The sequence below is a fragment of the Methylomonas sp. DH-1 genome (assembly GCF_046097555.1).
In the GTDB taxonomy this organism is placed as follows: domain Bacteria; phylum Pseudomonadota; class Gammaproteobacteria; order Methylococcales; family Methylomonadaceae; genus Methylomonas; species Methylomonas koyamae.
The window spans coordinates 229,497-286,688 of record NZ_CP143089.1; the positions used below are offsets into that span (position 1 = coordinate 229,497).

Below are 57,192 nucleotides of genomic sequence, written 5' to 3' on the forward strand. Positions count from 1 at the left end.
AATGACCACATAACCGATGATTACAAACATGGTTGCCTCTACAACAAAAAGTTAAATCGAATTGGCCGGCGCCCAACGGCCGGCCGCGACCGGCTAAGTCTAGTCCAGCTTGGCCGGGCTTGCGCTTAGGCCAAGCGGTCGGCCTTTTTCAGCACTAATTTACTGATCGCCGGCAACACGATAAAGGTGCAGGTCATAATCCAGAAAATGCCGATCGTAATGACCAAACCCATGCTGGAAATCCCCTGGTGCGGCGAAAACGCCAGGCCGACGAAGCTGGAAATTGTAGTCAATGCGCCGTAAAACATGCCGCGTGCGGTGCTGGATTGGTAAATATTTTGTTCTTCCGACAAGGAGTGGTGCAGTTTTTCCACCATATGGATACCGTTATCGACACCCAGGCCCATTAATAAAGGCAGGGCGATGATATTGGCGAAATTGATCGGCGTACCGGTGAAGACCGTGGTCGCCATCGTAAACAAACCGGCCAGAACCAGCGGCGCCATCACCAACAGGGTATCGACCACGCTGCGGCGGATGAACATCAGCAACAGCGCAATTGCCACCAGCGCGATGATGATCGCTTCCTGGAAGGCGCCGATCACGGCCTTCATCGACTCCCAATACATTACCGGCAAATCGGTCGCGTTCGGCGCTACCGCCTGCACGTCGACGATGAAACGCTGCAAATTGCTCAGGTCGTTCAAATCCTGTTTCGGGAAAATCTGGATCCGGTACAGGCCGTCCTTGCTCAGCCAGCGTTCCCTGATCTCGTCCGGAATGCTTTCCGGTACGATTTCCGCGGCATGGAAACCGGTCAGCAATTCGTTCATCACGGTCGGCAGCGTGCCGAGCAACGAGGTTTGGATTTTCTCGATGAAGACGCCGCGGTCCGGCTGCATCCGCGCTTCCAGTTCCAGTTCCACGTCGAGCAACTCCTGCTTGAAGCGGGTCAGGGATTGGATGTCGGCCGGCTTGGTTTTCTTCGGCAGATTGGCGTCGATTGCCGCAATCATGCGCTTGATGGCCGGCAACGGATCGACGCCGCTTTTCAGTTGCGGAAACGACTGGCTCTGCGGCCCCAGCGCCAGCGCCATATCGTCGATCACGCCCAATTTTTCTTCCTGGTCTTCCGGGACGAAATCGAACAGGCTGACCGTCTTATCGACCGTCGGCAATGCCGCCAGTTTGCTTTGCATGGCCTTGGCTTCGGTCTCGCTCTTGACCAGTACCGTCAACGTCATCGGCGAGGTGTCCCGTTCCTTCATCAGTTCCTTGAAGGCGATGACCGATTCGGTATGCGGATCGCGCAGATTCAGCGGATTGAAATCGGTCTTGACCTGGAACACGAAGTAAATCGCCACGACCGCACCGACCAAGGTCAGAAACGAAATCGGCTTGGCGTAGTGCAACGTAAAGTGGGCCAGGGCCAGCGACAATTTCGAGGCGCCGGGCTGCTCGCCGTGCAGATTGTGGTAGGGCGGGTTCGGCAGCACTTTCAGCAGTACCGGCAGCACTGTCAGCGTGACGAACAGGCAGATGAATAAACTGGTACCGGCCAATAAACCCAGTTCGGAGATGCCTTGGTAATCGGTCGGGATGAATGCGTACAGGCCGATCGAGGTGGTGCCGGCGCATAAAATCAACGACGGGCTGGTGGCCAGCAGGGCCGAGCGGATCGCCTTACTTTTATCGCTGCCGTGCAAATCCAGATTGTCCCGGTAACGCAAGCAGAAATGGATCGCGTATTCGACGCCCAAACCGATGTTGGACACGGCGAAGGCGACCGAAATCAGGTTCAACTGTTTCACCGCCACCGAAGCGAATAGGCCGCAAAACACCATGCCCAGCGCCAGCGTCAGCAGCGTCGCCAACATCAGCAGCCAGGAGCGGTAGGCCACCAGCAAAATGCCGCAGACCAATATCACCGAGAAAATACTGGCGGTGAAGGTGCCTTCGCTCATGCCGGCCATTTCGTCGTGCTCCAAACCGACTTCGCCGGTTATCCAGACTTTGACGGCCGGCATGTTCGGGTCCTGAATTTTGTTGGCGGCGTGGCGGATCACGTTGATTGCCGGCTCGACCGGCAGGATTTGGCTGAAATCGAATTTAGGCGTGACGAAAATAAAGGCTTTGTCGGACTGCTCTTCGCTGATCTTGTTTTCGGCGATCAATTTTTGCCAGGACAGCAAATCGGTCTCGCCGTTCAGCGTCTTGTGCAGTGAATCGCTGACCTTGTCGATCAGCGACATCAAATCGATAGGCACTTCCTCGGTCTTGGTTTCGGCGTTCAGCGCGTCCTCGAAGATCGAGAAAAAACCGTTCAGGCTCGGGTCCTGCGAAATTCGGCCGATGAAAGGCTGGGCTTGCGCCAGCGTGATCGAAAAGTCCTGCAACTTATCGGCGTCCAAATAAAGCAGGCCGTTGCGTTGAAAGAATTCGTTTTCGTCGGGCCGGTAGACCTTGGTGAAATGTTCGGTATCGGCCCGTAACTCCCGGCTCAGGCGCCGCGCCGCGGCTTTGGTCAATTCCGGACTGGACGATTCGATCACCAGCAACAACGTGTGCACTTCCTGGCCGAACTGTTGCTCGAACTTGCGCCGGTTTTGTTGAAACGGCGCATCCGGCGCGATCAATTCGGCGGTATCGGTATTTACGGTCAAGTGGTTGCCGGTGTACTGCACCGCCCAATAGGCCAGCAGCACCGAAGCCAGCAACACCAGAGTCGGGGAGTACAATAACCAGTTGCCCCAGCGGTAGGCGAAATGCCCCAAACGGTTTTCCAAAGACATGTTTACGCGCTCACCACGGTGTTGATCAAATACAGTGTGTAAGCGGCGTAAACCGCCAACAGGATGCCGCCTTCGACCCGGTTGATCCGGCCTTGTTCGCGTTTGCCGGCGTAACCCAGCGCAAATAGAGAGGCGGTCAGCATGGCCATCAACGGCCAATCGCGGTTGACGATTTCCAGCGGAATCGACATCGGATGGATCGCGCCGGCCAAACCGACTACGGCCAGCGTATTGAACAAATTGGAACCGATGATGTTGCCCAGGGCCAGGTCGTGTTCGCCTTTGCGGGCCGCCGCTATCGACGAAGCCAATTCCGGCAGTGAGGTACCGATGGCGACGATGGTCAAACCGATGACCAAATCGCTGACGCCGAGGTTTTGCGCAATCGTCACCGCACCCCACACCAGCAGCCGGGAACTAATCATCAACAGCAACAAACCGCTGACCAGCCAGATCGTGGCCTGGGCAAACGACATGCGGTGTTCTTCCAATTCCTCTTCGACCTCTGCGGCCAACACGTCGGCCTTTTGTTTCAAGCCCTGGCGCACCATCCAGGTCATCACGCCGGCAAACACCGCCAGTTCCAGCAAGGCATCGGTTCTGGACAAACTGCCGTCGTACAACTGGCCGAAGGCGAACACGGTCACGCCCATCAATACCGGCAACTCCTTCTTGACGATTTGCGAGTGGACCACGATGGGGCTGATCAAGGCCACAGTACCTAGAATCAAGGCGATGTTGGTGATGTTGGAACCGTAGGCGTTACCCAAGGCGATACCGGGACTGCCTTGCCAGGCCGACAGCGCCGATACCGTCAATTCCGGCGCCGAGGTCCCGAAACCGATGACCACCATACCGATCAATAACGGCGACATGCCCAGGAAACGCGCAATCGCCGCGGCGCCTTCCACAAAAATATCGGCACTCCAAACCAATACCACCAGACCGATGACTATCATCAACAACGGCAACGCCATAAACTACCCTTTACTGTTAAAGATCAAAAAACCAAACCTGCCGAACCCGTGGCGGAAAACCTCAATCCACGGTCCACTGCACCACGCCGCTATAGGCCGTGGCCAGCACGACGACACCGAACACAATCCGGTACCAGGCGAAAATAATGAAATCGTGGTGGCTGATGTAACGCAGCAAGCCTTTCACCGCCACCAGCGCGCTGACGAAGGCGGCGGCCAGGCCGATCGCAAACGACAACGCGTCGTTATCGGCTTGCAGCAAATCGCGGTGTTTGTACAAATCGTAGGCGCTGGCTACCACCAGGGTCGGAATCGCCAGAAAGAACGAAAACTCGGTGGCCGCCTTGCGCGACAAGCCGAACAGCAAGCCGCCGATAATGGTCGAACCGGAACGCGACATGCCCGGAATCAGCGCGAAGGCCTGGGCAATCCCCAGTTTCAACGCATCCAGCGCCGACAAGTCGTCGACGTTTTCGACCCGGATTTTGTGCTCGCGCTTTTCGGCCCAAATAATAATGAAGGCGCCGACAATGAAGGCCAGCGCCACCGGCACCGGCTTGAACAGCGTCGCTTTCAGGATTTTGCCGAACAACAGTCCCAACGCCGCCAACGGCACGAAGGCGATGGCCAGATTCAACACGAACTTCTGTGCCTGGCGTTCGGTGGCCAGGCCGCTCAGCACCGAACCGATCTTGGCCCGGTATTCCCAGCAAATGGCCAGGATCGCGCCGACCTGAATCACGATGGTAAACAGCTTGGCCTTGTCGTCGTTAAAATTCAGTAAATCGCCGGCCAGAATCAAGTGGCCAGTGCTGGAAATGGGCAGGAATTCGGTCAAGCCTTCGACGATACCGAGGGTCAGGGATTTGACGAGTATTGAGATATCCATATTGAATCAGCGCTGAGTGCCAGCCGGCACGGGGGTTGGGGTCGGCAGACGATGCGGCACAACCAAGCCGTTGCAGCCGCAGCAAAAGCCACGTAAACGGGGCGGGATTATAGTCGAAAACTCAATAATCCCGTAACTTTAGCCGCTGTAGTTCAAGCAAATACGGCACAAGCCCGGCGGCGCAATCGGTTTTGCCCCGATTCCACCGATCTGGCAGAATCGGCCGTAACCCGCTGCAGCTCCCGGAGATATTCCGCAATGACCGCAACTTATCCGCCGCTAATCCAGGCCCTGCGCGATCCGGGCCGTTACCCGCACCCGGTGCGGCAGGTCGAAGTGCTGGAGACCCATATCTCCTGGGTGTTGCTGGCCGGCCGTTACGCTTACAAAATCAAGAAGCCGGTCGATCTCGGTTTCCTGGATTTCAGCGACCTGCAAAAACGGCGATTTTTTTGCGGCGAAGAACTGCGGCTGAACCGGCGCCTGGCACCGTCGCTGTACCTGGCAACGGTCGGCATCGGCGGCACGGCCGAACGGCCGGAAATCGGCGCCGAACCGGCCATCGAATATGCCGTGAAAATGCGCCGCTTCCCGGTCGCCAACACGCTGGACCACCTGTTCGGCCGCCACGGCCTGCAGCCGCGGCATATCGATCTGCTGGCGCAAACCGTCGCCGGCTTCCATGCCGGGCTGCCGGCGGCGGCAGCCGATGCGGTTTACGGTACGCCGGCCGCGGTGATGGCGCCGGCCAGGCAGAATTTCCGGCAATTGCGGACGCTGCTCGCAGCGGCCGATTTGCCGATGCTCGACCGGTTGGAAAGCGCCGGCGAGGCCGAATACGCCGCCTGCACCGCCCTGATCGCCGACCGCCGCCAACAAGGCCGTATCCGCGAATGCCACGGCGATCTGCACCTGGGCAATATCGTATTGTTGCGCGACCGGCCGGTCCCGTTCGACGCCATCGAGTTCGCGCCGGAACTGCGCTGGATCGACACGATCAACGATGCCGCCTTCCTGGTAATGGACCTGCTACAGCGCGGCCGCGGCGATTTGGCCTACCGCTTTCTGAATGGCTACTTGGAATCCAGCGGCGATTATGCCGGCCTGGGGCTGCTGCGGTTTTACCTCAGTTACCGGGCGGCGGTACGGGCCAAGGTCGCCGGCTTTCGCCTGGCGCAAACCGGCGACCCGGCGGCCAAGCGCGAGTGTTTGGCCTATCTGCAGCAAGCCGTGGCCGGTTTGGCGCAGCGCAAGCCGGTGCTGATTTTGATGCACGGCCTGCCCGGCTGCGGCAAAAGCCACGTCGCCCAATTGCTGCTGGAACGCTATGGCTGGATCCGGCTGCGCTCCGACGTCGAGCGCAAACGCCTGTTCGGCCTGAGTCCGCTGGCATCCAGCCGTTCCGCAACCGGCGGCGGCATCTACCAGGCGGACGCCAGCCGACAAACTTACGGCCGATTGTTGGAATTGAGCCGCGGCTTGCTGGCCGACGGCTTCGGCGTGATCGCCGATGCCGCGTTTCTGCAATACGACCAGCGCCGGCCGTTTCGGGAACTGGCGGCACAGCTCGGTGCCGGTTTCGCGCTGGTGGCGGTCCGGGCCGAGCCCGCGACCTTGCGCCGGCGGATAAGCGAGCGTCAGGCCGCCGGCAACGACGCGTCCGAAGCCGGCCTGGAGGTTCTGGAACACGCCAGCCGGAATCTGGAACCGTTGCAGGCCGACGAAATGTCGAGCTGTTTGCAATTCGATAACGATGCCGAGCCGGCGGCGACGGACGATAGCCGTCCGTTCTGGCGGCAATTGGCGGAATTGGCCGCGTTGGGAGCCTGACCATGAAAGCGATGATTCTGGACCGCGCCGGGGCGCCGTTGCGCCTGGCCGACTGCACCTTGCCGGCACCGGCGGCCAAGCAAGTGTTGTTGAAAGTCCGCGCTTGCGGCGTCTGCCGCACCGATTTGCACGTGGCCGACGGCGAGCTGGACCAAGCCAAATTGCCGCTGATACCCGGCCACGAAATCGTCGGCGAAGTGGTCGCCAAGGGCGGCCTGGCTCAGCGTTTCGCCATCGGCCAGCGCGTCGGCGTGCCGTGGCTGGGCCATACCTGCGGCAGATGCCGGTATTGCCTGAGCCAACGGGAAAACCTGTGCGAGGCGCCCGGTTTCACCGGCTACACGCTGGACGGCGGTTACGCCGAATACGCCGTTGCCGATCAGGATTACTGCTTCGCGCTGCCGGAGCGATACGGCGACGCCGAAGCCGCGCCGTTGCTCTGTGCCGGCCTGATCGGCTACCGCGCGTTAGTCGCCGCCGGCAGCGCCGAAACTCTCGGCGTCTACGGCTTCGGCGCCGCCGCCCACATCATTACCCAGGTTGCCGTCTGGCAAGGGCGGCGCATATTCGCCTTCACCAAACCCGGCGACAGCGCCGGCCAAGATTTTGCCCGCCAACTCGGCGCCGAGTGGGCCGGCGCTTCAAGCCAACCGCCGCCGCGGGCGATGGATGCGGCGATCCTGTTCGCCCCGGTCGGGGCATTGGTACCGCAAGCGCTGCGCCATGTCGCGAAAGGCGGTACTGTGGTTTGCGCCGGCATCCATATGAGCGAGATTCCGGCCTTTCCCTATTCGATCTTGTGGGGCGAGCGCAGCGTGCGTTCGGTTGCCAACCTGACCCGCCAGGACGGCGAAGCGTTTCTGGCGATTGCCGGGCAGGCGCCGCTCGAAACCCATGTCCGGACTTTCGCGTTGGCTGACGCCAACCTGGCCCTGGCCCAATTGAAAAACGGCCAAATCCAGGGGGCGGCGGTGTTGATCCCTTAAGTACGGCCGCATTTATCCGATTGACGCGAAAAGGAAATTCCTCCCGCTGCCGCTTGGACATCGGCCAAATCGAGGTAAATTAGTTTTCGCCGGCCGGAATTTCCTAGCCCAGGCGATCTTTGTTAGAATCGCTGCCGATCCAAAGAAAAAACACCCTATAAAACACCACCCTAAGCCATGAACAAAAAGAAAATTATAATATTCGCCGTCTGTCTGGCCGGTCTGCTTGCCATCCAAATCAAGTTCTTCCTGCCCTTCATGTACGACATCGCCGCATCCGACCTGTTTTTGGTGGAAAGCAAAGACGCTGCCAATCCGATGTCGATCAGCACCGACATGACCGCGATGGCCTTTGGTCATTGCAACAACTTCATCAAGAAAAATGCGGAAGAAGACCAAAATCTGGCGTTCGCCGCGCAGCCGACCAACGCCTGGAGCTTGGGTAATTACGAATACATCGTCAATGCCGACGTCGAAATTAGCGGCAAGGACAGCCCGGCGGTATTGCGCCACTACGCTTGCCGGATTCAGTACGAAAAAGGCGACGACACCTCAGGCGCCGCCGATTTCGAAAACTGGTCGGTGGAAGGCGTCGGCGGTTTGACCGACTGAACCGAATAACTAAAGTCGGACAACGCCAACAAAAAAGCCCGCCAGGTTCCGGAGCTTGGCGGGCTTTTTTATGGGGCTTTAAGCTCTTTCGCCACTTCCGTTAGGCCATTTGCGCTGTTACTTGGCTACACGCAATTCTTTATTCAGGGCTATCCTTAAACCTAAAAAGAGGGGGCGAAACTACCTCGCCCTCATTACCGCTAATAGCGAAAACCTCATATAGGGTCTAGCTTATATTTGGATAATACTAAGTTAAATTAAGGTTCACATAGAATACATTCATTGGAGTAGACAATGCCTAACCAAAAAGTCGAATTGATCGACACAGATCAGATCGATTTTGACCCTGAAAACCCGCGTTTTTACCGGCTGAACAATGCCCACTCTGTTTCGGCTGTCATTGAAGAGATGCTTGACGATGAAAGCGTTCAAGACCTTATGTTATCCATTGGGCAAAAGGGCTACTTCCCTGGAGAACCGTTACTGGTTATTAAAGAAGGAAACCGGTATACCGTGATCGAAGGTAACCGTAGGCTTGCGGCTGTCAAACTTCTAAACGGAGAAGTCTCGCCACCAAGCAGAAGAAAAAACAGTATTGTAACCATCCAATCTGAGGCCGCTGTAACACCTCCCAAACAACTCCCCTGCCTGATTAATGAAAACCGCCGCGATGTTCTTAGGTATCTTGGCTATAGGCATATCACTGGCATCAAAGAATGGGACTCGCTATCTAAAGCAAAATATCTAGCCCAGCTACGGGAGGAATTTTATGCAGATTTGGATGATGCGGCCCAAATGCGCTCTTTGTCCAAAGACATTGGTAGCCGACCAGATTACGTTGCTCAGTTATTAACAGCGTTAAAGCTATATATTCGAGCGGAAGATAAGAATTTTTTTGGCCTTCCAATCGAATCAAAAGATGTGGAATTTTCGTTAATAACAACAGCTCTTAGTTATAACGACATTTCAAATTGGCTTGGTTTGGAAAGCAGAAAGGACATTTCAATGCCTGCCCTTAAAGAGGAAAATTTAAAGCGCGCTTTTGCTTGGATGTTTTCCAAAGACCAACAAGGTAATACTATCCTTGGAGAATCTCGTAAGCTAAAAGATTTGGCAGCAGTCGTTCAAAGTACCGATGCAATTGAGGTGCTTGAGGAAACCGGAAGGCTTTCGGAAGCTTATCTTTATACTGACGGACCTCAAATGGCTTTGGAAAATGCGCTGGACCAAGCAATAAAGAACACGAGGATAGTGTGGAACATGCTGCCAAAAACAAAACCTTTAACTAGCGGGCATTTAGACAAAGCGATCGATCTCTTTGACGAGATAAAATCAATTCGTAACCATATCAGAGAGAAACTGGAGGATTAGGATTGTTAAAAAACCTAGACACGCCTCCGAAGGGCGCCGATCCCTTTATTTGGACAGACTTTATAGAATTACGAGCGATTCTTCATCCAGACAAATGTTTTTCTCGAGGAGAATTAAGTAGTATCGAAAAATGTAACCGTGATATGGGTGGAGGGTTTAATTTAGAGAATCGCTGGAGAGATATAATTAATTTTTCAGGGAATCGTAAAAAAGAATTTGAACATTTCTATCCATTCAATATTTCTGCCGATCTAGACACTATTGAATTTGATTATGCAGGCAGTCCGGCCCACATAGCTTATGTCGGTTTTCTAATTGCTTCTTGTATGAGAAATATTACAAATACCAGGAAATCAGAAGTCGCAAGAATCTTCGAAGAGACATGCTTTGAAATTTTTTCTTCCTTGATGCCTTCTGGCTCAGAAGTCAGGGCGACTTGGGCTAATGCGGGCAAAGCCGCTGTATATACCGGTACACTATATGAAAAAATGAAAGCACTTGCTAAAGATTTGCGCTGTGTTCCAACCTTCGAGGAACGAGATTTTAACAGGCGTGATACTGGAGACGGTGGTATCGACTTAATCGCTTGGCACCCGATGGCAGACGATAGACAAGGAATGCCCATTGCTTTTGCTCAATGTGGTTGTTCCAAAGACGACTGGGAATTTAAGCATTTAGAAGCATCTCCCGCAAAACATCGTAGACACTTTCCAGTAATGCATCTATGGGCGACTTACTATTTTTTGCCCCTTGATTTACGTTTTTCAGATGGCGACTGGGCTTATAAAAGCGACATAGGTGATGCGATTATTGTAGACAGGCTAAGGTTACTCAGAATTTCAGAGCAGAACAACCTGCTTCAAAAGCTATCGGACATGCCGTATGTCGATGAAGCATTGAAGTTTCAGTACCCCTAATAATCCCAAACAGATGGCAACGCCCGAGCCACAGCTTCAAATAATGGTGGCGGCACTGCGTTTCCGACAACCGTGTAACGATTGTTTAAACTGCCGGCCATAGTGTCCGGAAATACCATATCTCGCTTAAAACCTTGCAACCGAGCAGCCTCCCGGTAACTAAAGCGTCGGGCTCTGCCTTCGCTGGCAAAGCGCCAAACGTTGTGTTCCTGTTTAATAAGGTGGGGGCTCATTGGGTGTAACGGCATGTGGCGAGGGTTGGCCACAATGGTTTTTGACGGTTCGCCCCAGCCGCGCCAACGGTTGCGAGACAGGTAATACCAGTGGAAATCCAAGTCGTAGAATTCGCCTTCCGGCCAATCAGGCATGCCCTCAAGCGCACCGCCAATGGTTGCCGTTGGTTCGCTTCGCCCTTCGCCGTGAGTAGGTAGCGGAAATTCGTATTCCAACCCCAAATCGCTTCGCAGGCCCACAATAAAAATCCGTTTCCGGTCCTGCGGTACACCATAATCGGCTGCATTCAATACTTCGGCCTTCACGCTATAGCCAACTTCAGAGAAAACCTTAAATTGGTCTTCCAGCAGGTGCCGGAAATTAGCCCGAACCATACCGGAGACATTCTCGACAATAAATGCTTTTGGTTTGATTTGGTTTAGCGCCCTGGCAAATTCAAGGTAGAGGGTATTAATTTTTCGGGAAGGGTCGCGCACGCCGCCTTGGCTAAAGCCCTGGCAAGGGTAACAGCCTACAAGCAGTTCAGCATCTGGGAAGTGCTGGATTTTTCTGACGTCGCCCAACACATATTCAGTAGCAGGGTGGTTGGCAACGTAAACGTCTCTGGCATAAGGCAAAATATCGTTTGCCAGCAACACTTCAAACCCTGCAGCAAGTAACCCGGCGTCAGATCCGCCACAGCCGGAAAAAAGAGAAATCGCTTTAGGCATGAGGAACCTTGAGGTATTTAGGCATAGAACGCAGTGAGCCACAGTTAAAAATAGCCAGCATTTTAACGGCTTAACATAGTGTTTGATAGCCGGCCAGCCCAACCAGCTTGCGCTTCACGCTAAAAATCCGCGAAGTTTTTCCTCCAAAATATTCTGGGATTTTATTTCGCACTCCCATATAACAAGAACGCTCCATCCCATTTCGGCTAAAGCGGCAACGTTCGCAGCATCGCGTTCACGCCGGGCAGTTAATTTGGGTTCCCAATATTCCAACCGTGATTTTGGAATATGGCCGGTTTTACAATCGTGGTAATGCCAAAAGCATCCATTCACAAATATGGCTTTCTTACGGCCCGGAAACACTATATCTGGTTTACCTGGAAGGCTTTTGGCGTGTGAGCTATAACTGAATCTGGTGTTTGGTAGTTGAAGAGAAGCGGCGTATCTGGTTGATTATTTGTGACCAAACAAAACGATCAACTCCAAGGATACGCCACGATGAAGAAGAGTAATGTAATCGACCTGTCCAGTCGAGAAGAGAATGCCGATCCATTGACCAACCTGATCCGGCAAGGGGCTCGCAAGCTAATTGAGCAAGCCATCGAAGCTGAATTGGCAGCCTATATGGAAGCCTTCAGCGAACGGAAGCTGAGCGATGGTCGGGCTGCCGTCGTTCGTAACGGTTATCAACCGGAGCGCGAGATTCAGACAGGTATCGGGCCCGTGGCGGTGAAGGTTCCCAAGGTTCGGGCGAAAGACGGCCAAGGCGCCACCTTTCGTTCTGCATTGGTGCCACCCTATGTTCGGAAGACGCGTTCCTTGTCAGCCGCATTGCCCTGGTTGTACTTGAAAGGTATTTCCAGTGGTGAGATGGAAGCCGCACTGGAAGTCCTGGTTGGGCCGGATGCCAAGGGATTGTCGGCCAGCACCGTGGCCCGCTTGAAACGCGCATGGGCGGCGGAATATAACGATTGGCGGACCAGTCGCCTGGATCGTGATCAGTGGGTCTATATCTGGGCCGACGGCATTTACAGTGGCCTGCGGACGGAAGATGTCAAGCTGTGTGCCTTGGTTATCATCGGGGTCAATGAGCGCGGTGAAAAACGCTTTCTGGCGATTGAGGACGGCGTGCGTGAATCGACGCAGAGTTGGCGGGAAGTGCTGCTGGGCCTGAAAGCGCGCGGTATGAACAGCCCCAAACTCGCCATTGGCGACGGCGCGATGGGTTTCTGGGCGGCGCTGGATGAGGTTTACAGCAACGCTCGGCAACAACGCTGTTGGGTGCATAAAATGAACAACGTGCTCAATCGCGTTCCAAAAGCGGTGCAACCCAAGATGAAACAGTCGCTGTATGACATATGGCAGGCTGATACCCAGAAGAACGCCGAGCGCGCCTTCGACCAGTTCGCCACGCTCTATGACGCCAAATATCCCAAGGCGGTTGAATGTCTGTATCGCGACCGGCATGAACTGCTGGCCTTCTATGACTTTCCGGCTCAGCACTGGCAAAGCATTCGAACAACCAACCCCATCGAATCAACCTTCGCCACTATTCGCCATCGCACCAAGCGTGCCAAAGGCTGTCTCGCCCGCGATGGCATGTTGCACATGCTATTCAAACTGGGACAAACGGCTGAGAAAACCTGGCGACGCCAGCGAGGATTTGATTATCTCGCCAAAGTGATTACCGGGGTTCCGTTCAAGGACGGCATTGAGCTAGAAACCGGCAATCAGATCGCCGCTTGATCAAGGCCTGAACACCAGATTTGACAATAGCTCTTGGCGTGTAGCCGGTAGCGGTAACCTTGGGAGAACAACATTTTGCGCACGGCGAGTTCAGGGGATGTATTTTTTCCCCGGACCTTGCGCATGATTTCACCACGCTTCTCTTTAGAGACCCTATCCAACCAGTTACAGAAAATGTATTTTTAATAAAGCCAACATGCTAACAGGCAACACTTCAAAATTGAATTTCATTTAAAGCCACACAATCTGCATCCTTGCCAAAATCAGAAGAAGCTAAGGCTTCCACTAGCAAAATGAGAGAATTGGAACCTATATGCGTTTTTTCAGCACAAATGCGGTTTTTCCTGACTTGGTTAAAATTGGTATGAAATCTCCCCATACACCGTTCGCCCAGCTTGCAGGTAAAACGCCGAATATTCCCGGTCCAGTAGGTTGTTGACCGAAAACGATAGATCGATGTTTTTCGTGGCCTGGTAGGCGATACGGGTATCGACCAGGAAATACGGATCGTAACTGCCCGGCACGCCGGTAACCTGGTCCAGGTTCTGGTCGTTGAAGAACGGTTGGCTGACGTAACGGCCGATAATGCCGCCGCTCCATTGCTTGTATTTGATGTCCAAGCCGCCGCTGAACATGGTTTCCGGCAATTGCACCATTTGCTTGCCGACGATCCTCGGATTGGCGGTGTTTTCGGTGATGACCGAATCGTTCAGCGTGTAAGTGCCGTTAAAGTGCAGCCAATCCCAATACAGTTTTTGCCGCAACTTGACTTCCACGCCTTCCACTTCGGCCTTGCCGGCATTCTGGCGTTCGGTCAGGGTTTGCAGCGAGCCGGTCGGTATGCCGCTTTTCGCGTAAATCAGGTCGCTGATATAGTGGTGAAAATAGCTGGCCGCAATTGTGGTGCCGGCAATCGGCGTCGCTTCGCCGCCGACTTCCCAGGAATGCATGGTTTCCGGCGACAAACCCGGATTCGGCTCGGTAATTACGCTCGAGGTCTGGGTATTGCCGTACAACTCGAAGTTGGTCGGCGGCCGGAACGCCCAACCGGTCGATGCGAACAGCTTATAGCCGTCGGCCGGCAGCCAGGTCAGGCTGAACTTGGGGTTGAATTGGCCGACCGAACGCTCCTGGTAGATGCGGGTAAAGGACGGGCTGGTGCTCTGGTTCATGCCGGAGGTGGACCAGTCGTCGTAACGCACGCCCAGGTGGGCGATCAGATTTGGCAAGATCCATAATTCGTCCTGTAAATAGGCCGAATAAATGCTGGATTCGCCTTTACCCAGCGCGGTGCGGGCGGTCGTCGAATCCCAGTTGCGCCAGTTGCCGAGCGCATAACGCGATTGGCCTTCCAGCTCGCTGTGGTTGGCGCCGAAACCGACGGTCAGGAAGTTGCGTTGCTCCCACAGAAACGGAAAGCGCAAGGCGACGTTGGCGTCGATCCGGTTGCTCGGCGTCACCGTCAACTGGCCGGTACCGCCGGTCAGCGAATCCGAGGCGACGTTGGCGAACGGCGAATAGGTTTCGTGCTGCATGTATTGGAAGTCGACACTCAACTTCACGTCGTGGCCAAAATCGTGTTTCAGGTGGCCGAAATAACGGCGGGTGTCTTCGATCGACGGCAAAGAATGCAGAAACAACTGTTCGTAGACATTCAGCCGGGCGCCGCCCACATTCAGGTTATTGCCGACGTTGCCGGACGAGCCGACGCCGATGGCCAGCGGCGTGCCGTCGGTCCTGGTCAGATAGCTGTTGTAGCTGCCGGTATCGCTGACTTCGCTGCGGCTCCAGGCCATGCCGCCGTCGATTTGGGTTTGCGGCGTCAGGTCGTAGTACAAATGCAGCGAGGCATTGTTTTGTTCCCAGGGCCGGCGACCTTTGTCGCCGACGATGAAACGGCGTTCGCCCTGGTTGGTCGTGGTCGGGATCGCACCCAGGACCGGCGTCGTCGCCGCGCCGGACGCGGTCGCTACCGTCACGTAGTCGGACACCGCCCAGTTGTCGCTATCCATGTGGTTGAACGTCAACGAAATGCCCAGACCGTTTTCGAAGCGGTCGCGGTAACGGCCTTTGATGCCCCATTGCTCGACCGCCGCGCCGCCGGCGCCGATGCTGAGCCGGCCTTCGCGCTTGGTCGGCACCTTCGAAATCACGTTCAGCACGCCGCCCATCGCCCCGCTGCCGTATAAGGCCGAGAACGGCCCCGGCACGTACTCCACCTGCTGGGCGTCGTCCATGTTCATGATGTTCCAGTCGACGTTGCCGTTGCTGCCGGTGTTGACCGGCAGGCCGTCCACCAGATACAGCGAACGGTTGGCGCCGCTGACGCCGTGAAAACTGGACGAGGCGACGCTGGAGCCGGGAAAGCTGGTGCCGTAGGCGCTGCCGCGCAGGTAGACGCCGGGGATGTCCTTCAGCGCATCGCCGATGCGCTGCACCAAACGGTTTTCGGTGTTGTCGGCGGTAATCACGCTGACGTTGGCCGGCGCCAACGCCGCCTGCATTTCCGAGCGGGTAGCGGTCACCAGCGTTGCTCCCAGCGTTTCTTCGCTGTCCTTGGTTTTTTTGGTCTCCAGGGTTTCGGCGGCGCTCTCCGCCTCGGCATCCGCCGCCCAAGCAGCTTGGCCTTGGACCAACCCGGCCAACGCCAGAATAGCCAAACTATGTAAACGAGACAATTTCAGTTCCTCCTGTGTCCTTATCGCGTGGTTTGCGCGTATTTTGTCGGAATAATATTTAATTCTTCTTACATCGAATGCGGGTTTTGCCGTATTGATGCACCGATTTTCGAAAGTTTGTGCCGGCCCTGGCCGGCGCGACGGCGGCAAACTTTGCCTGCCGCCGTCGCGCTCAATTGACCATTACTCGCCGGCTTTGGCCTCGGCTTGCTTGCGCTCCAGGTAGCCGCGCCAGTAACCGGCCGCGAACAAGGCCAGCACGCTGAGCAACAGCCACCAGTTCTGTTCCGGGCTCAGCGCCTGTTGCTGTTCGCCTTTGTCGTTGGCGACTTTCTTCTCTTCCATCTCGTAGCCTTCCAGCGGCTGGTTGGCGTTCGGCGCGGCGGCTTTCGCGGCCTTGGCCGCATCCTGCTGCTCGGCCAGTTTGGTGATCTCCGGGCTGCTGCAAGTGTCCTTGTTGCAGGCCACGCCTGCCTTGGCGATCACTTCCTGATTGACCTGCTCCAGTTTGGCTTTCACGGCCGGATCGGCCTGCCAGTAACCCTTGTTGATCGCCACCAGCATCCGGTCCACCATGGCTTGGTAAGCCAGCAGGTTGTCGGCCTGCTCGAACTTTTTCTGGATGTCGAGCTGGTATTTGTCCTCGACGTAGGTCTCGTACATGGCCTGCCATTTCTCGGCGCCGACCGCTTCCGGCACCGTCACCTGCCAACCCCAGAGGTTTTCCGCCACCATGTTGATGAAGCGGGCGCCGGCGTAACCTTCCTTCAACATCGACTCGATCCACTTCGGGTTTAGGTAGCGTGCCTGCATTTCCCGGCCTTGATACCGCTCTAGGGTTTCTGTCTTGGCAGCGGTCGGATCGGATAAGTCGGCGACCAAAACTTCCGGAGTTTTGCCATTGACCTGCCGCGCCGCCAGCGCCGTGCCGCCCAGATATTGGAAGAAGTCGTCACCGTCCAGCGAGGCGTAGACGTTGCTGGAGCGACTGTGAATCACAGCGTCGGTGTCTTTCAACGACAGTTTGAACAGGTCCACCGCCAGCGTCGCGTCCTTGCTGGCAGCCTCGCCCCAATGGCCGCGGCCGTAGACGTGGTGCATGCGGTTGAAGAACACGTCGGCCAGTTGCTTTTCGTCGGTCCAGGTGTTGGACAGCGGAATCGCCCGGTCCAGATTGGTGCCGTAAGCACCGGACGGCACGCTGAACAAGCGGGCCGAAGCCATGTCCAGCGCTTCCTCGGGCTTCAAGCCGCGTTTGACCAATTCGGCCTGGGTTTCCTGGATATGCCGGCGCAGCGGATTATCCGGCTCGTCCTGTTCCTGGGCCTTGGTTTCGGCCTGATCCAACAATTTGATCACCGACGCGAACAAATCCCGGTACAAACCGGACGGAATGATGGTGACGTCGACCCGAGGCCGGCCCAGTTTGTCGCGAGCAATTACGTCCACGCCCTGAGTGCGGCCGCGTTCGTCCCAATGCGGTTTGACGCCGAGCAGATGCATGATTTGCGCTTCCATCACGCCTTCGTGGCGCGAGCTTTCCACGCCCCACAAATTGAACACCAGCCGCTCCGGATAATGGCCGTGCTGCTTTTTGAAATCGGCGACCACTTGCTCGGCCAGTCGCGCGCCTTCGTTGTACACCGCCTCGCTGGGAATCCGCGACGGATCGAAACCGTACAAATCCTTGCCGGTCGGCAACGCGTCCGGGTTGCGCAACGGGTCGCCGCCGCTGCCGGCCGGGATGTAGCGGCCGGCCAGTGCATCGATTAGCGCGTTCATTTCGGCGTTGGCGCTGTCGGCAATCAGTTTGGCCGTGGCCTGGACTTTTTGTTTCAACGCATCGCCTTTCAGCTTGGGATCGCGGGCGACGATGGCTTCGGCGAAACGCTGTCTGGCCGCTTCGTCCGGCGCCTTGCCGAAGGTGTGCAAACCCATCGGCACTTTCTTTTCGCGGATTTCCTTCAGGTAATGTTCCAGCTCTTCCAGTTGCTCGCCGGTTTCGGCCCGTTCCATTTTCAGGTCTTTCAATAAGCCGGCCTTGGCGGCGATCTGGTTGATCTCGTCCAGCCTGATCTTGGCCAGTTGCTCGCTTTTCTGCGCGGCGACGTTGTAGTCATCTAATAAGCCGGCCAATTTCGCCAATTCCGGATTCAAATCGGCTTTATCCAGCGGCGGTGTCATGTGCGAAATGATGGTCGCCATCGCCCGGCGCTTGGCCTGCAAGGCTTCGCCGACATCGTCCATGATGTAGGGGTAAATCTGCGGCACGTCGGCCATCAGAATCTCGCCGGGATCGGCGGCCGTAAAGCCCACTTCCTTGCCGGACAGCCATTCGTGGGTGGCGTGGGTGCCGAGATGAATTATCGCGTCGGCGCGGTAGCCTTTTTGCAGCCACAGATAAAACGCCACATATTGATGGTGCGGCGGCATGGTCACATCGTGATACAGCTTTTTGACGTCCTGCTCCCAGCCGCGCGACGGTTGCGGGGCTAAAAGCAGATTGCCGTATTGCAGCGCCGGCAGGATCAAAAAGTGTTTGCCTTTAGCGTCGGTCCAGGCGCCGATTTTGCTGTCTTCTGGTTTGCCCCAAGACTTGAGCATGGCGGCTTTAAAGGTTTCCGGCAACGTGGCGAACCATTTTTGGTAATCTTCGATCGGCAACAACACCGCCCGGCCACTGGCAGCAGCCTCGGCGATCGCGCCCGGTTCCCAGTTGCCCAGATTGATGCCGTGATTTTTCACGGCCGCTTTCAAGGCATCGCCATCTTGCGGCGCATTGCCCAATTGATAACCTTCTTTACGCAGCCGCTCCATGATCTGCAGCAATGACTCCGGCAGCACGTTCAAGTACGAGGCGCCGATATTTTCCTTGCCGGGCGGGTAGTTGTAATACAGCAGCGCGACTTTTTTGTCCGTGTTGGCGGTGCTGCGCAATTTAGCCCACTTATCTAACCGGTCGGCGTAGCGGGCGATGCGTTCCGGGATCGGTACTTCCCGGACGAAATCCTGGCCGGTGGCTTTATCGTGCACACTTTCCTTGCTGGCCACCACAGTTGGGGCGATTTCGCCAGCGAATTCCGGCAAGGCCACTTGCCAGGCCCGCTCCATCACGTCCAGGCCGGTTGCGGATTCGGTCCATTGCACCTGGCTTTGGCTGTTCAAGGCGATGCCGTTCAACACCGGCACGCCGAGATAGGTCAAGGCCGGCACGGTTTTGTCCGGGCTGGCGCCGATCTTCAAGGCCAGTGCAGCAATGGCTTCGACCCGGGATTTACCGTTGCCGTCGAGCAGCATTTTTTCCAGCGTCTTGTCGTAGGGGTAACCGAATACCGGCAGCACGTTGTAGCCCTTGGCTTCCAATTGTTCGGCCAGCGTTTTTACGGTATCGGTCTGGCCGGACAGCGCCGACGAGCGGTAAAACAAAATCGCGATCCAGCGCTGGCCGGCTTTATAACCGGCGTAAGCCTTTTGATAGCTATCGAAGTCGGCAAACAATTGCTTGCTGCGTACATCGAAGGCGCCGATTTCCGGCTGGGCTTGCGGCGGTGCGATGTCTGCCTGGATATTTTTGAATTTGGCCAAGGCCAATCGGATCATGTTGGCGGCATTGTCCGCGCCGCCGGCCGACATATAGGCTTGCAGCTGTTTATCCAGTTGCAGGCCATAGTCGGCGAAATCGGCGTCGTAACTCAAACCCACCGCATACAGTTTGCCGCCGCGCGCGGCGATCTGTTTAAACACCTCGCCGCCCTCGCGCAGAATGCCGCGGCCGGTGATTTGCGCCAATACCAGATTGGACTGTTGCAGTTCGGCTTGTTCGGCTTGCGCCAATTTGGAGCTGGAATACAGCCGCAACTTGACGCCTTGCAACAGCGGATCGTTTTGCAGTTTGGATGTGGCGGCGACGGCGGTTTGCGAATCCAGGTCGCCGAGAATCAGGCTCAGGTTTAGCTGCGATTGTTCCGCGAATGCCATAGCGCTAAACATCCATAGCAAAACACATAACAGCCGGCCAAAGTGTTTATTCGGGTACATAAACCACCTTGCCGTCGTTCAATCGATAGGCTGTCCCCAAACGCTCGCCGGAACCGCTGAGTTTGCGGTCGGTAACTTTGGATACCTTGATTTGCGAGCCTTTCTTGCTGACGATTTCCATGGTGCCGTCGGCGTTTTCCTTGGTCATCGTCACGGTCGATTCGGGATTCATCAAATCCAGCATGTTGTAAGCCATGAACAAGGCCACCATCATGCTGACGATGAACACCACGCTGGCATCGAACAGGTTGGCGACGCCGGCAATCGGGTCTTCCAGCGGTTCGCTGTTGCGGTGCAGATTAGAGCGTCTCAGATAGCGCATGGCCGTCCTCCTCGATTGCCAAATCCTGCACATCCAACACCCGGCTCGCAGCCAGTTCGGCCTGATGCCGCATCGCCGCAAAATCGGCACGCAACCATTGCTCGCGCACCAAAGCCACCATATAGGCAATCACGCTGCAACCCAGGCCGGTGACGGTGGCGGTAAACGCGGTGACCATGCTGCCGGCCATGCTGGGAATGTTGCCTTCGGCCAAGGCGGCCAGCGAAATACCCATCGGAATCAAGGTGCCCATCAGACCCAGTGCCGGACCGAGTTTGATGACAAAACGAATTTGATCGAGTTTGACCAATTGCCGGTGCTCGTGGGTTTGCAGCAACAGCTCCAGCTCCACGTCCAGCGGCGCTTCGGAATGGTTCTTTTTACCCAGCGTCACCGCCAGATCCAGACTGAACAGGCGCACGGTACGCGAACCGGCCTTGCGCCTATCCAGCCATTCTTGCAGCAATCGGCCGCTGGCGTAGACCGAATAGGCCGCCAACGATGTGACGATCAGCAATACCGGCAGGTATAACGATGACGAAATTTGGTACAGAACGGTTTCTAATAAGTGGGTAAGTTCCACGGCCTTCCTCCTCAAGCATTTTTGTAGTTGTTTTAATAAAACTTTTTTAAATTCAATCCGTTATCAATCGCTCGGCGTGTGCCTGTGCCAAATCGCAGGCAATAGCCATCCCTGGCTGGTAACAGCCTTTTTTTCGGATCGGAAATCGGTCCCGGCCACAGCGGGCCGGGTGAGTAAAACTTTCGGCGGACTAAAACGCTGCCGCCGGTCGGCGCCGGTTACAACATGGTTCGTTCCACCAGCCAGAAGGCGCCCATCAAACTGACCGCGACCGAGCCGCCCTTCAAAAACCGGCCGGCGGTTGCGACCTGGCTGTTCAACCACCAAATCAGCGGCAGGACCAAGGCCGCGACGGCAATCTGTCCGGTTTCTATCCCTAAGTTGAACGCCAGCAGCGGCACTAAAATCCCGCTGTCGGCCGCCGAGATGTTCATTTCCTGCAACACGCCGGCGAAGCCGAAGCCGTGGATCAAACCGAAGCCGAAGGTCAGCCAATGCCGGCCTTGCGGTTGGTCGCCGCGAATAATGTTTTCGAGGCCGACGTAGATGATCGTTGCGGCGATGAACGGCTCGACGAAACTGCCGGGCAATTCGACCAGCCGCAAACCGGCGCAGGCCAAAGTGATGGAGTGGGCGATGGTGAAGAAGGTGATGATCTTCAACGCCGGCCACAAACTATGCGTTACCGCCAGCAATGCGAACAGGAACAGCAGGTGGTCGTAGCCGGTCAGGATATGCTCGATGCCCAACTTGAAAAAGTCGCCGAACGCCGCGAACGCAGCTTGGGGGGCTGCCGTGTCCGCGGCGGCGGCGAGCGTCAGGTCGAGTTGGTCGTCGTTGCGGCCCAGCATTTTTTCGGCCAGCGTTTTACCGGCGGCGTTGCGCACAGTCAGATATTGCTGGTGGCCGTCCGGCAGCAATGCCAGAAAGCCGGATTGCAGCCGTAACTGCCGCTGCGCCGCTGCCGGATAAACCATCTGCACTTGAGCGTTGTTGCGGCCGTCGAAACTGGCCTGGCCGGGTTGGCTGTGCAGCTCGGTACCGTCTGCGCTGATACGCAACTGTTCGGCCAGCAGTTTGGCGATGGCGGGTTTGGCCGCTTCGCGCTCGGCGTCGCTAACTTCGGCGTCCAGATCGCTGTCCATCGGTACGAAGGCTTCGATATCCTGCAACGCAAACGTGGCAGTTGCCTCGATATGGTCCGGTTTTAGCGCCAGATCCAGCGAACTGAGTCCGGGCGGGTGGGCGTGGGCGCGCCCGGCTGCCAACGCCAGCAGTAACAGCGGCAGCCGGGAAGCCGCAATTCGAATTGCCATGCCGCCGACCTCAGAAATTGATCGTTATCGTGCCGCGGAACATGCGCGGTTCGACCGGATGCTTCAACAGGCCGAACTGGTTGGCAGAACCGTTCGGATAGGCCGACTCGTAGGCATAGGCGATGTCGTTGCTTTGCGAACCGAGGATGTTGAATACGTCGATCTCGAATTTATAACGTTTCTGTTTGTAGCCGGCGCTGAGGTTGACGATGTTGGTGTCGCCGGACCAATAATCGACGTTGGTGTTCGGATCGCGGTCCAGATAGACCCGGCCGAAGTGGCGCAAGCGAATCGAGCCGAACAAGCCGTTCGGAGCTTCGATAGTGGCGCCGGTGGACACCACGCGGCCTACCGAGTTCGGGATATACAGATTACTGTCGGCGTATTTGGCGGTGGTCAGCGCAAAGTCGGCATCCAGCGTCAGCCAGTCGAAAGGTTTGTAGTAGTTGGTCAGTTCGACGCCGTAACGGTGCGATTTGCCGGTGACGTCGGTAGTGCCTTCGTCGCCGACGAACACCAGCTCCTGGCTGGACTCCAGCCACCACAGCGCGAAGGTGCTGTTCAGGCCCGGCACGTAATTGCTGCGGATGCCGGCCTCGCCGCCGCGCGACCAGGCGGCAGGGCGTATCCGAGCGGCAGCCGCATCCACCGGACTGCCATCGTTCGGATTGGCTTGCAACGTGGTGCCGCGCGCATCGTTGGAGTGGTAACCGTAACCGGCGTTAAAGAAAAACTCGGTATCCGCCCATGGCCCCAAAACCAAGCTGATTTTCGGGCTGACCATAACCTTGCCGCGGCTGCCGGAGTTGGCGGCGTTGATTGCCGGGTCTTGGTTACGGTTGTCCAGCACCTCGACGTCGTTGTTGATGAAATCGCCGCGCAAACCGGCGATGGTGCGCACCTTGTCGTGCCAATGGGTGGTGTTTTTGAAATAAGTGCCGACCGTGGTTACGCCGACGTTGCTGCGGCTGACGGTGTTCATAATCCGCCTCGCCTCGGTTTCGTAAAGCCCCAGGCCCATGATCTGGTCGTTGCGGAATTGCAGGCCGACGCTGTTATCCATCTCGAAACCGAACAATTTGTTGTAACGGGTATGCTCGAAATGGCCGCCGGTCTGTACCCGTTGTTCGGTTTGCAGAATCTGGTCGCCGCCGGCGCCGCGGGTAAAGCCGCTGAAATTGGAATACAAGTCCAGGTCGGTATACAGCGCATAGATATTGGCGTCGTTTTTCCAATTGTCGCCTTGGTTCCAGAAACTGCCGGACAGGCTGTAGCGGTTGGTTTTGCCGCCGTCGGTCGGGTCGAGGGAGCCGTAAAGTCCGAGGCTGCCGTTGTCGATTGCCGCCTGCGGTATCTGGTTGGTGGCGGTCCAGCTGTTGGTGTAGGCCTTGCCGTTGATCGATAAGCCCCAATCGTCGCCGCCCAGCGTGTAACGCAACTGGCCGTTGAATTTCTTCGAGTCTTCCGGCACTTGCCAGACGCCGTCGTACAGGTTGAATTCGCCGGCATAGAGTAAATCGCCGTCGCCGACTTTCATCGAATTGGCAACCAGGGTCCGGTAGTAATCGAACGAGCCGGCGGTGAATTTCAAAATGCCCTGATCCAGTTTGTCCATCGTGAACATCTTGGCGTAACCGGCGGCCGAGAAGTCGCCGACCTCGGCATAATACGGGCCTTTGCCGTATTCGACCTTTTTTACCAACTCGGGAATGATGCTGTTGATGTCCATGTAACCCTGGCCGTGGGCGTGGGTGGTCATGTTCATCGGAATGCCGTCGACGAAGGTGGTGAAGTCGGTACCGTGGTCCAGGTTGAAGCCGCGCAGGAAATATTGGTTAGCTTTGCCGGAGCCGCTGTGCTGGGTGGCGATGGCGCCGGGCACGACTTCGACCAGTTCGCCGTTGCGCGAGAACGGCCGGTTTTCGAATTGCTTCTGGCTGACCTCGCCTTGCGAGGCCGAGCCGGCGATACCGATCAGATTTTTGCCGCGGCCGTCTTCCTCGACTTGCACGGCTTCCAGTTCTTCGGACTTTTCCGCTTTTTTGCCTTTGTTGGCGGCTTTGGTTGCCGGCTTGACATCTTCGGCTGCGGCCACGATTGCCGTATCGGTCGTTTCCGGCGCCGGCTCGGCCATTGCGTCGGCCCAAGCCAAACCGAGGGCGACTTCCAGGCCGACGGCCAACAGGGTTTTCGGGAACAGCGCGGCGCGCCGGGCAGAGCGTGGTCGGTACATAGTCGTCCTCATAGTGCTAATATCGTTGCGGTCGTTTTTGTTGTTAACACCGGTCTTATGCCGGTTTGGAGTTTGGAAGCGGTGGCGCTTGCCGCGAATAAAGTGGCTAGCGAATGGTTCAGGGATAAGGCGGCGTCGGCTGAATAATCGGCTCGACTTTGAAATAGCGTGCGGCCTGAGCCTGCCGCAGACGGCTGGCCGGCAACAGGCGCGGCCGGGGGTATAAATGCGCCAGGCAGAACCATGGCAGGCGACGCAGCAGGCGTCGGGTCGGCGCAGGTAAATAAATTTGGTTTCGGGATGGCGCGGAAAGAACCGGCGCGGAGTTGCTGAACGGCTACAGCGGCTAGAGCGGGGATACAGCGAAATGCGGAGAAAATCGGGGCGAGGCGGGCGGAAACGGCAAACGGCGGCGAGGTGCGACCGACACCGCTGCTGAGCAATTGGGTACCCGGAGTCTGGTTGATATCCGGAAAGCGTTGTTTGAATCCGCTCAGACCGTTGCCGGCCAAATCGGCTAACGCCACTCCGTAAACACCCGCCGTCGGCAATACGCTACGCGCGGCCGAAACGACATGAGCGAATGTGCCGGAAACCCCGGCGGCCGCCTTAACTATCGCCGCGTTGGCGCGATGGCTCGCCACGGCGCTGGTGCAAGCCTGGGAATCCCTGGCGGCGCCGGCAGCGTCCAGCCCTCGGCCGCGGTAGCCGGCCGGATTGGCGGAGTAAAACGCCGCGTCCGCGCTCCAATGGGCGACATCCGTGGGTTCCGCCGTTTCGGCCGGGCCGGCTTTGGCCCATACGGATTGCGAAAACATCGCGGTCAGCAGAAAAGTCGCGGCCAACACCGCCAATTTGGCGACCAAAATCCCGGCGCCGTGCAGCAGCAAAGTCGCCAACATAAAGCCCAGCGTATAAGAAATCAGGCTGGCGGAAGTCGAAATTTCCTGGCCGTGGGCAAAACCGTGGAAGAAGGCGAAGAAAGCGACGATCAGCACGTTGATTTTGCTGCTGAAGCGAATCTTGCGCGTAATCAGTAGCGCGAATACCGCGCAAGACAGCAGAATGATGCCTTCGACGCTGGGTATCGTAATACCGGCCGCGCCGGCCAAACCGCCCAGACTCATCACGCCGACGAAGGCCAGCGGCAGCATCCAGACGGCTTGGCCGCGCAATTGTGCCGCCCAAATACCGACCGCCAACATTGCCAGCAAATGGTCCCAACCGGCCAGCGGATGGTTGAAGCCGTTGCTCCAGCCCAACGTATCCAAGCCGAAAAAATGCGCACCGAATAAGGCCGCGACCGCCAGTAACGGCAAGCCGAAGCCGAGCAGCCGCAGCCATGCGGGCGACAATTCGGATCGGGTGCGGGAACGGCGTAATGTCATGGTTTAACGACGGAAAAAGCCTTAAGAATTCAAATCAAATGCCGGTTAAGACGAATAGGGAGCGAATCATACGACACCTATCACAATTTTAAAAATTATGAATAATAAATAAAATGTCTTATCATGCGCCGAATTCGCGCTGCCGAGCCGGTTCAACTGTGCGGATGCATGTGGGAATGGCTGTGGCCGTGGTGGTCGTGCTGGTGGCTGACTGCGGCCATTTTGACCGGTACCAGGTTCAGCGCGGCATGGCGGACGCCGGTTTCGGCGGACAGCTTGTCGGCAAACGCCCTAATGCGTGCGGTCAGGCCGCGCAGAAACAAGCTTTCCAGGCAGTCGTCGTGGTCCAGGTGCACGTGCATCGACGATACGACCAGATCGTGGGCATCGTGCTGGTGGCTGGTCAGGCGTTCCGCCAGGTTGCGTTCGTGGTGGTTGTAGACGTAGGACAGCGTGGCGATGCTGTAAATGGCCTCGTCGCGCACCAGGCGCTTGGTTTCGATTTCCTTGCGCAGCAGGTCGCGGACGGCTTCGGAGCGGTTGGAATAGCCGCGGGCCGCGATCCATTGGTCGAACTCGGCGGCCAGTTCGTCGCTGAGAGAGATGGTAAAACGTTCCAAGGTCGGCTCCTCTTATTATCGTTATATAGGAACCGGCGATTATAGCCCAAGCGTTGCCGGCACAAGCGGCCGCGGCGGGATAGCGGCGGCAACGCCCAATTCGACAAGAGCCGGTTAACGGCCGTTTATTCGCGGGAGAGCATCGATGTCCGCCGGACATTACACGCACGACAATTTCGGCAAAACCGTGATGCGCAGCCAGGTTGCGATCGCTTTATTACTACTGCTGTGTTTGCCGCTGGCGAACTTCTGGTTTCCCAGCGCTTACAGCATCAAGGCCGGCATCCACGGCCTCAGTGCGATTTCGGCGCTGGCCGTCGGCACCTATCTGACCCATCGTGCCTTGCCGTTGGTCAAGGGCATGCAGGTGCAACTGCAATCGTTGCGACGCTGGGTATTGGCCGCAACTCTGTTGAACCTGGCCGGGGCGATCAGCGGCAACTGGATTTACATGCGTTACCGCGGCCAGGACGGCCCGCGCGACTGGATTCTGGAGCGGGTGCCTGCCATCCACAACGTGCTGATGGAGTTCAAGGAGTTCGTCTCGTTGTTTCCGTTTCCGTTGATGCTGTCGGCCACCGCGCTGCTGTATTACTACGGGCTGCCGATGCAGACTCGCCGCGACCTGTGCCGCTTTGTCGGCATCACGATCCTGGTGTCGTGGAGCTTCCTGCTGCTGGGCTTCGTCGTCGGCCTGGTGCTGGCCAAGCTGCGCTTTGTCTGAACTGGCGGAACCCGATATGCAACACCCAACCGAATCGAATTCTCATCCGCTGTATTCCGGCCCGGTCGTGGCAGCCAGTCTGGCTCTTTTGCTGGCATTTTTGACCTTGATGGTCAGCCACCATATTTCCCGGCTGTCGCCCGGCCTGGATAAGCTGGTGCACAGCTACGGTTACTGGATCCCCGGCTCGCAAGGCAAAGGCCCCGACGGCAGTATCGGCTCTTACACCGGCAAGGAAACTCTGGCTATCGGCGTCTGGCTGTTGAGCTGGCTGGCGTTTCACCTGATGTGGCGCAAGCAGGATTTGGATTTGGCGGCCTGGACCCGGATTTTTGTCATCAGCCTGGTCGCGATTACGCTGGGTTTCTTCCACCCGTTGTCCGATCCGCTGGTGCTGTTCATCGCCGGTTTTTTTGGTCTGCCCTGAGTAAAAACCATGCCTAAATTAATAAATCTAGCCGTCTCGGTATTGTTGGCATTAGCCAGCCCGGCCAGCATTGCCGAGGGCGTATTGCTGAAGTCCGACCCGAAACACAACGCCGAGGTGGCCAATTTCGACGGCACCGTCAAATTTTGGTTCAGCGGCAATGTCGGCGAGCGCTCGCCGTCGGTGGTCGTGGTCGATGCCCAGGGCAAACGGGTCGACAACGGCGACACCCGCCTGGTTTTGGGCGAGCGCCACCGGCTAACGGCGACGACGCAACCGCTGCCGCCCGGACCTTACGCCGCCCGCTACCGGGTGATTACCGAAGACGGGCTGGTGGTCAGCGGCATCTCCAAGTTTACCGTCGTCGCGGCGACGAGTACGGAGGCCAAACCATGAAACTATTGGCCGCGTTGATACTGGCCGTTGCCGCCGTCGGCCAAGCCCAGGCTTCGGTCCCGCTAGGCGGTAATCGCAAAGGTGCGGACGGCAATTACGACCTCTACGGGTGCATGCTCAGCAACGACTACTACGTCGTCAACTTTGCCGCCTACCAGCTCGACCCGAATCAGGCCAAGGACGACAAATCCATACCGCAAGCCGAATGCGTCGATCTGCCGCGGATCGGCAAAACCCAAATCGCCGTCGACCTGCTGGACCTGGACGTGCGGAAGAAACCGGTTGGCCTGAAGATTTTGCGCGAGGACGGCCAAGCCATTGCCGAAGTACCGATGGCCGTCGTCAAGCAAGGCGTATTGACCGCCAGCGTCGATTTCAAAACTGCCGGCAAATACCAAGCCGTGTTGTTGGTGGAAGACTCCGATCTGCACACGCCGGTGGAAACCAGCGCGTTGCACATGCCGCTGACAGTGGCTATGGCCGTGGCGCCGTCGGCAGCCAACGCCGGCAGCGGCAAAGGGCTGGGCGTGGTGTTCGGCGTGCTGGGCCTGTGCCTGGCTTTGGCCGCCTATTACATACCGCGTCTGCTAAAACCGCACGGCGAAAGCAGCCCGCCGTAACCGGGCGCCGCCGCTGCGCCGACGGTTCCGCTTCGGCCCGACCTTGCGCGTCCGGCCACCATCCACCAACAGGGAATCACTATGAGAGCGACACCAACCAAACCGATTCTGGCGCTAACGCTGGCAAGCCTGCTGGGCGCTTGTGCCCATCCGGGCCGCCATGAACAGGAGGCGGCCGGCTTCGTGCCCGGCCTGGGCGAAATCATGGCTCAAACCGCGACGCGCCACGCCAAATTATGGTTTGCCGGCCAGGCACAGAATTGGGCGCTGGCCGCTTACGAAGTCGACGAACTGCACGAGGGCATCGAAGACGCCGGCAAATACCATCCGACTCACAAAGATATTCGCCAACCGATTCCGGACTTGCTGGCGCAGTATTTGGACCAGCCGCTGGCCGCGCTGGACCAAGCCGTCAAAACCAAAAATCAACAGGCATTTATCGCGAATTACGATAAGCTTACCGCTGCCTGTAACGCCTGCCACCAAGCCACCGAATTCGGTTTCAATGTCGTGGTGCGCCCCAGCTTCAACCCGTTCGCCAACCAGGCGTTCTGAGGTACGGCCTCGTTCGTTTAGCATGGGCGGTTGCCGCGGCCGGGCGTAGCGGTAATTCACCCATATTCAGCAAGCGAACACTATGTCTAACTTTTTACCGCGCCGGACTGCAGCCTGCCTGCTGCTGCCGGCTACTTTCGCCGCCACGGCCGGCCCGGTCCGCGACGATTTCGGCGTCTGGATCAGCAACACCTACCAAACCGACTTCGGCGGCAGCCCTTATCTGGCATTTCTGGAACTGGCGCCCCGGACCAAGACCGATAACGACCAGTTCGCCCAGATCATCGTCCGGCCGCTGGTCGGTTACAAGCTGACAAATAAACTGCAACTGTGGGCCGGTTACACCTGGCAAGGCGAATACAGCGAGCAGAGCGACTTCGAATTGGCCACCAACGACGCGATGCAACAGTTGCAGTGGGTAGACAATTGGTCGCCGGAGTGGAATTTTCAGTACCGTTTCCGGCTGGAACAGCGCTTTTTCTCCGAGGAAGACAACGTCGCCCACCGCATGCGGCATCGGTTTCGCTTGGTGTACTCGATACCCGACAGCAAAGCCTACCTGATCGGCATCGACGAGCTATTCGTTTATTTCAATTCGCTGGACGACGGCCGTCTGGCGCGTTCGGTGCAAACCGGCATCAACCAGAACCGCAGTTATGTCGGCGTGGGTTATAAATTGACGCCGCAACTGAACGTCGACACCGGCTACCAACTGCAATACGTGCACAACTACGGCGCGCCGGATTTGGTCAACCATGTCTGGTTTACCAACATCAACGTCAATTTCTAATACTTTTCCTGCGCGCAAAAAAAGGGCGGCTCAGGCCGCCCTAGTCGATACATGAAACAGAAATCTCTGTAACTCTGTTACTGGAATTTGGTCAGACCGGCAAAGCCTTCCCGAGCTTCTTTCAACTCTTTTTCGGCGCCGGCGAAATCGGATTTTTTAGCCAGTTCTCTGGCTTTTTTCATTTTCAAAACCACTTTGTCGCGTTCGAACTCGAACTTGTAGTTGGCGCTCAATTCGCTAGCGCTTTCTGCTACTTCTTTGATCAGGCTGGCGACTTTTGCCGAATCAGCCGAAGGAATTGCATCCAGAGCTGCCTGGATTTTGCCATCCACTTCTTTCAATACTTCAGGCACGCTTTTTTTGACTTCTTTTGCCAGCGTAGAGCCGGAAAAGCCTAAGATCGAAAAAAACAGTGTGAAAGCGATAAATACTTTTTTCAATGACATGTGTGTTCTCTTGGTAAATAAAACTATTGGGTAAAGCGAATTTTCCTGGTTTGCGATTGAACTTTGCTGACGGGTAACTCCTTTGGTTGAAATTATTTTTTACTGTGAGCTTAATTTATTCGGGTTGAGCTCCGCCGGGCTTGCCCGGCCAGTAACGCCGCGATGCCGAGATTTGCGGCAACGCCGATGGCCAATTGAATTAATGTCGCCACTGTAAAGCCGGCGGTATAACCCAGTGCATCGGCATCCAGCCAAATATCGTAGGCATGGACATAGCCGTGGGATACCGCGACGCTGGCGACCAGCGGCAAAGACAGTGCCCAGTGCAATTTCCACCCCGACGCCAGTAGCAGCCCCAAAACCAAAACGCTCGTGTACATCAGCGTTTCGGGGTGGGCAATCTCCAGCGGAATTAAAGCCAGACCCGCGCCCAACAACAGCAGCATCAGGAACGCCGATCCCAGCGATACGACAGCTCGGCCACCGCCGCTGCGGCATATCCACAAACCGACCGCAAGCATCGTCAAAAGGTGGTCAGAGCTGGAAAAAGGATGCAGCAATCCGCTGCCGAAACCGACCGTTTCGCCGGCCCAATGGAAAGGGTGCGCATAGGCCGGCAGCGAACCGGTTGCAAACGTTAATATCGTTAGCAAGAAATGCTTAAGGAACTGACTCATGGTGGCCTCTGCCTGCGCCGGGTTATAGTGACACTGAACGTTGTTCAAACGGCGCCACTCCGAAATGGTGGTTTGGCGGCACCAGACTGACTTTGGAGGGCATCAGCGCCGGCACCACGCAAACGCGGCTATCTTAACAAAAATATGAACTTTTAATAATATTTCATATTAGAGGCGTAAGCGCACCTGATAGAGGAAAGTTTGCCCGAGCAACTAGGGTCTATCGACTGTGCCGGCGGCAAACGCAAAATGCGGCGGATGGGTCCCTCCTCCTGCTAAACGGGGCGGCGACCCAACGGAAACCAGACTGCCAACGCCCCTGCCATCAACCAAAACGCCGCCGGCAACGGCACGGCGGTTATCGATAAATCGTCCATCGCGAAATATGCGGGAGTGTTCATGCCGAATTGACCAACGTCGCTGGAGGTAATCGCAAATTTCAATCCGGTAATCGAACTCAACGATGATAAATCCACCCATTGCCAACTGTTGACCACATAATCCAGCGCGTTGTTGGCAAAGCGATAATCCGCCAGATAATAATCCACGCTTCCGGTTTCAGTATTGCCGTTCCAGCCTGAAATCGACAATTTCAGCCAATCGGCGTCATTGCCGCTGGCACCGCCGAATTTTTTGGCGAAACTATCGCCATTCAGCATCGATAACGCCGTATAGGTGGTATTGGTCACGTAAAAACCCTGCGCTGCGACCGGACCGGTAAAGCTGACCGCGGCATTGTCGGCACCCAGCGTATAAGCGACACCAAAATTATTACCGCTGTGTGCTTGGCCGGCGAATACGCTGTATTGATTGTCAAAAGCCGGGTTCGTGGTATCGGTCATATTCGAATATGACCAACCGGCCCACGATGTCACACCACCCCAATCGGTAATTTGATTGGCGAAATGGGCGTCGCCAGAGCTAAAACCGCCCGTTGTCGGTTCGTACAGCGGCACGGACGGATCAACCGTGCCGGACCAGTAACTATTCGGAGCCAGTGATAGATTATCGAAACTGCTTACGGAAGCGTGCGCATTGTGCGCCATGATCAATCCCAGCAAGCTGGGTAATAAAATCGGTTTCATCGTGTTGTCCTTAAAAGTTTATAAAAGAAGCTAAACGCTTGATTTGCGGCGTAGGCCGGTGAAAAACGGCAAGGCGCTGAGCAGCAGCCAGGCAGAGGCCGGTAGCGGCACGGCGGCAACTCCCAAATTTGAGTGCAATACGCCCAACGCTTCCAGATCGAAGCCGGCGCTGCTGGTGGTTTTGTAGGGATCGTAGACTTTGTTGCCCAGCGAATCTTTTTCAGTACCGTTGCCCAGCACATCCACTAGACGCACGTAGTTGATATTGTCGAGATCCAGGCCCGCGATGCCCGTCAACTCCGATAAATCGAACGGCGTGCCGTAGCCACCACGGTATTTTCCTGCATAGCCGTAAAGATTGGTGGGATTGACCGAACCGAAGGCGCTGACGGCAGCGGGAGTGTAAGAATAATTGGGGAAACGGAAGAAATTACTGCCATTCGACGAGACCTCGACGAAAGCCAATTCCAAAAAGGTATCGCTGAAGGAATTTTCGAAAACGGCAAAATCGTAACCGGCGCCGTTCTGAATCGGATGGTCGAAGGTCAACGTAATCTGGCCGCCATTGCCTAGCGAGACGATATCGGAACTATTGCCGGTGGCCGGCCCCAACGCTTTCTCCGGCGTTTCCCAGGTCGCATCCAGATCGGCGCCCGGTTGATAATTCAACCAGCCGGTCGCCCACTCCGAAAAAGCGGGATCGTTTTTGGCCAATGCAGTGGAGCCTGGCTGGCCGACGGCCGGTGCAAACGGCCCGGCATACGCATTGGCGGACAGTAATACCGCCGATAAGGCAAACAGTTTTTTCATGGTTTATCTCCTGAGGTTGAAAAGGCGTAGGTCACGCCCAGGTAAAATTGCCGCTCGGGCATGGGATAAAACGCTCCGCCGTAAGCGGAGGTTTCGTAAAAGGCGTTGAACAGGTTGTTGATGCCGGCCGAAATTTCGGCGCCGGCCACTTGATAGAAGGCTTTGATGTCGACTTTTTGGTAAGCCCGCAGCCGGGGATATAGATCTGTCGGCGTTAGCGTCGCGCCGTTATTACGGCGGCCGACATATTCGGCCGACAGGCTCAGGCTCAAGCGCTCATCGGCATGCCAGAGCAGGCCTATCTGGCCTTTCAGTTCCGGAACCAACGGCATGCGCAACCCGCTGTCTTCGAAACGGGCATCGATATAGCTGACATTGCCGGACAGAGTCAGTGCATCGGCTGGACGGTAACGGCCTTGCAACTCCACGCCGCGCCGCAAGGTGGCGCTGGTGTAATTGCGGTTGACCGAGTTGTCGTAATAAATCTCGGCTTGGTTGACCATTTGAAACCAACCCAGCGAGGCCTGATCGCCTTGCGCCGAATGCCAACGCAAACCGCTTTCCCAATTTTTGCTGCGCTGCGGCCGCAAATCGTCCGCAGCCAATACCAATTCCTCGGGGTTGGGATTGCGGTAACCCAGGCTGTAACTACCGTACCAAGTCCAATCGTCATTGATTTCCCAACTTAGCCCGGCATCGGCGGCGTCGCTACGCCAATCCTGATTGGCGCGGCCGACCGTGGCCCACTGGTCGGCGCAACTGATCGGCGGAAACGGAAACACTGAAGAATAGGTGCACCGGTGTTGGTATTGGTCGGCATGCCGTTGCAGGCTCAGGGTGTCGCGGCGGTAGCCGGCATTGACTATCCACCGGCCCGGCAAGTACCAGGTGGTTTGCAGAAAGCCGCTTTGGTTGTTGAATTCGGCTTGCTTCAGCGCGCTTTGATCCGGCACATAGCGGCCGATTTCTCGCCGTAGCGCAGTGCCTTCGCGGCGGTAATAGCCCAACGTCCAATCTTGCGCGATTTTGCCGAAATCGAGATGAAACTGATGGCGGGCATCCACCTCGCCGTGTTTGAAACTGTTATTCCAAGGCAATACCGAACTCCGGTCCGGTGACCAATAGTTCGCGGTTTCGTAAGGATTATCGCGGTAGCGGTAGGCCAAATTGACGCGGGTTTCACCGAGCTTGCCCCAATCCACGGTACCGCCGACACCGCCGGCATAATCGTGGGTTTCGCCGCCGCCGAACGGCGTCGAGGCTTGCCGACGCAATTTGGTATCGTCAATCGCGCTGGCATCCACCGGGCCGGCCAACCCGTATTCGTCGTCGTGTATCCGAAAATCCGCGCCCAGACTGACGGATTCGTTGGGGCGCAAACCTAAATGGCTGCTGAGTTGGTTTTTGTCGAGAAAGGTGTTGTCGCGGTAGCCGCCGGTTTGGTAATGGGCGGCGTTCAACGTGGCTTGTAAGGCTTGCGACTGTGCGCCGACATTGACGCGAGTGTCCCAGGTATCAAAGCTGCCGTAGCTGGAATAAATTTCGGCGCGGGTTTGCTTGGCTTTGCGGGTCACGATATTAACCACGCCACCGACCGCGCCGTCGCCGTATTGCACGCCGCCGTTGCCGCGAATGACCTCAATGCGTTCGATCTGCCCCAACGACAGCGTCGAAAAATCGGCACCGGACAAATCCGGTGCGTTCAGACGCATACCATCCACCAAAATCAGCACGTTGCTGGAAAAGGTGTCGCCCATGCCGCGTATGTCGATGCCGCCGAATTTGTCGTGGCCGGTGAAGCTGCGCAGCGTGACGTTGGCTTCGCGCGATAATAGATCGATTAGGGAGTTGGTCGGCGCATTGAGTACGGCCTGACGATCGATAACGGTAACGCTACGCGTCTCTTTAGGCGCATTGACCGCGGAACCGTAGACGGTGACTTCGTCTAGGGCTTGCTCGGTATTGCGTATGCCATCGGCGCGCACGGCAAGCCCCGCCGTTCCGAAAACCAGCGCGGCAACGCCAACCCGATGCAAAACAAACGAAAAAGCGCTTCCGGCGTCAGCCGAAAACGGGTAACGAATAGCCATTAAATCCTCTGCGCCCACCGCACAACGGTTTGAAAACGACAGAGGAAAGGCGCGAGAAAGGCGGCGAAAGGCCCGCAACATTCTTCAAACAGCCCGCCGCTGTCTCGAATATGCTTTCAGGCCAGTCTCCGGACTCATAAGCGGCTTGCGCCGGAATCGGGCACCTTCCCATGCATCAGCACAGTGGCATTTGCCCGATTCTTAACTTATCTACCGTTGCGGGGGCCGCGTCGGCTTTTGCGTGAACATCACCGACTTCCTGTTTAAGCGAGACCTGGAATGGTCTCGGCACCCGAAAGCTAAATTTAATCTAATTCAAACGACGCCCCGGAGTCAACGTGAAAAACTCCGGTTATCGATTACATCCCTGTCCGCCGGATAGGCGCAATCCCGATAAAGCCGAGTTAAAACTCGTACTTGAAGCCCGCCTGCACCAGACGCGGCGCGCCAGGCTGAATACCGCGCACCCGGTCGACGATGTAGACGTTATCCAGCATGTTTTTCATCGACACGAATAGAGTCAGGTCTTTATGCACCTTGTACGAAGTCGCAAAGTTGACGACCACGTAGTCGTTGATTTTGCCGAACTGGCCGGATTTGATGAGTGCATCGCGATTAACCCCAGTCACCGTCGGCATATCGTTAGCGCTGTTCAGATTCATGAAATCGGAGAACTGTTCGCTGACGAATACCGCTTCCAGATGCGCATCGAAGCCCGATTGATTCGAATAGCCGAGCGTAGCGGTCAACAGGCTTTCCGGCGCATAGGGTGCGCGTTTGCCGGCCGCCGAACCGAACACATTGCCGCCCGGACAGAATCCGGTGTAGTTTGCACTCTGACTGCCCGCGGTTTGTCCGCTATCGGGCAAGCAATGAAACGGCGACGTGGTTTCCGCGGTCGGCAGCCAGGTATAGGCAATTTGTGCGTAAGGGTTATGCGTCCAATTAAGCACATCGCCGAAATCGGTGCGCGCCATTAGCTCGATACCTTCGTACAGCGCCTGGCCCTGCGCGACCGGGGTGTCGGCACCGCCGACCGTACCCAATACTGTCAGCGTATCGAAATTGTTTTGAAAATAAGTCAATTCGGTTTTGACACCGCGTGCCGGTCTGGCTCTGACACCGAATTCGGTATTCCAGCTGATTTCCGGCCCGACATCCACCGAAGCGCCGGTGCTGTTATTGACACTGTCCTCGACGCGCGGCGGCGCGAAGCCGCGATGAATGCCGAAAAAGAAGGTCGCCTCATCGATTGGGCTGTAAGTCATAGCGAATGACGGCAGGATTTCCGTTAGGCTGCTTTGCCCTTGCACGCCGTTCAACAAGTTCTTGCGTTCGTAACTGACCGACTCCACTCGAACACCGGGCGTGAATGTCCAATCGCTCCAGACAAACTTGTTTTGCACGAAGCCCGAGTAGGCATCGGCGAAACGCTCATTGTTCTCCAAAACCGTACCGCTACGCGCGGCGGCGGTACTGCCCCGGATTTGCTGCCGGTATTGATTCTCGAAATGGGCACGAAAACCGGCGTCCAAATGGCTTTCGATGCCGAACAAATCGTGTTTGGCATGCAGAGTCGGCGCGATGCCCCAGGTTTCGTAATTACGCTTACGGCCGATGTCGTAGTTGCAGGTATCCAGATCGACCGGTATGCCGTTCTGCCGGTTTTGCACGTAGGTCGCGCCGCATTGGTTCTCGGTCGGGAACTGGTTCTGCTGCCGCCACCAATTGCGTTCGAAGGCCGACCAGTAAAAACTGGTTTCCAGCGTTACATCGTTATTGAAGCTGTGCTCGTAGGTGGCCGAGGTGGACCAGCGGTCGTTGGTAAAATTGGCGTTCTTGTCCGGATTGTAACGCGGGCCCAGCTTGCGGTATTCGGCGTCTGTCATGCCGAATGTCGCCCCTTGTTCGTCCTGGTGGTAAAAGTCGCCGCGCAGGGTCAAGCGGTTGCGGGCGTCGAAGTCGATGATGCTTTTCAGATTGGCATCGTCCACCACCGCAAAGGTATTGTCGCGGTTTTCCATGCCTTCCTTGTGGATGTAATCGGCAATCCCACCGATGGCATCCAGTCCCTGGACATTCTTGGTCATGCCGCCGTAGCGGGCATGGCCGTTCAGGTAATCGCGGTTACCGCCGGTAAAACTAACGAAACCGCCGGGTGTAGTCGGTACTTTGGGCGTCAAATAATTGATCGCTCCATTAATGGTTTGCGGGCCGAATTGGGTCAAGTCGGCGCCCTTGTAAATCTCGATGCCGTCGTATCGCTCGATCGGTGGATGGTAGTAAATGTCGTTGTCGCCGTAGGGCGCGAAGTTGAACGGGATGCCGTCTTCCAGGAACAACACCTTGGTGGAGCGGAACGGGTTTTGGCCGCGAAAGGCGATATTCGGACGCAAACCAAAGCCTTCCTCGTCGCGCACGTAAACGCCGGGCACCTTGCGCAGGGCTTCGTTGACGGTGAACACCTGGTCGCGCTCCAAAGTGTCTTTGCTGATTACCGACGTGGAGCCGGAAAAGGTCGCGGCTTTCTCGACGCTTTCCACGACTTCAACGCTGGTTAAAGTATCGGCCTGATTGCTGGAAGAGTTGGTTTGCGGGTCGGGTTCGGCTGCGGCAACGCCTTGAGCCATCAGGCTCAACAGCAAAGTTGGCAGCCATCCATGTTGTTTTTGCATAGGATTCACTTCGGTTCAAAATAGGCAAACGCTGCATCCAAGCTCCAGCAGGTGGAGATGCAGCACCGCCGCGCAATGTAACCAAGCAAGCTGAATCGAAACTGAAAATTCCGGAGAAAGGCCGAGACGGCTAGCGATGCAGCGGCAAGGCCACCGTCGCTAAAAACCCGCCAAGCGTTTTGCTGCGGCCGAATGCCAGCGAACCTCGATAGCTGCCGACAATGTCCGCAACGATGCCCAGCCCCAGGCCGTGGCCTTGCACCGATTCATCCAGACGTTGGCCGCGTTGAGTCAGGTAGGCCAGGTCGTCGTTTTGGCAACCCGGGCCGTCGTCGGCCACTCGTATCACCACGCCGCCGTCCAGCGCCAATTCGACATCGATCCGTTGCCTGGCCCATTTGCAGGCGTTATCCAGCAGATTGCCGAGAATTTCCATCATGTCTTCCCGGTCGAAATGCAACAGTTGCTTGGGTGCGGTGATCTGAATGTCCAGCGGCTTGTCGGCATAAATCGCCCGCAGGGTCTTTTTTAGGGCGATGATTTCGCTATGCGGATTGAAGGCCGGCGCTGCCTGCTGGTCGCCGGCGATCCGCGCCCGTTTCAACTCGCGTTCGATGCAATGGCGAATGGCCTGGCTTTGCTCGTCAAGGCGCGCACGCAGGTCCGGCCGGCCATCGAAGTGCGGGTCTTCGCCGGTTCTCAGCAATAGGGCCATCGGCGATTTCAGGGCGTGCGCCAGATTGCCCATCGCGGTGCGCGACTGTTGCAGGCGGCGCGCCACCAATTCCAGCAAATGGTTGATTTCCTCGACCAGCGGTTGGACTTCGGCCGGCACCTCGCTGCCGATATGTTGCCTGCCGCCGCCGGCCACCTGCTCCAGTTCGGCGCGCACCGTGGCCAGCGGACGCAGCGCGCGCTGGATGTCCCAGCGTAGCAAGCCGATGGCGCTGAACAATATCAGCAAGGTCAAACCCAAATAGGCCACGCGAATGGCGGTGATGTCGTGGTCGACCGCCGACAGGTCTTCGGCCACGCTGATATTGATCCGATGGCCGAAACGGACCGCGCCCAAGGTCAACACCAGCAGCGGCGTTTGCTTGGGGCCGGCCGCATGGTAAAGCATCGACTGCTCCGGTCCGACGGCCTCGACCGCCAACGGAAAATCCAGTAAGGACGGCGACGGGTAAGCCTGGGCATCGACCTTGACCAGATAATAGTGGCCGGACAACCGGCGGTTGTAGACCGAACTGATGTGAACGCCGTGGAAAGTGACTTGCTCTTCTTCGCTGTAGCCCAAAGACTCCAGCAGCGAGTAGCCGTCGTCGGCCAAGCGGTTGGCCATTTGCTTTTCGGCGGCGCTGCGGATGATCCAGTCCGCAGCCAGCCAGTGCAGGATAAAAATCGCCCCCAACACCGCGATCAGGCCGCGGCCCAGGCGCTTGCGCAAGGACATCACGGCTTGAGACCGAACAGATAGCCCTGGCCGCGCCGGGTGTGGATTAAATCGTTGCCGACGATCTTGCGAAGGCGTTTGACGTAGACTTCCAGCACGTTGCTGTCGGGTTCTGCGGATTCGCTGTAAACGTGTTCGCCCAGTTGCGCCTTGCTCAACACCTTGCCGGCATTCAGCATCAAATAGCGCAACAGTCTGAATTCGATCGCGGTCAGTGGCTGGGCCTCGCCGCCGGTAACCGCAGCGGTTTGTTCGTCTTCATCCAGTTCGACCCCAAACACCTTTAATTTGGCCTGGTTGAAGTGGTGTACCCGCTTCAACACCGCCTGCAAACGGGCCAGCAATTCTTGGGGGTGGAAGGGTTTGCAGACGTAGTCGTCGGCGCCGGCTTTAAAGCCGTCGACTTTTTCGTGCCAGGCATCGCGGGCGGTCAGGACGATGACCGGCATGTGGTTGCCGGCATCGCGCCAGCATTTCAGCACCTCCAGGCCGGCCAGTTTGGGCAGGCCCAGGTCGAGAATCGCGGCATCGTAGGGTTCGGTAGCCCCCAGGAACTCGCCTTGCGCGCCGTCGGTTGCGGTATCGACGATGTAGCCGGCGCCGCGCAAATCGGTGGCCAATGGCTCAAAGAAGGCCGGGTCGTCCTCGACCAGTAGCAGGCGCATCGCAACCAGCCGGCTTACATCGCGTGCATTTTGTAATCGACGCGGGGGTAACCCTTCTTGTCGCGCGGATCTTGCTGTTCGGCATCGCTGTCGTCGGTACGCTGTTTACCGGATTTGGCAAGCAGTTGCTCCCAATTTTCAAGCTTCGCATATTTCGGGTCGCCGGCGGATTTACGCGAGCCGAACGCGGCTTTGCCCAGCTCGATCAGTTGCGACGGCGCTTTGCCGTCTATCGCTTTCAGAAAATCGGCTTCGTTTTTGACCTGTTCCCGCACCAACCAATAGGCCATCTCGAACGGCAACCGGTCGTCTGGCGGTAGGTGTTGTTTGATGCGGTTCATCGATTTGTGGGCGGCTTGCAAATTCCTGGCGTTTATTTGGTCCGGGGCGCCGCAGCCGGCCGTCAGTAACGTCACGAAAACCAGTCCGAATCCCAATTTCACTATATTCACAACGCCCCCAAATCGGCTAACGCCAGACTATCCGAATTAATAAAGCGCGCGAATCGGCGATCCGCGCCCTGAGCCCCGCCCCTTCGGCGGAGCGGCGATCTTAACACGGATATGAATAAAAATAAGTTTGTCATACGCGCTCGCGCCGTTGCCTATTCGGGTAGGCGTAATAGCGGACTAGGAATGGAATGCAGCGGGGCGCCGTCAGGAAAACGGCGGATCGTCTTGCAGCGAGAAAATGATCGGCACCAATACCGAGCTGGCGACGGCGACGTCGTCGCGCTTGGCCGGCACGAATCGCCATTGTTTGACGGCCTCCAGCGCCGACTCGTCGAGCATGTCGTGGCCGCAACTTTGCTCCAGCGCGACGGCTTCGGCGCGGCCCTCGGCGTCCACCTGTACCCGCAGCAAGACCTTGCCCTGCCAGCCCCGGCCGCGGGCAATGCTCGGATATTCGGGTTTCGGGTTGTGTTGGTAAGCTGCGCTCAAGTAGGCCTCGGTGAACGCCGGACGTTCGCCGCCGGCGGTGGCATCCGGGGCAAGCTCGGGCCGGCTGATCGGATTTTCGGTTTTCGGGGCCTGATCCAGGACCTGATCGAACGCCGAAAAATCGGAGGCCGGCGCTTGGGGGACGATGGTTTTCAGTTTGGGCTTGGGTTGCGGCTTTTTCTTGGCCGGTTTGGCCGCTTGCGGCGGCGCTGGCCGGGCCGGCGCCGTCTGCGCCGCCCGGATCTTGATAGTGGAAACTTGCATCGCTATCGGTTGCGCGACCGCCTGGGCGATACTGGGGCAGAACAAGCAGCGGACACCGAAAAAATGCATCGCGGCCACGGCCGACAGGATCGCCGCCAAAACCCAAAGGTTAGACGAACGTTCCTTGCGGTAGGCGCCGGCGGCGGGCGCGGACTCGCTCCGCAGACCTTTGGCGGCGAAAGGCGCCGGCGGGGTTCGAGCAATAACAAATCCGTTTTGGTCAGCTCTGGGAGTTAGCACGCAACTGCTGTTTGACTTAAGAGAATTTCAAAAATTGTCCGATAAATGCAAAGAATTAGCCAGCCACGCAGCCTGCGGCCAATTGCCGCATCGCTGCCGGGGCCGGACCGGGCGAATCTTGCGCCGTCGCCGCGGCGTATTACAACAGCGTGCGCTCGATAAACCAGTATGCGCCCACCAGGCAAACCAGCGCCGAACAGCCCTTTAAAAACTTGTCGGCGTAAGGCTTGTTGTTCAGCCACCAAATCAGCGGCAATACGATAGACGCGACCGCGATTTGGCCAGCTTCGATGCCGAGATTGAACGACAGCAACGGCAGCAGAATGCCGCTATCGCCGGAGCTGATATCCAGCTCGCGCAACACGCTGGCGAAACCGAAGCCGTGGATCAAACCGAATCCGAAGGTCAGCCATTGCCGGCCTTTCGGGTGCTCGCCGCGCACCAGGTTTTCGACGGCGACATACACAATCGTCGCGGCAATGAACGGTTCGACGAAACTGCTCGGCAAATCGACCAGATTCAAACCGGCGCAGGCCAGCGTGATGGAATGGGCTATCGTGAAAAAAGTGACGATTTTGATCGCCGGCCAGAAGCTGTGGGTCACCGCCAGCAGCGCGAACAGAAACAGCAGGTGGTCGTAACCGGTCAGGATATGTTCGACGCCCAGCGCGAAAAAGTCCGAAAAAGTCGAACCGGTATGGCCTGAGCCAGCGTCCGCTTCGCCGACGTTCGCTTGCAATTGGTCGTCGTCGCGGCGCAGCATTTTCTCGGCAACCTGGTTGCCGGCGGCGTCGCGCACGGTCAAATGCTGTTGGTGGCCGTCCTGCAGCCAGGCCAAAAACTTGGATTGCACCGAAAATTGCCGTTTAGGCGTCGGCTGGTAACTGAATTCGACGTGGGCATTGTTTTGGTCGTCGTAATTCACGATTCCCGGTTCGGTCGGCTGCACATCGACGCCGTCGATATTGACGCGGGTCTGCTCGGCCAACAGTCTTGCTACTGCGGGCTTAGCCGCCTCGCGTTCGGCGGCGCTGACCTCGGCATCCAGGTCGGTATCCATCGGCGAGAAGGCTTCGATGTCCTGCAAGGCGAAAGTCATTTTGGCGACGACGCGGTCGGCTTGCAGCGTCAGTTCGATCGAGCTCAGTCCCGGTGCGTGCGCCGCAGCGAGGTTGGACAGCAACACCAAAGCTAACGCCAGCCAAACCCTGATGCCGGCTAAGGCCGGCATTTGCCTGATTTTAGCCATCGGCTTTATTCCTGTTCTGCGGCGGCTTTACGTCGGCGGCGGATCAAAAAGATCAGAAAGGTCGCCACCAGTGCGATCGCGGTAGCGACGCCGCCGATCGCCAACCACGGCGCCTGCGAACCGCCCGGCGCCACGCCGACTTCCAGTGCCACGCGGAATTTATCGTCTTCCTCTATCGCATCGCCGATCAGCAGGTACAACACGTAATCGCCGGTTTTATCGACATCGGCCTGGGCTTCGACGGCGCCTTTCGGATACAGCTTGGCCGGGATTTCGGTCACGGTGCGAAGTTCGCGAATGTCGTCCGGCGCTTTCTGCCCGGTTTTCTCGACTTCCACCAAGCGAATGCCGATCGGTGTAGTGCGGATGTCGCGGTCGATCAAATCGGCGGTGAAAAACATTTTGCCGGCGCGCGGGATTTGCTGGCAAAACGGCACGAAGGCGGCTTTGGCGTCGGCGGTTTTGTCGTTCTTGTCAGGCTGCAGATAAGCGCTGAAATGCACCGCGTAAAAATCGTTGGCGATGATGCAATCCAGGTCCGGCCGGTTGCCCAAGGCATTGGATTGTTTGGCGCCGAAACCCAGTTTGTCGCAACCGCTCAGCAACAAAGCGGCCAGCAGCGCCGACAACCAAAATGCGGGGAATCTGAGATTTGTCATGAGGAGAGCCGGTTAAGGTTTGATGGTGAATTCGAATTTGCCGGTGACGATATGGGTATCTTCGGACACCACGCGGTAACGCACGGTATAGACGCCGGGCGCCAGCGTCGGCACGGTGGCGTGGATATTGGCGCCGTTGGTCAGGCTTTGCTCGACGTCGTGGTTGTCGACACGCTTGCCGGTGCTGTCGATTACGGCCAGCGCCTTGTACTCGCTACGCACCGCGTCGTTGAACCACAAATCGATTTGTTTCGGCGACTCGGTCAGCGTCTCGTCCTTGGCCGGTTGCGACTTCACCAGAATCGCGTGGGCAAAGGCCGGTAGCGGACTCAACAGCGCAAGCGCCAGCAAGCCGGGTTTTATTATTGTTGTTATGTCTAACTTGGGCATGACCACCTCTTGAATGCGTAAAATCATTGTAAAACTGCTGCAGACCATTGTTTGCCGGTCGGGGACTGTTCCAGCCACATCGCCAAAAAACCGTTCGGCGTGGCGACGATGCGCGGAAAGGATGCCGAGGCGGGCGCTAATTGTCTAGCCGGTAACCAGTTCCGGCCGTTATCGGCCGATTCGCTGATATAGACCCGCGAACCCTCCGGCCCCAACGCATCCCACACCGCCACCAGCCGGCCGGCGCCGGCGGCGATATCGGCATGGAACGCCGGGCCTTCGCCCAAGCGTTGCGGCGGCGTCCAACTGGCGCCGTTATCGCCGGACTGCATATGATACAACCCAACCCGGTTTTCCGCGCCGGTCCAGACCACGCTATGCAGCGATCCGTCGCCGGCCAGCGCCAAACCGCCGCCGTTATGCGGGCAACCGTCGAACTGCCAACCGAAAGCGCCGACCGTACTGGCCCGATGCCAACTCGCGCCGGCGTCGTTCGACTGCGCCAAAGCCATGTCGCGCGGCACCATGTCCCGGTACAGCGCATTGATGCTGCCGCCAGCCCCCGTCGCCAAACGGTTCCAGCAACAGGAACAACTGGTGTCGTCTATGGTTTGCGCCAACTCCCAATGTTGCCCCGCGTCGCTGGAGCGGGCGTAACGCAGCCCTTGGTAGCCGTTTTCGTCCCGGTCGTCCAGCCAGACGGCGTGGAAGCGGCCGTCGGCGTCGGCCAGCAAATCGGGATGGGATTGGTCGGCGTCGCTGCCGGTCGGTTTGGCGCCGGCCGTCCAGGTTTGCCCGCCATCGGTGGAATACGCGCTGGCCAGCGGCCCCATGCCCGGCAGCTCGCCGGTGGCTTGCCAAACCGCCAGCAGTTTTTCGCCGCTGGCGGCGATTTGGATGTCGTTGCCGGCTTTGGATTCGATGGGGCGGCCGGCGGCCGGCGCGATGGCTTGCGGCGACGACCAATGCCTGCCGCCGTCCTCGGAATACACGTACGCGGTATAGAGTGTTTTAGTATCGGCGGCCGTGGCGACGAACGCGGCATGCACCGTATTCCGGTCCAGGTAAACATCGAAACTGGCGACGCTTTGCAAATGCAAGCCTTGCAGATCGACAGGCACGGCTGTCGCCGCAGCCAGCGGCTTTGCGGCGGCCGGCCCAAGTTCGAGCGGCTCGCCGCAACCGGACAATACCGCAACGGCCAATAACGGCATCCAACAATAAGCGGCCGGCGAATTCGACATGGCTTTATAACTCGGAGATCGAAAACCGCCGATTACACCACATTGCAAGCGAAAGCAGAATCGGCAACGCGCTGTTTTCGGGCGCGTGCGAACGCGTTTCCGCCAACGCCGCCGCGACCGCGCTAAGCCGGCCCATCCGCCGCAACCAAACGCAGTCGGGCTTGCAAGCCGCCCAACGCCGATTTGGCGAAGCCGATCTCGGCGCCGTGCAAGGCGACGATGCGCTGGGCAATCGATAAACCCAAACCGCTGCCCTCGGCGGTGTTCGCGGTTTCTATGCATCGGTAAAAACGCTGGCTCAGGCGTTCGTATTCGCTACCGGCCACACCCGGCCCGTCGTCGTCTACCGTAAGGCAAACCCAGCCATCTTCGCGGCGGCAGCTTGCCCGCACCGAACCGCCTTCCGGCGTGTATTTGACGGCGTTATCCAGCAGGTTGCGCAATAAGATTTGCAGCAATTGCGGATTCGCTTCGACCGCCAGGCCCGCTTCGCCCTGCAATTCCAGGTCGATGCGTTTGGCGTGCGCCAGATGGTCCAGATCGGCAATGGTATCGGCCATGGCCTGGTAGGCGTCGACCCGCTGCATTGCAATCCCAGCCTGGTGTTGCACCCGCGACAAGGTTAACAGTTGTTGCACTAGATGCGTCATTCGGACTACCGCCTGCTGTGCCTTGGCGATAGCCTGGGCGCGCATGGCGGGGTCGACGGTTTTTTGCGCCACCTGCAATTGGGTGTGTAGGCCGGCCAACGGCGTGCGCAATTCGTGCGAGGCGTCGGAGGTAAAATTGCGTTCGTTGGCGAAGGCTTGCTCCAGCATGGCGAACAGGCTGTTGATTTGCTGCACAACCGGCCGAATCTCGTCCGGTAAGCTCTGTTCCGACAAAGGCTGCAGGTAGCCGGCCTCGCGGCTGGCCAATTCCCCCCGCAAGCGGTTGACCGGCGACAGCGTGCGGCTGACGATCCACCAGATCACCGCGCCTAAAATCGGCAATGCAATCAGGAAGCCGACGATTTGCTGGCCGGCGATGCTCTCCACCAGTTGCCGGCGGATGTCGTCGCGTTGGCCGACGTGGATCACATACTCGCCGTTTTCGCTGCTCAGGCTGAATACGTGCCAGAGCTGTTCGTTGATTGCCGTTTCGCTGTAGCCGTTACGGACCAGCGACAATGCAAATTCGGGTGCGCTTTCCGAACGCAGGATCACCCCGTCCTTGACCGAGCGTAACTGGAAGGCAATTTTGCGTTCGTATTTGTGGCCGAGAATCGGGGTATCGAACAACTCCGGAGTTTTCTCGCGCTCCCACAGCTTGGTCAACGCCCGCTGACGCAGCATGTTTTCGACGAAGGCGTGCACCACCCGTGCCGATTGCGCCAATTCTGCATTGAACAGTTCGGCGATTTCGTCGCGGGTCTGCCGGTAATTGACGTAAGCGGTGACGCCCCAGACCAGCACTAGAGAAGTCAGCAGCGACAGCAGCAACTGCTTTTTCAACGAACGCGGCGCCAGCCGCAGACGCTTGGCCATCAGTTGTCGTCGATGATGTAACCGACGCCGCGGATGGTCCGAATCAAGTTGGTGTCGAGTTTTTTCCGCAAATGGTGGATATGCACTTCGACCGCGTTACTTTCCACCTCGGAGCCCCAAGCGTACAGTGCTTCTTCCAGGCGGGCGCGGGAAATCACCTGGCCGACGTGGCTGATCAGATAACTGAGCACCTCGAATTCCTTTTGAGCCAGATCGACCGGCTGGCCGTGGTAAAACACCTGGTGCGCGGCCGGATCGACGGTGACGCCTTTGTGCTCCAGCAGCGGCAGACTGTGGCCCTCGTGGCGGCGGGCCAGCGCGCGCAAGCGGGCGCAAATCTCGGCCAGATCGAACGGCTTGGCGACGAAATCGTCGGCGCCGCTATCCAGCAAAGCCACCCGTTCGGCAACGCCGTCGCGGGCGGTCAACACCAGCACCGGCGTGCTATCCTTCCGCCGGCGCAGGTTTTTCAAAACCGTCATGCCGTCCATCCGCGGCAGGTTAAGATCCAATACGATCAGATCGTAATGGTTCAGTTTCAATGCTTCGTCGGCCTGGGCGCCGTCGGTCAGCCAATCCACTGCGTAACCTTCCAACGTCAAGCCGGCCTTCAGGCCGTCGCCTAAAATGGCATCGTCTTCTACCAACAACAATCGCATGATTCGTCCACCTGTGCCGGATTTAATTGCGCGGCATTGTAGCAAGGAATTTACCGGCAATCGTGCGGCCGGTATCGGGAAGAGAGGACGGGCTTAGCGTTGCAACTGAGCCAAGCGGGCTTGGGCTGCGGCGGCGAATTCGCTGTCGGGTTGTTTGGCGACGATTTGTTGCAGCACGGCGACGCTGGCATTCTCCAACAACGCGATGGCGCGCAGCCGGACCGAGGCATGGTGTGCGTCCAGCGCAGCCAATTCGGTCAGATAAGGACTGGTGCCGTTCAGTAATTTCAAAATGACCCGTTCAGGGTCTTCGGTGAACAGGTCGCGCACCAACTCGCCGTATTGCTCCTGCAAACGAATCAGTTCCCGGCGGTCGAGTTTTTTCGGTTCGGTAGGGTCGTCGCAGCAGGCCATCGCTATCAGGCTGCTTGGTTATGTTCGGCGATCAATTGCTGAAATTCGTACTCGCAGCCGCCGCAACCGGAGGCAGCACCGGTGATGCGGGAGATACGCTCCGGGTCGGTAATGCCGTCGTCTAGGAGTTGTTTGATTTGTTGGGCGGTGGTGCCGCTGCAGTAGCAGATTACGTCGTCTGTTATGTCGGCTTGATTATCGGACATCGGACAGGACTTGATCAGGCTGCAACTTCGAGATACTCGACAATACTGGTCGGTAACGGAATCGGTAAACCGTCTTCCTTGAGACCTTGAATATGAAATTCTATTGCAAAGCGAATTTCACGTTCAACCTCTTCTACACTCTGCCCGGTAGCGATGCAGCCCGGTAAATCGGGGACATAGGCCGAATAGTTCTGCTCGACTTTTTCAACTACAACGGCATAACGCATCGTTTTACTCCTTTAAACCTGCTTGCTTGAGAATGCTGTTTAACGTTCCAGGTGCCAGATCATCGCTTGGTTTTCCAGCGACGGTAACGCGACCGCTTTTGCTGGGATGCTTAAATTGGCGATGGCTGCCACGAGTAGCGACCAAAACCCAACCGTCGACTTGTAATCGGTTCAAAATGTCGCTGACTTTCACCGGACACCTTCGCAGCGATTGTTGGGTGGCGTCCTAGCGAATTAACTCGGCCAGGTTCAGCGTTTGGATTTCAATTTCTGTCAACTTAAACCCGGTCATTGGGCACACCCAACCTATATCCCGTACTTAAATGTCACAAAGATCAACAATGACATCAAGGAAACCACCGTTATCAACATCACCTTGTTAAGCACTCTTTTGAAATCCAAATTCGGAATAATATTTTTGAAGGAAAAATATACCCCAAGTGCAATCGCCAAAATCAGAAGTTTGAATAGCAACCGCTCCATACTTGCATAAGGCTAGCTTTTACAAAAACAACCCATCAATCGGGGAAGACGCCGACGCGAAGCGTTTACGCGGCATGCGTCCGGCCAGGAACGCTTCGCGGCCGGCTTCGATGCCTTTTTTCATCGCCGAGGCCATCAGCACCGGATTTTTCGCAGCGGCAATCGCGGTGTTCATCAATACGCCGTCGCAGCCCAGCTCCATCGCAATCGCCGCATCGGAAGCGGTGCCGACGCCGGCATCGACCAGGATCGGCACCTTGGCGTTTTCGACGATGGTCAGAATGTTGTAGGGGTTACGGATACCCAAGCCGGAGCCGATGGGTGCGGCCAACGGCATCACCGCGACGCAACCGATGTCTTCCAGCCGCTTGGCGGCGATCGGATCGTCGTTGGTATACACCATCACGTCGAAACCGTCCTTGACCAGCAATTCGGCGGCAACGTAGGTTTCGGCAACGTCGGGGAACAAGGTTAATTGGTCGGCCAACACTTCCAGCTTGACCAGTTTATGGCCGCCCAGCAACTCGCGCGCCAGCCGGCAGGTGCGTACCGCGTCGTCGGCGGTGTAACAGCCGGCGGTGTTGGGCAGGATCGTGTATTTGTCCGGCGAAATGACATCCAGTAAGTTGGGTTCGCCGGGATGCTGACCGATGTTGGTGCGGCGGATCGCCACGGTGACGATTTCGGCGCCGCTGGCTTCGGTCGCCAGCCGGGTTTCTTCCAAATCCTTGTATTTGCCGGTGCCGACCAATAAACGCGAGCGGTATTGTTTGCCGGCCAGCGTGAAAAAATCGTCCTGGCCGCCGCCGATGGCTTGGACGATCTCCAGCCGGTCGTCGGCTTGCAGCCGCTGGGTTGCGTGTTGGGTAAAGGGCAGAATTTCTTTGTTCAATTCGACCGCGATACGTTTGCCGGCCAAGCCCAGCTCGGCAATCAGGTCGGCAACGGTAGCGTTTTCGCCGATTTCCCGGCTATCGCCGTTAACCAGTATTTTCATGGATTCAAACCTTGTGTGTATGGGCGGTGCGGCGGCGTTGCACGGCACCGGCCAGATGATGTAACAATTCGGCGCTGTCCTCCCAGCATAGGCAGGCATCGGTGATGCTCTGACCGTAAACCAGCGGCTTGCCCTCTTCGACGTCCTGGCGGCCGCCGACCAGATGGCTTTCCACCATCGCGCCGATAATGCGTTTGTCGCCGCCGCGGATTTGGTCGGCCACATCCTGGCCCACCAACATTTGCCGTTCGTATTTTTTCGAGCTGTTGGCGTGGCTGAAGTCGATCATGATATTCGGCCGCAATCCCGCCGCGACCAAACCTTCCGCGACCTGCTCGACGCTGACTTCGTCGTAATTCGGCCGATTGTTGCCGCCGCGCAGAATGATGTGGGCATCCTCGTTGCCGCGGGTGGAGAAAATCGCCGAGCGGCCTTCCTTGGTCAAGGATAAAAAGTGGTGCGGGCTCATCGCCGCATTGATGGCATCGATCGCGATTTTGATGCCGCCGTCGGTCGCGTTTTTGAAGCCGACCGGGCAGGACAAACCGGATGCCAATTCGCGGTGCACCTGGCTCTCGGTGGTGCGGGCGCCGATCGCGCCCCAGGAAATCAGGTCGGACACGTATTGCGGCGTGATCAAGTCCAGGTACTCGGTTGCAGCCGGTACGCCCAGATTATTGACGTCCAGCAATACCTGGCGCGCCAGGCGCAAGCCCTTGTTGATGTTAAAGCTGGCATTCAGATCGGGGTCGTTGATCAAGCCTTTCCAGCCGACCGTGGTACGCGGTTTTTCGAAATAAACCCGCATGACGATGACCAAATCGTTTTGCAGTGCATCCATTTCCCGTTTCAAACGTTGTGCGTATTCGACTGCGGCCTGTGGATCGTGGATCGAGCAGGGCCCGATGATGACCAGCAGCCTGTCATCTTCACCCGTCAGAATGTTATGAATTGCCGCCCGCGTTTTCAGAATATTGGCTGCCGCGAATTCCGTCATCGGAATTTCTTCATGAACCTGAATCGGCGCCACCACGTCCTTGGTTTCGCAAATTCTTAAATCATCGGTGTTATAGTTGGTAGACATGACGCTTAGCAGTGAGCTTTTCTGTAGGTGAATTTAAACGGTTATTTTAACCATTTTGCCGGCAGGATGTTGCAAACTAAGCTCGATCCGACCCGAGAATTCCAACTATGACAGAAGAAAGAGCCATTAAACGCTGCTTGACGGTTTGTTTGGCGCAATCGTTCCGTTTTTCGGCGCTACGGGAAAAACTGCTGGAAACCACCCGCGCCCAGTTGTTCCGCAATGCATTGATCGTCGATTACAAAACCGGCTACGCAATCGTGTTCGCTTACGGCGTGATGGTATGCTGGAACCTGAACCTGGACGACCGGCGCAGCCTGCAGGAGTTGTTGCTGGATTATGCGATCAAGCCGGACGAGGAGCCGCAAGAGGACAATTTCAGTTACGAAGTCGGTTGCGAGCAGGACCGCTTCCAGCACGACCATATCGAATTGCAGTCGGCGGACGTTAAAGTGCTGCTGGCCTTGTCGCATGCGATGGCGCAGTCGATCAAGTTAGCGTCTTACGAAGGTCACGCCATCGACACCATCCGCGCCACCGCCCATTTGCCGCAATCGCTGGCCCGAGACGGCAAGATCAAGCTGAACCGCAAAGCCATGGCCAAGATCCGCGGCAAATTGTTTCTGACCAAGAGCGACATCATCCTCAACTACGACCTGCTAGATACGCCGGAATTTTTCTGGGAACATCCGGAATACCAAGGCATTTATTCGATGGCGGCGAATTATCTGGAGATTCAGCCGCGCACCGACGTATTGTCAAAAAAACTGGAGACAATACACGAACTGCTGGAAATGCTGGCCGACGAACAAAAACACCAGCATTCGTCGACTTTGGAATGGATCATCATCTGGCTGATAGCGGTGGAAATCGTAATGTCGATTTTGGATAAGGTGTTTTGAAAGTCTAAATCGGCCAACGTCCAAGACGGGAAACTGAGTAGATAGGCTCAATTCCGCTAAGGCTTTTTGTTCGACCGACTGTTTTTGCCGTTTAAAGTCGGTTCATTGAATTGTTAACCGATCGGTAATATTTTGGAATCATAATTGATTTCCAATCGATCCAGGTTTAGCCGAATTGAATTCAAACCATTGTTATTTCGGAATTATTGGTTGACGCTGATCTTCGGCAGAAGGGATAATCGAACCTAGCGAACGAGATCGTTCCCGAGTCGCGATGGCCTCTCCCCGAAAGGGGACAGTCGGCAGAAGCGAACCCGCCAACCCAACCTAAGGAAAGACTATGAAGATATTACTCGCTTTTATCTCTCTCTTGCTTTACTCCGCCAGTCCGTACGCCGCGTTGCAATTTAACTATGGCGGTGATTTTGTCAATTTCATTAGCGGTACATTTTCCGGACAAATGACGTTAAACGCATTTGCGCCGAATTATGTCGACTCGGCACCGGGAGACTTACGGTTAATTTATACCGAAAATACATCATCTTCGTTGCTAATCAACAACCAACCCTTCTCGCTGGACAACCACATTATCACAGCTTACTTCCTCGACGATGAGCCCGCAATATCCGAGGCCAACGTTGCTGACCGCGGTTTCGCCGGAATCATCCCTTCCATTATCCATGACACGTTAACAATAAGCATGTCGTCGTTGGACAACCAATATTCGGGTAGCGATTTGGTTTCAGGAGCCGAGTTTTTGTTGACTGCATTTTTTGATCGCGACACTTTTAACGCCACTGATTTGGAAAGCCACGATTATCAGGGACTCTTAAATCTGCCGGAACCTAGGTTGTTTGTATTGGAAGTCAATCGGAAATTGGGCTCTAGTGAAGATTTTCGTGGCGCCGGAATCGTCACCAACTCAAACGTTCAATCGATTCCTTTGCAGCCGGTACCGTTGCCCGGAGCGATTTGGTTAATGGGTTCCGCATTGGCCTGCGTGTACTCAAGACCACGCAAAGCGGCGTAATTCTTGATTTTTCGGTCCGCAAGAACCTGAGCGAACATCTGCCAAGCTTGCTCGTCTCCAGGCAAGCCGAAACGTAAGCTGGACGGGGAGTCGAACAAACGGGTCAGAATCCCTTGCCTGGCCAATGCATCGTGCAACGATGCTGCATTTGCATCGGCTACCCACTGAAACAAATCGCAGCCGCCGGCCGGCGTAAAACCGGCGGCATCCAGCAACTGCCGCAAGCGTCGGCCCTGTTGCTTCAGCTCGAGAGTATTTTTCTGCTGCCAGCGGCTATCCGCCAACGCCGCCGCGGCCACGTAGCGGCTGGGGTAGCTGATCGGCCAAGGCCCTAGGGCTTCTGCCAGCCGCGCCAGCAGCCCGGCTTCGGCGATGGCAAATCCGCAGCGGATCCCGGCCAAGCCGAAAAACTTGCCGATAGAACGCAACACAACCAGCCCCGGACGTACCGGCAACGCCGACAAACTGTATTCCGGCATAGTGTCGATGAAGGCTTCGTCGACAATCAACCAGCCGCCGCGCCGGTTCAAATGGCGATGCCAACTCAATAAGCGGTCCGGCTCCCACAGCCTGCCGGTCGGGTTATTCGGATTGACAACGATCAAAACGTCCAAATTGTCCAGCGCCTGCTCGACAGCCTCGGCTTGTGCTGCCAATTCGATCAAATGATGGCCGGTGTGGCGCCAATTTGCGGCGTGCTCGGCGTAGGCCGGAGCCAGTACGCCAACCCGCGATTGGCGGCGCAACTGCGGCAGAGTTTGAATCGCCGCTTGGGAACCGGCCACCGCCAGTATCGAGTCATTCCGATAGTAAGTCCGCGCCGCCGGCATTAATGCGTCGTCGTCTTCCGGTAACCGTTGCCAACATTCCGCGGGCACTGCCGGCACCGGCCAGCCGTGCGGATTGACCCCGGTCGACAAGTCCAGCCATTGCGGCAATGGAATGCCGTAACGGTTCGCCGCCTGCCGCAAGCGGCCGCCATGCTCAAGCAAACCCGCCTCCGATCGCGATCAGAATCAACCACAGGCCCAGTACGCGATAGACCAGGCCGCCGGCGCGGGCGATGTCGCCATTCTGCGCAGTCTGCTCGCCGCCGAACCAGGGCTTGGCTTTCAACTGGCCGTGGTAGACCGCGGGGCCACCTAAGCGCAGATTCAGCGCCGCGCCGCCCGCCGCCATGACCGGGCCGGCATTCGGGCTTTCCAGTAACGCGGCCTGCTCGCGCCAGGCTTGTAACGCCGGACCGGTGCGGCCAAGCAAGGCATAGCTGAGTGCCGTTAACCGGGCAGGAGCCCAGTTCAGGACATCGTCCAACCGAGCCGCGGCCCAGCCGAAATATTGGTAGCGGCGGTTGCGGTAACCCCACATCGCATCGAGAGTGTTGCTGAACCGGTATAGCACTGCGCCAAAAGGTCCGGCGACAACGAACCAGAAAATCGGCGCAAACACCGCATCGGCGCCGTTCTCCAATACCGATTCGATCGCCGCCCGCCTGACGCCGGCTGCATCCAAATCGGCAGTTTCGCGGCTAACCATGTAGGCCACTCGGGACCGAGCCAGCTCCAGATCCCCCGCCGCCAATGCCGTCCGCACCGCTTCGGCATGCTGTTGCAGGCTGCGCGGAGCGATGCAGAAATACAGCAATATGATGCCGAACAAGGTTTGCCATGCTTCGGTAAGCAGCAATAGCGGCAACGCTGCGGCGCAAGGCAGCAAAGCCACCAGCAATGCGCAAACGCCGGCAATCTTTTGCCGTGCCGGGGTCTGTTCGGGTATGAGCAGGCGCTGCTCCAGCCAAGCAGCCCAACGGCCGAAGGCGGCTAGCGGATGGTAAGTATTGCCCGGCTCGCCCAAAACATAATCCAAGGCGACGGCCAGTAGCACAATCGAGAACAACGCCATTCAACAATGCAAACACGGGAGCCGGCAACGCCAATCCGGCGCACTGGCTATCGGGAAGGGAACGGGGCGGGCCAAGCCGCCCCGGATCGATTTAAGCCGCGTGCCGCGAAGCTTTAGCGGCGAGCATGGCTTTGCCGGCTTTAACCAAGCCGAAAATGATTACGCCGTAAATCAAGGTCGACGATAAGTGCGGCAGATAGTACATCGCCACCCGCTCCAGATATTGGCCGAACGACGGCTCGGGATAACGGCCGGACAGCCAGTAAAAGCTACCGTTGGAGATCAAAAACGCTACTGTGGCGGCGGCCCACAATGCGGCGAATTGCTGTGCGGCCGACACTGCGGTCAGCGTCGTGAATTTGCGGCACCAACGGCCGCCCAACCACATCGCCGCATAAGAGCCGATCAAAAAGCCGTAGGCGTTGGAGACGCAAAAATCGCTGACGCCCAGCTTGGTAATCGCCAAATAGTCGATCAAACCGGCTTCCAACAGCAGCAACGCGAACAAGTAGCGGCCGCCCAACCACAGGCCGGCGCAGAAGAACACCGCCAGCGATGCGTCGGGCAGCGCAAACGGAGTACCGAAATGGTGAAAACGGGTCGCGGCCATCAACGCCATCAACGCCACGGCGCCGGGTTTCACGGCCAAAAATCGATTCGAGTTCATAAGTAGTCTCCGAAAAAATCAGTAATTGTAATGGATAGAGAAAAAGAAATTTCTACCGAAATTGTTGTAAGTGCTGAGGGTTTGGTATTGCTGGTCGAGCATATTATTGAGTTTGGCGCTGAACATCCAATGTTTATCGACATGGTAAGCGGCGCGAACATCGATCGTCATGAATGCGCCCAAGCGGACCGTATTGGCCGTATTGTCGAAACGTTCGCCCTGCGCCAGCACGGCAGCACCGACATCGAACGCCGCGAAACTGCGCGAAACGTCGTACGACAAGGTCTGGGTGGCGCGCCGCGGCAGGCGCAAATTGTTGGCCCGGTCTTTTGGCGTCAGCAAATTCATACTCAACTTGTTGTGCCAACCGAGTAAGTCGCCGGAGATTTCCGCCTCGATGCCGTCGATCTGCGCCTTGCCGATGTTTTGCGCCGTCAACGGCCGGCCGCTGAATACGATCAACTGGTCGATGTTGCTATGGTAAGCCCGAATTTCCCATTGCATCCAACCATGGTTGCCGGCAAAGCCGCCTTCGAAATTGGTCGACTGTTCGGCCTGCAGATGCGGATTGCCGAAGCCCGGAAAATACAACTGGTTGAAGGTCGGGGCCTTGAAGGCGTTGCCGAAGCTGGCGAACGCGCTCAAGCCGTGGTCCCAGTTGAAACGCCAACCGAAGTTTCCGGTCAGGCTGCTGCCGAAGGCCTGGTTTTCGTCCCAACGCAACGAGGCATTGGTGAAATGCCGCTCGAACCAACGGCTGTGCAACTCGATAAAACCGCCGGCATCGTAGCGCGAATTTTCCGCATAACGCGTCGTGCTTTCGACTTGGTCCAGCCGGTAGTCCGCCCCCAGCGTCAATTGCTGGGTTTTGTGCAGATTGAGCTGGTTCAACCAGCTTGCGTTCCAGCGCGTGGTATCGAAGTTAGTGGCGAATGCGCCGGAATGGCGGAACTGGTCGGCCTCGTCCAGACTCTGGCCGACCCGCAAAGTCGAACGCCAGACGTCGTTGAGGTCGGCGCTGGCCGATGCGCCCACCGTTTGATTGATGAACAGCGTCGTGCTGCTGGTGGCGTTATCGATTTCGGTTTCGCCCTCGGCGCGCAAAAAGAATGCCTCGAGCTCGGCGCCGTTATCGAAGCGATAGCCGGCCTTGGCATTCAAGCCGGTATTGTTGTAGCCGTCGCGATCCGGGTTGAAGCCGTTGGCTAGCGTGGTACCGCTCTGGGCATTGATCCCCTGGCTGCCGAACTGCGAAGCGCCCAGGCTGTACCAGGCCTGCCCCCATTTGCCGTTGATTGCCGCGGAGCCCTGGTAGCTATCGTAAGAACCGCCGCCGGCTTCCAGCGCAATATTCGGCCGCTCGCTATTGCCGCCTTTACGGGTAAAAATCTGAATCACGCCGCCGATGGCTTCCGAGCCGTATAAACTGGACTGCGGCCCGCGAATGATTTCGATCCGCTCGATTTGGTCAACCGGTATGTATTGAAACGGCGTCGTGCCGGTAGTCACCGAGCCGACCTTGATGCCGTCGACCAACACCAGCACGTGATCGGCATTGGTGCCGCGCATGTAAACGTTGGTGTCCTTGCCGTAACCGCCGCTTTGCACCATGTCGATACCGGTCGAGCCTTTCAACAGCTCGGGCAGAGTTCTGACTTGCAAGCGTTCGATATCTTGTCGGGTATAAATCGTCGTCGCGGTCGCCAGTTCGTTTTGGTTGCTGTCCGAGCGCGTCGCCGTCACGACGGTTTCGGGTAAATTGGCGGCCTGCTCGGCGGCAAAGCCGGGTAGAAACGCGCCGATGCCGGCCAGCGGCAAAGCCATGATAATTTTGTTTTGCATAACGTCCTCTGCGCCCACCGCGCATCCGGGTAAAAAACGACAGAGGAGAAATCGGCGAGAGAATAGGCGGAGAACGGGCTGGGCGCGGGCTCTGACCATTCCGTAACAGCCCTCCGCTGTCTCGAATGATCTTCCGGGCCAGTCTCCGGGCTCATAAGCGGCTTGAGGGCCTAAACCGCGCACCTTCCCATGCGAAACGCACAGTGGCAAAAACGCGGTTCTTTACTTATCTACCGTTGCGGGGGCAGCGTCGGCATGGGCAAAACGAAATTTGCCGCACCGACTTCCTGTTTAAGTTTGGCCGAGATTTCGGACCCAACACCTGAAAGAAGGTCGGGGATTGTAGTTGATCGAGAATGGGCAGGCAAGGCAGGCCGCCTGCCAAATTGCTATCCGAACCAGCGCTAGGCCGAAATTACCGCGGTGCGGCGGCTTGGATTAGACTGGTTCAATTTATCGCAGCAGGTAGGAGACCGGACATGCAAATCGTTACCGCTACCGAGGCCAACATTCCGGCCCTGTGCCGGCTGTTGGCGCAATTGTTCGAACAGGAAGCCGAATTTGTCGCGGACGAAACCGCGCAACGCCGCGGCTTGAGCCGAATCATCGCC

55 protein-coding genes, 1 pseudogene and 2 riboswitches (2 of these 58 running past the window's edge) are annotated in these 57,192 nt (G+C 57.2%); of the genes and pseudogenes, 15 read left to right on the forward strand and 41 right to left on the reverse strand.

The features are described from left to right. The 4 genes from motA to VXJ35_RS01050 all read right to left on the reverse strand — a co-directional run. Positions 1-30 carry the 5' end (the start) of a flagellar motor stator protein MotA gene (motA, locus tag VXJ35_RS01035; RefSeq protein WP_064020133.1) on the reverse strand. Its footprint begins 816 nt before the window's first position, so the window shows 30 of its 846 coding nt (coding positions 1-30); it begins with the start codon at positions 28-30; its stop codon lies beyond the left edge, outside the window. Positions 31-125: 95 nt separating this feature from the next. Next, positions 126-2,792, reverse strand: coding sequence for an MMPL family transporter (locus VXJ35_RS01040; RefSeq protein WP_064020134.1), 2,667 nt, complete (start codon positions 2,790-2,792; stop codon positions 126-128). A 2-nt stretch (positions 2,793-2,794) separates the two neighbouring features. Continuing rightward, the gene (locus tag VXJ35_RS01045) at positions 2,795-3,769 is read right to left on the reverse strand and encodes a calcium/sodium antiporter (RefSeq protein WP_054763364.1); all 975 of its coding nucleotides are present in this window, start codon (positions 3,767-3,769) and stop codon (positions 2,795-2,797) included. A 61-nt stretch (positions 3,770-3,830) separates the two neighbouring features. Next, positions 3,831-4,658 (reverse strand): undecaprenyl-diphosphate phosphatase, encoded by an 828-nt coding sequence (locus tag VXJ35_RS01050; protein WP_064020135.1) that lies wholly within the window; start codon positions 4,656-4,658, stop codon positions 3,831-3,833. 258 nt (positions 4,659-4,916) lie between these two features. On the opposite strand from VXJ35_RS01050, the gene VXJ35_RS01055 reads away from it, so the two are divergent. The 5 genes from VXJ35_RS01055 (at position 4,917) to VXJ35_RS01075 (ending at position 10,374) form a co-directional block, all read left to right on the forward strand. Next, entirely contained in the window at positions 4,917-6,488 is a 1,572-nt protein-coding gene (locus tag VXJ35_RS01055; RefSeq protein ID WP_064020136.1) for a bifunctional aminoglycoside phosphotransferase/ATP-binding protein, read from the forward strand. Between the two features lie 2 nt (positions 6,489-6,490). Next, complete coding sequence (locus VXJ35_RS01060) at positions 6,491-7,474, forward strand: zinc-dependent alcohol dehydrogenase family protein (RefSeq protein ID WP_064020137.1); 984 nt, start codon at positions 6,491-6,493, stop codon at positions 7,472-7,474. Between the two features lie 177 nt (positions 7,475-7,651). After that, positions 7,652-8,086 carry a hypothetical protein gene (locus VXJ35_RS01065; protein WP_064020138.1) on the forward strand — a complete coding sequence of 145 codons (435 nt, stop codon included), beginning with the start codon at positions 7,652-7,654 and terminating at the stop codon, positions 8,084-8,086. Positions 8,087-8,380: 294 nt separating this feature from the next. Further along, positions 8,381-9,457 (forward strand): ParB N-terminal domain-containing protein, encoded by a 1,077-nt coding sequence (locus VXJ35_RS01070; protein WP_064020139.1) that lies wholly within the window; start codon positions 8,381-8,383, stop codon positions 9,455-9,457. 2 nt (positions 9,458-9,459) lie between these two features. Then, positions 9,460-10,374, forward strand: coding sequence for a hypothetical protein (locus tag VXJ35_RS01075; protein WP_064020140.1), 915 nt, complete (start codon positions 9,460-9,462; stop codon positions 10,372-10,374). On the opposite strand, the gene VXJ35_RS01080 is transcribed toward VXJ35_RS01075, so the two are convergent. After that, positions 10,371-11,318 (reverse strand): DNA cytosine methyltransferase, encoded by a 948-nt coding sequence (locus VXJ35_RS01080; protein WP_064023310.1) that lies wholly within the window; start codon positions 11,316-11,318, stop codon positions 10,371-10,373. The two genes, VXJ35_RS01075 and VXJ35_RS01080, sit on opposite strands and share 4 nt — an antisense overlap. Before the next feature lie 114 nt (positions 11,319-11,432). After that, positions 11,433-11,726 (reverse strand): annotated as a pseudogene (locus VXJ35_RS01085) (very short patch repair endonuclease); the annotation flags it as partial. 90 nt (positions 11,727-11,816) lie between these two features. On the opposite strand from VXJ35_RS01085, the gene VXJ35_RS01090 reads away from it, so the two are divergent. Further along, positions 11,817-13,064, forward strand: coding sequence for an IS256 family transposase (locus tag VXJ35_RS01090; RefSeq protein WP_064023311.1), 1,248 nt, complete (start codon positions 11,817-11,819; stop codon positions 13,062-13,064). On the opposite strand, the gene VXJ35_RS01095 is transcribed toward VXJ35_RS01090, so the two are convergent. From VXJ35_RS01095 to nikR, 9 genes are all read right to left on the reverse strand, one after another. Beyond that, positions 13,049-13,225 carry a hypothetical protein gene (locus VXJ35_RS01095; RefSeq protein WP_082880758.1) on the reverse strand — a complete coding sequence of 59 codons (177 nt, stop codon included), beginning with the start codon at positions 13,223-13,225 and terminating at the stop codon, positions 13,049-13,051. The genes VXJ35_RS01090 and VXJ35_RS01095 overlap by 16 nt on opposite strands. 192 nt (positions 13,226-13,417) lie before the next feature. Beyond that, the gene (locus tag VXJ35_RS01100) at positions 13,418-15,742 is read right to left on the reverse strand and encodes a TonB-dependent receptor (RefSeq protein WP_157198034.1); all 2,325 of its coding nucleotides are present in this window, start codon (positions 15,740-15,742) and stop codon (positions 13,418-13,420) included. Between the two features lie 183 nt (positions 15,743-15,925). After that, positions 15,926-19,720, reverse strand: coding sequence for a cobaltochelatase subunit CobN (locus tag VXJ35_RS01105; protein ID WP_231914823.1), 3,795 nt, complete (start codon positions 19,718-19,720; stop codon positions 15,926-15,928). Positions 19,721-19,766: 46 nt separating this feature from the next. Continuing rightward, positions 19,767-20,102, reverse strand: coding sequence for a DUF2149 domain-containing protein (locus VXJ35_RS01110; protein ID WP_036278116.1), 336 nt, complete (start codon positions 20,100-20,102; stop codon positions 19,767-19,769). Then, positions 20,080-20,685 (reverse strand): MotA/TolQ/ExbB proton channel family protein, encoded by a 606-nt coding sequence (locus VXJ35_RS01115; protein ID WP_064020143.1) that lies wholly within the window; start codon positions 20,683-20,685, stop codon positions 20,080-20,082. The genes VXJ35_RS01110 and VXJ35_RS01115 overlap by 23 nt, the downstream gene beginning before the upstream one ends. Positions 20,686-20,903: 218 nt before the next feature. Continuing rightward, positions 20,904-22,001: a HupE/UreJ family protein gene (locus VXJ35_RS01120; RefSeq protein WP_064020144.1), complete on the reverse strand. Its 1,098-nt coding sequence runs from the start codon at positions 21,999-22,001 to the stop codon at positions 20,904-20,906. Positions 22,002-22,011: 10 nt separating this feature from the next. Beyond that, entirely contained in the window at positions 22,012-24,234 is a 2,223-nt protein-coding gene (locus tag VXJ35_RS01125) for a TonB-dependent receptor (protein ID WP_064020145.1), read from the reverse strand. An 8-nt stretch (positions 24,235-24,242) separates the two neighbouring features. Then, on the reverse strand, positions 24,243-25,622 hold the full coding sequence (locus VXJ35_RS01130; protein WP_064020146.1) for a HupE/UreJ family protein: 1,380 nt from the start codon (positions 25,620-25,622) through the stop codon (positions 24,243-24,245). A gap of 152 nt (positions 25,623-25,774) precedes the next feature. Continuing rightward, on the reverse strand, positions 25,775-26,242 hold the full coding sequence (gene nikR, locus VXJ35_RS01135) for a nickel-responsive transcriptional regulator NikR (RefSeq protein ID WP_054761934.1): 468 nt from the start codon (positions 26,240-26,242) through the stop codon (positions 25,775-25,777). Between the two features lie 145 nt (positions 26,243-26,387). Here nikR and VXJ35_RS01140 point away from each other — a divergent pair, with 145 nt between their 5' ends. From VXJ35_RS01140 to VXJ35_RS01165, 6 genes are all read left to right on the forward strand, one after another. Next, a complete protein-coding gene (locus tag VXJ35_RS01140) occupies positions 26,388-26,966 on the forward strand; it encodes a hypothetical protein (protein WP_054761932.1) in 579 nt (192 codons plus the stop codon). Positions 26,967-26,982: 16 nt separating this feature from the next. After that, the gene (locus tag VXJ35_RS01145) at positions 26,983-27,393 is read left to right on the forward strand and encodes a hypothetical protein (protein WP_064020147.1); all 411 of its coding nucleotides are present in this window, start codon (positions 26,983-26,985) and stop codon (positions 27,391-27,393) included. A gap of 9 nt (positions 27,394-27,402) precedes the next feature. After that, positions 27,403-27,789 (forward strand): copper resistance protein CopC, encoded by a 387-nt coding sequence (locus tag VXJ35_RS01150; RefSeq protein ID WP_064020148.1) that lies wholly within the window; start codon positions 27,403-27,405, stop codon positions 27,787-27,789. After that, entirely contained in the window at positions 27,786-28,409 is a 624-nt protein-coding gene (locus VXJ35_RS01155; protein WP_064020149.1) for a hypothetical protein, read from the forward strand. The genes VXJ35_RS01150 and VXJ35_RS01155 overlap by 4 nt, the downstream gene beginning before the upstream one ends. A gap of 81 nt (positions 28,410-28,490) precedes the next feature. Then, positions 28,491-28,964, forward strand: coding sequence for a hypothetical protein (locus VXJ35_RS01160; protein ID WP_064020150.1), 474 nt, complete (start codon positions 28,491-28,493; stop codon positions 28,962-28,964). 82 nt (positions 28,965-29,046) lie between these two features. Beyond that, positions 29,047-29,754 carry a DUF2490 domain-containing protein gene (locus VXJ35_RS01165; protein WP_082880759.1) on the forward strand — a complete coding sequence of 236 codons (708 nt, stop codon included), beginning with the start codon at positions 29,047-29,049 and terminating at the stop codon, positions 29,752-29,754. Between the two features lie 77 nt (positions 29,755-29,831). On the opposite strand, the gene VXJ35_RS01170 is transcribed toward VXJ35_RS01165, so the two are convergent. From VXJ35_RS01170 to aroG, 22 genes are all read right to left on the reverse strand, one after another. Continuing rightward, positions 29,832-30,200, reverse strand: a complete 369-nt coding sequence (locus VXJ35_RS01170; RefSeq protein WP_064020151.1) for a hypothetical protein — start codon at positions 30,198-30,200, stop codon at positions 29,832-29,834. 110 nt (positions 30,201-30,310) lie between these two features. Further along, positions 30,311-30,877, reverse strand: a complete 567-nt coding sequence (locus VXJ35_RS01175) for a HupE/UreJ family protein (protein ID WP_064020152.1) — start codon at positions 30,875-30,877, stop codon at positions 30,311-30,313. Positions 30,878-31,152: 275 nt separating this feature from the next. Beyond that, positions 31,153-31,962 (reverse strand): DUF4465 domain-containing protein, encoded by an 810-nt coding sequence (locus VXJ35_RS01180; RefSeq protein ID WP_064020153.1) that lies wholly within the window; start codon positions 31,960-31,962, stop codon positions 31,153-31,155. 30 nt (positions 31,963-31,992) lie between these two features. Further along, on the reverse strand, positions 31,993-32,772 hold the full coding sequence (locus VXJ35_RS01185) for a VPLPA-CTERM sorting domain-containing protein (protein ID WP_064020154.1): 780 nt from the start codon (positions 32,770-32,772) through the stop codon (positions 31,993-31,995). Next, positions 32,769-34,862: a TonB-dependent receptor gene (locus tag VXJ35_RS01190; protein WP_064020155.1), complete on the reverse strand. Its 2,094-nt coding sequence runs from the start codon at positions 34,860-34,862 to the stop codon at positions 32,769-32,771. The genes VXJ35_RS01185 and VXJ35_RS01190 overlap by 4 nt, the downstream gene beginning before the upstream one ends. A gap of 101 nt (positions 34,863-34,963) precedes the next feature. Further along, positions 34,964-35,173, reverse strand: a riboswitch (cobalamin riboswitch). A 93-nt stretch (positions 35,174-35,266) separates the two neighbouring features. Next, complete coding sequence (locus VXJ35_RS01195) at positions 35,267-37,537, reverse strand: TonB-dependent receptor domain-containing protein (RefSeq protein ID WP_064020156.1); 2,271 nt, start codon at positions 37,535-37,537, stop codon at positions 35,267-35,269. Positions 37,538-37,667: 130 nt separating this feature from the next. Continuing rightward, positions 37,668-38,990 (reverse strand): sensor histidine kinase, encoded by a 1,323-nt coding sequence (locus VXJ35_RS01200; protein WP_231914824.1) that lies wholly within the window; start codon positions 38,988-38,990, stop codon positions 37,668-37,670. Beyond that, entirely contained in the window at positions 38,990-39,655 is a 666-nt protein-coding gene (locus VXJ35_RS01205; protein WP_064020158.1) for a response regulator transcription factor, read from the reverse strand. The genes VXJ35_RS01200 and VXJ35_RS01205 overlap by 1 nt, the downstream gene beginning before the upstream one ends. A 14-nt stretch (positions 39,656-39,669) precedes the next feature. Further along, positions 39,670-40,107: a hypothetical protein gene (locus tag VXJ35_RS01210; protein ID WP_231914825.1), complete on the reverse strand. Its 438-nt coding sequence runs from the start codon at positions 40,105-40,107 to the stop codon at positions 39,670-39,672. Positions 40,108-40,311: 204 nt separating this feature from the next. Further along, entirely contained in the window at positions 40,312-41,100 is a 789-nt protein-coding gene (locus VXJ35_RS01215) for an energy transducer TonB (RefSeq protein ID WP_157198035.1), read from the reverse strand. Positions 41,101-41,239: 139 nt separating this feature from the next. Continuing rightward, positions 41,240-42,349, reverse strand: coding sequence for a HupE/UreJ family protein (locus tag VXJ35_RS01220; RefSeq protein ID WP_064020159.1), 1,110 nt, complete (start codon positions 42,347-42,349; stop codon positions 41,240-41,242). Between the two features lie 5 nt (positions 42,350-42,354). Beyond that, positions 42,355-43,008, reverse strand: a complete 654-nt coding sequence (locus tag VXJ35_RS01225; protein WP_064020160.1) for an LPXTG cell wall anchor domain-containing protein — start codon at positions 43,006-43,008, stop codon at positions 42,355-42,357. A 12-nt stretch (positions 43,009-43,020) separates the two neighbouring features. Beyond that, positions 43,021-43,425, reverse strand: a complete 405-nt coding sequence (locus tag VXJ35_RS01230) for a copper resistance CopC family protein (protein WP_231914826.1) — start codon at positions 43,423-43,425, stop codon at positions 43,021-43,023. After that, entirely contained in the window at positions 43,422-44,642 is a 1,221-nt protein-coding gene (locus VXJ35_RS01235) for a sialidase family protein (protein WP_197495943.1), read from the reverse strand. Before VXJ35_RS01235 ends, VXJ35_RS01230 begins: the two co-directional genes overlap by 4 nt. Positions 44,643-44,764: 122 nt before the next feature. Next, the gene (locus VXJ35_RS01240) at positions 44,765-46,168 is read right to left on the reverse strand and encodes an ATP-binding protein (RefSeq protein ID WP_064020161.1); all 1,404 of its coding nucleotides are present in this window, start codon (positions 46,166-46,168) and stop codon (positions 44,765-44,767) included. Further along, the gene (locus VXJ35_RS01245; protein WP_054761226.1) at positions 46,168-46,827 is read right to left on the reverse strand and encodes a response regulator; all 660 of its coding nucleotides are present in this window, start codon (positions 46,825-46,827) and stop codon (positions 46,168-46,170) included. Before VXJ35_RS01245 ends, VXJ35_RS01240 begins: the two co-directional genes overlap by 1 nt. A gap of 93 nt (positions 46,828-46,920) precedes the next feature. Continuing rightward, on the reverse strand, positions 46,921-47,241 hold the full coding sequence (locus VXJ35_RS01250; RefSeq protein ID WP_064020162.1) for a hypothetical protein: 321 nt from the start codon (positions 47,239-47,241) through the stop codon (positions 46,921-46,923). A gap of 5 nt (positions 47,242-47,246) precedes the next feature. Next, complete coding sequence (locus VXJ35_RS01255) at positions 47,247-47,447, reverse strand: bacterioferritin-associated ferredoxin (protein ID WP_064020163.1); 201 nt, start codon at positions 47,445-47,447, stop codon at positions 47,247-47,249. A gap of 14 nt (positions 47,448-47,461) precedes the next feature. After that, positions 47,462-47,674 carry a type II toxin-antitoxin system HicB family antitoxin gene (locus VXJ35_RS01260; protein WP_064020164.1) on the reverse strand — a complete coding sequence of 71 codons (213 nt, stop codon included), beginning with the start codon at positions 47,672-47,674 and terminating at the stop codon, positions 47,462-47,464. A gap of 4 nt (positions 47,675-47,678) precedes the next feature. Beyond that, positions 47,679-47,867 (reverse strand): type II toxin-antitoxin system HicA family toxin, encoded by a 189-nt coding sequence (locus tag VXJ35_RS01265; RefSeq protein ID WP_082880762.1) that lies wholly within the window; start codon positions 47,865-47,867, stop codon positions 47,679-47,681. 309 nt (positions 47,868-48,176) lie between these two features. Further along, complete coding sequence (thiS, locus tag VXJ35_RS01270; protein ID WP_064020165.1) at positions 48,177-49,154, reverse strand: sulfur carrier protein ThiS; 978 nt, start codon at positions 49,152-49,154, stop codon at positions 48,177-48,179. Positions 49,155-49,158: 4 nt separating this feature from the next. Continuing rightward, positions 49,159-50,238, reverse strand: coding sequence for a 3-deoxy-7-phosphoheptulonate synthase AroG (aroG, locus tag VXJ35_RS01275; RefSeq protein WP_054761235.1), 1,080 nt, complete (start codon positions 50,236-50,238; stop codon positions 49,159-49,161). A gap of 107 nt (positions 50,239-50,345) precedes the next feature. Here aroG and VXJ35_RS01280 point away from each other — a divergent pair, with 107 nt between their 5' ends. After that, complete coding sequence (locus VXJ35_RS01280) at positions 50,346-51,140, forward strand: RMD1 family protein (protein ID WP_064020166.1); 795 nt, start codon at positions 50,346-50,348, stop codon at positions 51,138-51,140. Between the two features lie 340 nt (positions 51,141-51,480). Then, the gene (locus VXJ35_RS01285) at positions 51,481-52,170 is read left to right on the forward strand and encodes a hypothetical protein (RefSeq protein WP_157198036.1); all 690 of its coding nucleotides are present in this window, start codon (positions 51,481-51,483) and stop codon (positions 52,168-52,170) included. Here the strand turns inward: VXJ35_RS01285 and cobD are convergent. From cobD to VXJ35_RS01305, 4 genes are all read right to left on the reverse strand, one after another. Beyond that, positions 52,071-53,162, reverse strand: a complete 1,092-nt coding sequence (gene cobD / locus VXJ35_RS01290; RefSeq protein ID WP_064020167.1) for a threonine-phosphate decarboxylase CobD — start codon at positions 53,160-53,162, stop codon at positions 52,071-52,073. The genes VXJ35_RS01285 and cobD overlap by 100 nt on opposite strands. Then, positions 53,155-54,072, reverse strand: a complete 918-nt coding sequence (gene cbiB, locus VXJ35_RS01295; protein ID WP_064020168.1) for an adenosylcobinamide-phosphate synthase CbiB — start codon at positions 54,070-54,072, stop codon at positions 53,155-53,157. The genes cobD and cbiB overlap by 8 nt, the downstream gene beginning before the upstream one ends. Before the next feature lie 91 nt (positions 54,073-54,163). After that, complete coding sequence (locus VXJ35_RS01300) at positions 54,164-54,739, reverse strand: hypothetical protein (RefSeq protein WP_064020169.1); 576 nt, start codon at positions 54,737-54,739, stop codon at positions 54,164-54,166. An 18-nt stretch (positions 54,740-54,757) separates the two neighbouring features. Further along, entirely contained in the window at positions 54,758-56,581 is a 1,824-nt protein-coding gene (locus tag VXJ35_RS01305) for a TonB-dependent receptor domain-containing protein (RefSeq protein ID WP_064020170.1), read from the reverse strand. A gap of 118 nt (positions 56,582-56,699) precedes the next feature. Then, a riboswitch (cobalamin riboswitch) is annotated at positions 56,700-56,922 on the reverse strand. Positions 56,923-57,060: 138 nt separating this feature from the next. On the opposite strand from VXJ35_RS01305, the gene VXJ35_RS01310 reads away from it, so the two are divergent. Continuing rightward, on the forward strand, positions 57,061-57,192 hold the start of the coding sequence (locus VXJ35_RS01310; RefSeq protein WP_064020171.1) for a GNAT family N-acetyltransferase. 315 nt of this gene lie beyond the right edge of the window; only the first 132 of its 447 coding nucleotides appear in the window; its start codon is at positions 57,061-57,063; its stop codon lies beyond the right edge, outside the window.

Excerpts from the sequence above, each read along its gene's own strand:
- VXJ35_RS01040 (WP_064020134.1), bottom strand. The coding sequence starts at position 2,792 with ATGTCTTTGGAAAACCGTTTGGGGCATTTCGCCTACCGCTGGGGCAAC.
- VXJ35_RS01045 (WP_054763364.1), bottom strand. The coding sequence starts at position 3,769 with ATGGCGTTGCCGTTGTTGATGATAGTCATCGGTCTGGTGGTATTGGTT.
- VXJ35_RS01050 (WP_064020135.1), bottom strand. The coding sequence starts at position 4,658 with ATGGATATCTCAATACTCGTCAAATCCCTGACCCTCGGTATCGTCGAA.
- VXJ35_RS01055 (WP_064020136.1), top strand. The coding sequence starts at position 4,917 with ATGACCGCAACTTATCCGCCGCTAATCCAGGCCCTGCGCGATCCGGGC.
- VXJ35_RS01060 (WP_064020137.1), top strand. The coding sequence starts at position 6,491 with ATGAAAGCGATGATTCTGGACCGCGCCGGGGCGCCGTTGCGCCTGGCC.
- VXJ35_RS01065 (WP_064020138.1), top strand. The coding sequence starts at position 7,652 with ATGAACAAAAAGAAAATTATAATATTCGCCGTCTGTCTGGCCGGTCTG.
- VXJ35_RS01070 (WP_064020139.1), top strand. The coding sequence starts at position 8,381 with ATGCCTAACCAAAAAGTCGAATTGATCGACACAGATCAGATCGATTTT.
- VXJ35_RS01080 (WP_064023310.1), bottom strand. The coding sequence starts at position 11,318 with ATGCCTAAAGCGATTTCTCTTTTTTCCGGCTGTGGCGGATCTGACGCC.
- VXJ35_RS01090 (WP_064023311.1), top strand. The coding sequence starts at position 11,817 with ATGAAGAAGAGTAATGTAATCGACCTGTCCAGTCGAGAAGAGAATGCC.
- VXJ35_RS01105 (WP_231914823.1), bottom strand. The coding sequence starts at position 19,720 with ATGGCATTCGCGGAACAATCGCAGCTAAACCTGAGCCTGATTCTCGGC.
- VXJ35_RS01110 (WP_036278116.1), bottom strand. The coding sequence starts at position 20,102 with ATGCGCTATCTGAGACGCTCTAATCTGCACCGCAACAGCGAACCGCTG.
- VXJ35_RS01120 (WP_064020144.1), bottom strand. The coding sequence starts at position 22,001 with ATGGCAATTCGAATTGCGGCTTCCCGGCTGCCGCTGTTACTGCTGGCG.
- VXJ35_RS01125 (WP_064020145.1), bottom strand. The coding sequence starts at position 24,234 with ATGTACCGACCACGCTCTGCCCGGCGCGCCGCGCTGTTCCCGAAAACC.
- VXJ35_RS01130 (WP_064020146.1), bottom strand. The coding sequence starts at position 25,622 with ATGACATTACGCCGTTCCCGCACCCGATCCGAATTGTCGCCCGCATGG.
- VXJ35_RS01140 (WP_054761932.1), top strand. The coding sequence starts at position 26,388 with ATGTCCGCCGGACATTACACGCACGACAATTTCGGCAAAACCGTGATG.
- VXJ35_RS01145 (WP_064020147.1), top strand. The coding sequence starts at position 26,983 with ATGCAACACCCAACCGAATCGAATTCTCATCCGCTGTATTCCGGCCCG.
- VXJ35_RS01150 (WP_064020148.1), top strand. The coding sequence starts at position 27,403 with ATGCCTAAATTAATAAATCTAGCCGTCTCGGTATTGTTGGCATTAGCC.
- VXJ35_RS01155 (WP_064020149.1), top strand. The coding sequence starts at position 27,786 with ATGAAACTATTGGCCGCGTTGATACTGGCCGTTGCCGCCGTCGGCCAA.
- VXJ35_RS01160 (WP_064020150.1), top strand. The coding sequence starts at position 28,491 with ATGAGAGCGACACCAACCAAACCGATTCTGGCGCTAACGCTGGCAAGC.
- VXJ35_RS01165 (WP_082880759.1), top strand. The coding sequence starts at position 29,047 with ATGTCTAACTTTTTACCGCGCCGGACTGCAGCCTGCCTGCTGCTGCCG.
- VXJ35_RS01170 (WP_064020151.1), bottom strand. The coding sequence starts at position 30,200 with ATGTCATTGAAAAAAGTATTTATCGCTTTCACACTGTTTTTTTCGATC.
- VXJ35_RS01175 (WP_064020152.1), bottom strand. The coding sequence starts at position 30,877 with ATGAGTCAGTTCCTTAAGCATTTCTTGCTAACGATATTAACGTTTGCA.
- VXJ35_RS01180 (WP_064020153.1), bottom strand. The coding sequence starts at position 31,962 with ATGAAACCGATTTTATTACCCAGCTTGCTGGGATTGATCATGGCGCAC.
- VXJ35_RS01185 (WP_064020154.1), bottom strand. The coding sequence starts at position 32,772 with ATGAAAAAACTGTTTGCCTTATCGGCGGTATTACTGTCCGCCAATGCG.
- VXJ35_RS01190 (WP_064020155.1), bottom strand. The coding sequence starts at position 34,862 with ATGGCTATTCGTTACCCGTTTTCGGCTGACGCCGGAAGCGCTTTTTCG.
- VXJ35_RS01195 (WP_064020156.1), bottom strand. The coding sequence starts at position 37,537 with ATGCAAAAACAACATGGATGGCTGCCAACTTTGCTGTTGAGCCTGATG.
- VXJ35_RS01200 (WP_231914824.1), bottom strand. The coding sequence starts at position 38,990 with ATGTCCTTGCGCAAGCGCCTGGGCCGCGGCCTGATCGCGGTGTTGGGG.
- VXJ35_RS01205 (WP_064020158.1), bottom strand. The coding sequence starts at position 39,655 with ATGCGCCTGCTACTGGTCGAGGACGACCCGGCCTTCTTTGAGCCATTG.
- VXJ35_RS01220 (WP_064020159.1), bottom strand. The coding sequence starts at position 42,349 with ATGGCTAAAATCAGGCAAATGCCGGCCTTAGCCGGCATCAGGGTTTGG.
- VXJ35_RS01225 (WP_064020160.1), bottom strand. The coding sequence starts at position 43,008 with ATGACAAATCTCAGATTCCCCGCATTTTGGTTGTCGGCGCTGCTGGCC.
- VXJ35_RS01230 (WP_231914826.1), bottom strand. The coding sequence starts at position 43,425 with ATGATTTTACGCATTCAAGAGGTGGTCATGCCCAAGTTAGACATAACA.
- VXJ35_RS01235 (WP_197495943.1), bottom strand. The coding sequence starts at position 44,642 with ATGTCGAATTCGCCGGCCGCTTATTGTTGGATGCCGTTATTGGCCGTT.
- VXJ35_RS01240 (WP_064020161.1), bottom strand. The coding sequence starts at position 46,168 with ATGGCCAAGCGTCTGCGGCTGGCGCCGCGTTCGTTGAAAAAGCAGTTG.
- VXJ35_RS01245 (WP_054761226.1), bottom strand. The coding sequence starts at position 46,827 with ATGCGATTGTTGTTGGTAGAAGACGATGCCATTTTAGGCGACGGCCTG.
- VXJ35_RS01250 (WP_064020162.1), bottom strand. The coding sequence starts at position 47,241 with ATGGCCTGCTGCGACGACCCTACCGAACCGAAAAAACTCGACCGCCGG.
- VXJ35_RS01255 (WP_064020163.1), bottom strand. The coding sequence starts at position 47,447 with ATGTCCGATAATCAAGCCGACATAACAGACGACGTAATCTGCTACTGC.
- VXJ35_RS01260 (WP_064020164.1), bottom strand. The coding sequence starts at position 47,674 with ATGCGTTATGCCGTTGTAGTTGAAAAAGTCGAGCAGAACTATTCGGCC.
- thiS (WP_064020165.1), bottom strand. The coding sequence starts at position 49,154 with ATGAAAATACTGGTTAACGGCGATAGCCGGGAAATCGGCGAAAACGCT.
- aroG (WP_054761235.1), bottom strand. The coding sequence starts at position 50,238 with ATGTCTACCAACTATAACACCGATGATTTAAGAATTTGCGAAACCAAG.
- VXJ35_RS01280 (WP_064020166.1), top strand. The coding sequence starts at position 50,346 with ATGACAGAAGAAAGAGCCATTAAACGCTGCTTGACGGTTTGTTTGGCG.
- VXJ35_RS01285 (WP_157198036.1), top strand. The coding sequence starts at position 51,481 with ATGAAGATATTACTCGCTTTTATCTCTCTCTTGCTTTACTCCGCCAGT.
- cbiB (WP_064020168.1), bottom strand. The coding sequence starts at position 54,072 with ATGGCGTTGTTCTCGATTGTGCTACTGGCCGTCGCCTTGGATTATGTT.
- VXJ35_RS01300 (WP_064020169.1), bottom strand. The coding sequence starts at position 54,739 with ATGAACTCGAATCGATTTTTGGCCGTGAAACCCGGCGCCGTGGCGTTG.
- VXJ35_RS01305 (WP_064020170.1), bottom strand. The coding sequence starts at position 56,581 with ATGCAAAACAAAATTATCATGGCTTTGCCGCTGGCCGGCATCGGCGCG.